Origin of the sequence: Kitasatospora sp. NPDC028055 (assembly GCF_040637885.1) — a bacterium.
GTDB lineage: Bacteria > Actinomycetota > Actinomycetes > Streptomycetales > Streptomycetaceae > Kitasatospora.
This window is the reverse complement of record NZ_JBEZXE010000001.1, coordinates 1-56031: the sequence shown is the minus strand read 5'-3', so window position 1 is coordinate 56031 and position 56031 is coordinate 1. Positions and strand designations below refer to the sequence as shown.

Here is a 56031-nt window from a genome sequence, read left to right as displayed (position 1 = left end):
GCGCCACCGTGTTCAGCGACGACGTGGAGAACGGCGACAACGGCTGGACCGCCGCCGGCTTCACCCGCTTCGGCGGCTCGTACACCAAGGACTACGCGCAGTACTACATCGCGGAGAACAAGCAGTACGTGTCGTTCGACCAGACCCTCAAGACCGGCCCGTACAACTTCGGTTCGGCCGCCAAGCCCAACTGGGTCGAGCACTACTCGTACCAGCCCGGCCTGCTGATCTGGTACTGGGACGAGTCGCAGACCGACAACAACGTCAGCGCCCACCCGGGCCACGGCCTGGTCCTGCCGGTCGACTCGCACCCGACCCCGATCAAGTGGTCCGACGGCACCCTGATGCGTCCGCGCATGCAGGGCTTCGACTCGACCTTCGGTTCGCGCCGCGTCCCGGCGCTGACCCTGCACAAGGCCGACGCCGAGACCGTCATCCCGAAGTCCAAGGGCGTCGACGAGTTCTCCGACCTGAAGTCCTGGTGGTCGAAGGACAACCCGTACGCCGGTGTGGACGTGCCGAAGACCGGCACCAGCATCGAGGTCGAGAACGAGTCCGCGAACTACCTGGAGACCTGGATCCGGGTCCGCCCGGTCGACAACTGATCGTCCCTGACGGTCAGGCCGTGATCGCGCGGCACTGAGTTCTCCACGTCCGGCCCGCCCCCGCCACCGCGCGGGGGCGGGCCGGACGCTTTTTCGGCGGCCGGCCCGGCCCGGGCCCAGGGCACCGGGCACCGGGTGGCGCTGGTCACAGCGGTTCGGCGCGGTACGACCGGGCCTAGTAGTCGGCGGGACGGGACCGCTGCGCGGACCCGGTCGGGCCTCGGCGATCCGATCTCATGATCATTACTCCGTCGGCTTGAATCCCCGGCGCCACGCCGACTACGCGGGGTAGTACATCGCCGGGTTTGGGGCTGCGCTCGGTGACGGTTAAAGCTGAGTGCTCCCCCGCGCAGCCGACCGCCCGACCGGGCGTTCCGTGCTGCCCCCGTACGACCGTGAGGTACGACCCGCGATGTCCAACGTCCCGCCCGTGGGGCCGGCCCTGCGCCGGCTCGCCGTCCGCGCGACGGCCCAGGCGGCCGTCTGGCAGCCGCGGATCACCCAGGCCCTGCGCAGCCGCGCCGTACCGCCGCTGCGCCTGCTCACCACCCCCCGGCACGCCACCCTGCCGGGCAGCCGGCAGCGGACCGAGCGCGACCACGCGGTGGCCTCGGCCGGGGCGGCCGCCGCGCTGCTGGCGGGCGTGCTGCTGGTCGCCACCCCCGGCAGCGCCTCGGCGCAGACCGTACGGCCGACCACGCCGGGCAGCTCGGCCTTCACCGCCCCGCGGGCGGAGGTGCCCGACCCGGGCCTGGTGCAGGTGGCCGGACCGAGCCCGTACAAGCTGCCGGAGGACGCCGCCTCGGCACAGGCCTTCGTGACGGTGGCGCCCAACCTGCTGCCGCTCGACCCGCCGGGCGCGGAGCCCGCGCACGCCGAGCAGCCCGCCGAGCAGCCCGGTTCGCAGCCGGAGGCCGCACCGGCCCCCGCGCCCGCGCCGGACTGGTCGGCTCCGGCGCCGGACGCGCCGACCAGCAATCCGTACGGGGTGGCCAACTCCGGGTACGCCGCCGGGTACCACACCGGGGTGGACTTCGCGGTCTCCCCCGGCACGCCGGTGCTGGCCGTCGGCGACGCGACCGTGGTCTCGGCCGGCTGGGACGGCGCCTACGGCAAGGAGGTCGTCCTGCGGCTGGCCGACGGGCACTTCGCGCAGTACGCGCACCTGTCCGCGGTCTCGGTGTCGGCCGGTGACCGGGTGTCGGCGGGCCGGCGGGTCGGGCTGTCCGGGAACACCGGCAACTCCACCGGGCCGCACCTGCACTTCGAGATCCGCACCAGCAACCGCTACGGCGCGGTGGTCGACCCGATCGCCTACCTCGCCGGACACGGCGTCACGGCGTTCTGAGGACCGCCGCTCAGCCCCGGGCGGGCTGCCCGATCCGGCTGCTGATCTCCAGCGAGACCTCGCGGGCCGCTTCGAGCGCCTCCTCCAGGTCCGCGGGCGACAGCTTCTCGCCCCACACGTTCTGGGTGTCGCCGCCGTCGGAGGAGTCCTGCTTGAGCAGGAAGAACGCCGAGTGGGCGGTGAACAGCGCCATCGTCGCCCGCAGGCGGTCCCGGAACCCGGCGTCGGGCCCGTGCACCAGCTGCATCATGGTGATCACGCGCTCCCGGAAGGCCAGCCCGGCCGGGGAGTCGCGCAGCGCGGGCTGGTTCTCGTGGAAGAAGCGAAGCAGCGGGGCCCGCTCGGTCATCCCGTCCGCGTAGCGCCGGATCATCTCGTCGCGCATCTCCGGGCTCCAGGACTGCTGCTCCCGGCCCCACGCGATGATCTCGTCGATCGGCGCGGCCATCCGCTCGACGATGCCCAGGACGATGTCGTCCTTGGTCTTGAAGTGGTAGTACAGCGCGGCCTTGGTGACGCCCAGTCGGTCGGCGATCTCACGCAGCGAGGTCTGCTCGTAGCCCTGCTCCGAGAAGAGCTCCAACGACACCTCGATGATGCGAGCCCGGGTGTCGCTGCGGGGGCTGTGCGGAGTGCCCATGGCCTGCCTCGTTGACTGCGTCGGTGACTACTGGGGTGACTGCTGGGGTGACTGCTGCGGACCCAGGGTGGCGTCCGCCCCGGGCCCATTGTCCCTGCCCAGGCGCCCGGTCTTAAAACTGGCTTGACGACCGGCTAGTAAAAAGCCTACCGTGCCGACGATCGATAAACTAGCCGGGCGTCAAGTAAGTGATCCGCACAGGCGGCGCGAGGCCCGTCCGAAACACCCTCGGGAGACCCCACCCCATGTCACAGTCCAAGACCGCCGGCCCGGTACCGGAGGACAAGGCGACCGAGGAGGAACAGCCGCGGTCGCCCCGCGAGATCCGCCTCGTGATGGTCGGCCTGGTCGTCACGATGCTGCTCGCCATGCTCGACAACCTGATCGTCGGCACCGCGATGCCGACCATCGTCGGTGACCTCGGCGGTGCCGAGCACCTCTCCTGGGTGGTCACCGCGTACACCCTGGCCACCGCCGCCTCCACCCCGATCTGGGGCAAGCTCGGCGACCTGTACGGTCGCAAGGGCGTCTTCCTGACCTCGATCGTGATCTTCCTGGTGGGTTCGGCGCTGTCCGGCCTGTCCCAGAACATGAACGAGCTGATCGGCTTCCGCGCCGTGCAGGGCCTCGGCGCCGGCGGTCTGATGGTCGGCGTCATGTCGATCATGGGTGCGCTCGTCCCGCCGCGTGACCGCGGCAAGTACCAGGGCATGTTCGCCGCCGTGATGGCCCTCGCCACCATCGGCGGCCCGCTGGTCGGCGGCTTCATCACCGACCACCTGAGCTGGCACTGGACCTTCTACATCAACCTGCCGCTCGGCCTGATAGCCCTCGCCGTCGTCATCGTCACCCTCAAGCTGCCGAAGGTCACCAACACCGCCCGGATCGACTACCCGGGCGCCGTGCTGCTCACCGCGGGCATCACCTCGCTGGTGCTGATCACCACCTGGGGCGGCCAGCAGTACGCCTGGGGCTCCAAGGAGATCCTCGGCCTGGCCGCGCTCGCCGTCGCCTCGCTGATCGCCTTCTGCTACGTCGAGCAGCGGGCCCAGGAGCCGATGCTGCCGCTGAGCCTGTTCAAGAACCTGAACTTCACCCTGGTCTCGATCATCGGCTTCGTGGTCGGCTTCGTGATGTTCGGCTCGACCGTCTTCCTGCCGCTCTACCAGCAGATCGTCCAGGGCGCCTCGGCGACCAACTCCGGCCTGCTGCTGATGCCGATGATGTTCGGCATGCTGGTCGTCTCGCTGGTGGTCGGCCAGGCCGTCACCAAGACCGGCAAGTACCGGGTCTTCCCGATCATCGGCACCGTCGTGATGACCGGCGGCATGCTCCTGCTCTCCACCATGGGCGTCGGGACCAGCAGCTTCACCTCGGCCTGCTGGATGGTCGTGCTCGGCGCCGGCATGGGCTTCCTGATGCAGATCACCATGCTGGTCGCGCAGAACAGCGTCGAGCTCAAGGACATGGGCGTGGCCAGCTCCACCGCCACCCTGTTCCGCACCATCGGCGGTTCCTTCGGTGTCGCGCTGTTCGGCGCCCTGTTCAACAACCGGGTGAAGGACACCATGACCTCGCGCCTGGGCGAGCAGGCCTCGGCCGGCGGCGGGGCGAAGGACCCGGGCCAGATGAGCCCGGCCGAGCTGCGCAAGCTGCCCGAGGTCGTCCAGGACGCCTACCACCACGCGGTGTCCAACGGCATGCACACCGTCTTCCTGTGGGGCGCCGGGGTGGCCGTGATCTCCATCGCCGCGGCGGTGTTCCTGCGCGAGGTGCCGCTGCGCGGCACCGGCAAGGGCGAGAAGCCGGCCGAGGCCTCGCTGGAGGCCGCGGCGGTCTGACCCGCTCCGCACGGACGACGGCGCCCCCGGGAGAGGACCTCCCGGGGGCGCCGTTCCGTTCCTACCGGGGCAGTCGGTAGACGCCCTGCTCGACCGGTTCGACCAGGCCGTCGGCGACCAGGCCGTCCAGGGCCCGGGCGCGCTGCACCGCGTCCGGCCAGACCGCGTCCAGCCGGGCCTGCGGGACGGAGCCGTGCGCCTCGCGCAGCACCGCGAGCAGCTTGCCGCGCACCTGGCGGTCGGTGCCCTCGTAGGTCTGGCCGCGCCGGGCCGGGCCCTCGTACGGCGGGCGGCCGGCCCGCTGCCAGGCGCAGACGGTGAACAGCGGGCACTGCCCGCACTCCGGGCCGCGGGCGGTGCAGACCAGGGCGCCCAGCTCCATCACGCCGACCGCCCAGGTGGCGGCCGTCGCGGCGTCGTCCGGCAGCAGCGCGGTCGCGGTGCGGCGCTCGGCGGCGGTGGTGGCGGTGGCCGGGTACTCGACGCCGGTCACCGCGCGGGCGAAGACCCGGCGGACGTTGGTGTCCAGCACCACGTGCCGCTGGCGGAAGGCGAAGGAGGCGACGGCGGCGGCGGTGTACTCCCCCACCCCGGGCAGCGAGAGCAGCGTGGCGTGGTCGTCCGGGACCTCGCCGCCGTGCTCCTCGGTGATCGCCACGGCGGCCCCGTGCAGGCGCAGTGCGCGGCGCGGGTAGCCCAGCCGGCCCCACATCCGGACCGCCTCGCCGGGCGCCTCGGCGGCGAGGTCCGCGGGGGTGGGCCAGCGGGTCATCCAGGCCTGCCAGGCGGGCAGCACCCGCTTCACCGGGGTCTGCTGGAGCATGAACTCGCTCACCATGACGGCCCAGGGCGTCGCGTCGGGGGTCCGCCAGGGCAGGTCGCGCTTGCTGGCCTCGTACCAGTCGATGACGGTCGAGTGCAGCAGCGGCAGCGGCAGGGGCGGCGCGGGGGCGGCTTCGGTGGCGGTGATGGCAGTCATGGCCCTTCGATCCTCCCACGGCCGTGGAGCCGGGCCGAAGCGGATGCGGGGGCTCCGGACGGGCCGTTCTCCGTCGCTCTCTCCTCGGTTCCCGCCCGGGCATCCGGGTGAAGGGTCTCCCTCGAACGGATCAAATGGCGGATCATGTGAAAGAAGGGGCTACTGTGCGGTGTTGGTGAGTCAATCGCCACACGCAGTCCCATAGAGTTTGATCGTGCCCTCTTTGCGTCAACCCGTGGGACCGCTGCCGGCCTCGATCTACTGGCGTCGGCGTGTCGTCGTGCTCGTCGCCGTCGCGGCGGTCGTCGCCCTGATCGCCTGGCTGATGACCGATCAGGGCGGGGGTGGTGACGGCGGCTCATCGAGCAAGGCCGCGCAGGCCGTGCCGTCCCAGAGCCAGACACCCGCTCAGGCGATCACGCCCGGCGCCTCGCCGAGCGGCCCTGCGGCGCACCCGGCCGGCGGCGGCTCCGGCGGCGGGCCGGTGGCCAGCGGCGGCGGCAGCGAGGTCGGCCTCAGCGGCGGTGCCACGGGTGGCGGCGCCGGCGGCTCGGGCGGCTCGGGCTCCGGTTCGGGCGGGGCCGGTGCGCCCGGCGGGGGTGGCGGTACGGGCGGCTCGGGCGGTACCGGCGGCGGCAGCCCGGCGCCCGGCGGGACCGGCGGCTCGGGCGGTGGCGCCCCGGCGGTGAACACCGCCGAGGTGATGGCGCTCCCGGTCTGCTCCTCCTCGCAGGTCGCCCTGGAGCTGGCCGGCACCCAGAACTCGTACCAGCCCAAGGACAAGCCCAAGCTGGCGCTCACGGTCAAGAACTCCTCCGGCGCCAACTGCCGGGTGGACCTGGGCCGCACCGCCTCCGTGATCACGGTCAGCAGCGGCAGCAACAACGACCGGGTCTGGTCCTCCGGCGACTGCCCGCCCGACAAGGGCAACATCTGGGTGCAGATCCCGGCGAACGGCAGCCAGACCGAGACCTTCACCTGGGACCGCAGCCGCAGCAAGCCGCAGTGCGCGACCGCCGACCAGACCGCCCCGGCGAACGGGACGTACGTGGTGCTGGCAGAGCTCACCGGGCTCTCCGGCGACAAGGTGTCGGCCCGGACCTCGATCCGACTGGACAACTGAGCGTCCGTCACGTCCCTACGGAGCCCCCGGCCGCCGAGCGGTCGGGGGCTCCGTGCGTCGGCCCGTCGACCCGTCGGCCCGTCCGGGCCCGCGTTCCGGGGCCCCGGAACGCGGAACGGCCCCCGGGGAAGCGTTTCTCCGGGGGCCGTTCGCGGTCCGCTGCGCGTCCGGTCAGACGTAGCGCTCCAGGATGGACGATTCGGCAAGGCGGGACAGGCCCTCGCGGACCGAGCGGGCCCGGGTCTCGCCGACGCCCTCGACCGTCTGCAGGTCGTCGATGCTGGCCGCGAGCAGCTTCTGCAGTCCGCCGAAGTGCTCGACCAGGCGCTCTATCACCGTGTTGGGCAGGCGCGGGATCTTCGCCAGCAGGCGGTAGCCGCGCGGGGAGACGGCGGAGTCCAGGGACTCCGGCGTGCCGGAGTAGCCGAGCGCCTTGGCGACCGTCTGCAGGTCCAGCAGCTCGGCGTGGGTGAGCGCCTCCAGGTCGGCCAGCACCTCGGTGACCGTGCGGCCCTTCTTGGCGGCGCGCTCCGGGAAGTAGTCCCGGGCGACCAGTTCGCGCTCCGGCTCCACACCGGCGATCAGCTCGTCCAGCTGGAGCGAGAGCAGGCGGCCGTCGATGCCGAGCTCCAGCACGTAACCGGCGATCTCGGTGGCGATCAGCCGGACCATCTCCAGGCGCTGGGCCACGGCGGTGACGTCCCGGACCGTCACCAGGTCCTCGATCTCCAGGGCGGAGAGCGTGCCGGCCACCTCGTCCAGGCGCAGCTTGTAGCGCTCCAGGGTGGCCAGCGCCTGGTTGGCGCGGGAGAGGACCGTGGTGGAGTCCTCCAGCACCCGGCGGGTGCCGTTGACGTACATGGCGATCAGCCGCATCGAGTGCGAGACCGCGACCACCGGGTAGCCGGTCTGCCGGTTGACCCGCTCGGCGGTGCGGTGGCGGGTGCCGGTCTCGTCGGTGGGGATGGTGGAGTCCGGCATCAGGTGGACGCCGGCCCGGACGATCTTGGTGATGTCCTTGTCCAGCACCACCGCGCCGTCGAGCTTGCACAGCTCGCGCAGGCGGGTCGCGCTGAACTCGACGTCCAGGACGAAGCCGCCGGTGCACAGGGACTCGACGGTGCGGTCGAAGCCCAGCACGATCAGGCCGCCGGTGTTGGCCCGCAGGACCCGTTCCAGTCCGTCACGAAGCGCGGTACCGGGCGCGATGGCGGTGAGGGAGGCCCGCAGCAGGGCCTCCTCACGGGAGGCCTTGTCCGCCCCCCGGTCGCTGGCTGCCACGTGACTCCTCCGGTCGACCCCGTGCCGCGCGCCTCGCGCCGTGCGCCGGTCCGCGGTCTGTTGCTCTGTCGCTCAGTACCGCTCCGGTACTGCCTACTGGCCAATGAGACTGGGGAAAGTCTAACTGCGTGCGGCTTCGGCAGGGCTTGGGTCAGCGCAGTTCGTCGGAGTCGAGCGGCTCCCAGCCGTCCATCAGCTCCTCCGGGTACGCCGGGACCCGGGGTGCGCGGGGCGCCGGCGGGGCCGACGGGGCCTCACCACGCGCCTCGGTACGGGCCTCCCCGCGGGCCTCGGAGCGCGGCTTGGCGGCGGCCCGGCGGCGGCCCGGGATGGCCCGCAGCGCCTCACCGATGTCGGCCACCTCGACCACCTTCATGCCCGGCGGCACCTTGCCCGGGTCCGGCGGGACCAGGGCGTGGGTGAAGCCCAGCCGGTGCGCCTCGGCCAGCCGGCGCTGCACACCCGTCACCCGCCGCACCTCGCCCGCCAGGCCGACCTCACCGATCGCCACCAGGTTGCTGGGCAGCGGGGTGTCGGTGGAGGAGCTGGCCACCGCGAGCGCGACCGCGAGGTCGGCGGAGGGCTCGGTCAGCTTCACCCCGCCGACCGTCGCGGTGTAGATGTCCTGCTTGCCGAGCTTCACCCCGCCGTGCCGCTCGACCACGGCCAGGATCATCGCGATCCGGGGCGACTCCAGGCCCGAGGTGGTGCGCCGCGGGGAGGGGATCTGCGAATCCACCATCAGCGCCTGCACCTCGGCGACCAGCGGGCGCTTCCCCTCCAGGGTGACGGTGAGGCAGGTGCCCGGGACGGGCTTGTCACGCCTGGTCAGGAAGAGGCCGGACGGGTCGGCCAGGCCGACGATGCCCTCGTCGTGCAGCTCGAAGCAGCCGACCTCGTCGGTGGCGCCGTAGCGGTTCTTGACCCCGCGGATGAGGCGCAGCCGGGCGTGCCGGTCGCCCTCGAAGCTCAGCACCACGTCCACCAGGTGCTCCAGCAGGCGGGGGCCGGCGATCTGGCCGTCCTTGGTGACGTGGCCGACCAGCAGGGTGGCCATGCCCCGGTCCTTGGAGGCCCGGATCAGCGCGCCCGCCACCTCGCGGACCTGGGCCGGGCCGCCGGGGGCGCCGTCCAGCTCGGCGGAGGCGATGGTCTGCACGGAGTCCAGGACCAGCAGGCCGGGGTTGACCGCCTCGATGTGCCCCAGCACCGCGCCGAGGTCCTGCTCGGCGGCGAGGTAGAGGTGCTCGGAGAGGGCGTTGATCCGGTCGGCGCGCAGCCGGACCTGCCCGGCCGACTCCTCGCCGGTGACGTAGAGGGTGCGGTGCCGGTCGGTGGCCGCCTTGGCGGCGACGTCCAGCAGCAGGGTGGACTTGCCGACGCCGGGCTCGCCGGCCAGCAGCACCACCGCGCCGGGCACCAGTCCGCCGCCGAGCACCCGGTCGAGCTCCGGCACGCCCGTGGAGCGGGCCGTCGCGACCTGGCCGTCCACCTGGGCGATCGGCCGGGCGGGCGCGCTGACCGGGCCCGCGGCGGTGGTGCGGATCGGCACCGCGCCGTACTCCTCGACCGTGCCCCAGGCGTTGCACTCCGGGCAGCGGCCGACCCACTTGGGCAGCTGGTTGCCGCACTCGGTGCAGCGGTAGGCCGGGCGCGGCTTGGCGGTGGTCTTGGAACGCGGAGGCATGCGGCCCACGGTAGCGGCTGGGTGTGACAGCGGCGGACCACCGCCGGACCGGGCGCGCACCCACACAGATGGGCGATGTTGTTACCCGAAAGAAGTACATACGCGGTGAACGGCGGGGGCGGGCCGCCCGCTGCTCCTACCGTCGGTCGGGTGACAACGCGAACTGTTGGGCCCGTCGGGGCTGCGGACGCCGTGCTCGCGGCGTACGACCGGCAGGTGGACGGCCTGTTCACCTACTGCCTCTCGGTGCTGTGCGAGCACGACGCGGCCGCCGGCGCCCTGCGCGAGGTCCGCGAACTGGCCCGACGGCACGGCAACCGGCTGGCCGAGCCCGGACTGGTCCGGGCCTGGCTCTTCTCGCTGGCCCGGTACTGCTGCCTGCGGCGGCTGGCGGACGGGGCCTGCCCGGAGGGCGGGCCCGGGCCGGTGGACGGTACCGGGCCGGTGGACGGGACCTGCCCGGGCCCGGGTGCTGAGCCCGGGGCGGAGCCGACCGGGGCCGAGGCGGTCCGGCGGCGGCGCGAGCTGGCCTCGCTCGCCTGGCCGGAGGCGGCCGGTACGGACCCGGAGCAGCGCGAGGCGCTGGAACTCTCCGTCCGGCACCGGCTGACCCCGCTGGAGGTGGCGGCCGTCCTGGGCCTGCCGTTCGAGCGGACCCGGGCCCTGCTCGCCGCCGCCGAGGCCGAGGTGGCCCGGACCAGGGCGGCGCTGCTGGTGCTCGGGGTGGGCAGCTGCCCCGAGCTGGACCGGCTGGGCGGGGCCGGGGCCGAGTCCTGGCGGGACTGGGTGCTCGGCCCGGCGCTGCGGCGGGAGCTGGTGCAGCACGTGGTGGACTGCCCGACCTGCCGGGGGACGGCGGAGCGGGTGGCCGCCGGCGGAGCGGCGGAGGGCGCGTCCGGACTGTCGGGGCTGCCGCTGCTGACGGCGCCGGCCCCGGTGGGCGGGGCGGGCCTGTCCCCGGCGGGCGGCGCGGCGCAGCCCGCGACGGCCGGGGCTGCCGGGCGGCGGGGTGCCGTGGCGGCCGAGCCGGGGCTGCGCTTCGACCACGGCGGCTTCCCCCGGCACCGGGCGCCGGACGCGGGCCGGAGCCTGGCGGTCCGTCGGCGGGTGGTGACCACCGGGGTGCTCGCGGCCGTCCTGGCGGCGCCGGTGGTGGCGCTCTGGGCCGGGCACCGGGGCGGCGCCGGGGCGGGGGCGGCGGCCTCGGTGTCGGCGGTGCGGGTGGACGGGGCCGGGTCGGACGCCGGGCAGCGGCCGCCGTGGTCGGCCGGGGTGGGCGCGGTCGCGGGGATGCCCGGGCTGGAGCTGGCGGGTGCGGGCGGCGGCGGGGCGGGTGACGCCGGTGGCGGAAGGGGCGCAGAAACGTTGCTGCCCGGCTTTCCGCGGCTCACCCTCCAGGGCCCGCTGGTCCCGGTGCCGGCCCACGGCGCGACCCCGCTCGGCAGCCCCACCCTGGTCGCCGCCCCGGCCCCCGCGGTCGAACGGGCCTCCGCGCCGGGCACGGTCGACCCGGCGCCCGCCGGGCTGCTCACCGTCGAGGCCGGGGAGTACGGCAGCCGGACGGTGCTCACCCTCACCAACTCCGGCACCACGGAGATCCGCTGGCACGCGGTGACGGACGCCGGCTGGCTCCGGCTCAGCCGCGACTCGGGGACGCTGGCGCCGGGGCAACGGATCACCGTGATCGTCACCGTGGACGAGGACCTCGCGCCCACCACCCACTGGACCGCCCGGATCGCGCTGCCGCCCTCCCAGGCGGTGGTCACCCTGGAGGGCGGACCGCAGAACCGGGGCGGCTCCGCGTCCTCCTCGGCGGAGCCCTCGTCGCAGCCCTCGTCGCAGCCCTCGTCGGGGAGCTCGTCGCAGCCCTCGTCCGGGCCTTCCTCCGGGCCTTCGCCCTCGGGGCCTTCGTCGGCCTCGGCCTCGCCCTCCTCGCCGGCGTCCCCTTCGACGACGGCCTCGGCCCAGCCCACCTCGACGCCGAGCCGGACGGTCCCGCCGTCCCCCTCCGGACCGCCGAGCAGCCCACCCGCGACCACGGCGTCCCCGACGGCCGGTGCCTCACCGCACCCGACGGGGGCTGCGGCGGGGCACTAGGGAGGCGGGCCGCCGGGCCGCGTGGAGCGGGCGCGCCGGGCGTCGGGGTGGGGTGGGTGTCAGCGGCGGTGGATCGGGGGGATCTGGTAGGTGCCGTCCAGGACCGACGGCTTCGGCCGGTAGAGCCGGATGATCGGGCGGAACTCGCCGAGCGGGGTGGGGAGCCAGTTGGCGGCGGCCGTCGGGTCCTCGGGCTGCTCGTGCTGGAGGGTCACGGTCAGCGAGCCGTCCGGGCCGTAGACCAGGCCGGGGGTGCGGTCGCCGATCGAGTAGCGGTCCACCGGGTTCTCCACCAGGTAGTAGTCCGGCACCGAGTACATCGTGACGGACCAGAAGGCCTCGGCCGGCGGGGGCTGCTCGAAGCGGAGGGTGTAGCTGTTGGCGCCGGTGAGCGGGCGGCCGTCGGAGTCGTCGTAGGTCATCGCGTACGAGGCCTCGTAGGCGTGGTTGCCCCACAGGCCGGCCCGGGCGGCGGCGGCCCGGCTGAGGTAGGCGGCGCGGCGGTCGGGGATGCGCCACTCGGGGTCGTCCAGGGTGCCGGGCCCCAGGTGGTCGAGGTTGTAGTCGAAGAGGTGGAGCGCCGAGCGCCACTCGCCGAGCGGGTGGTCCTCGGGCGGGCGGGTCGCGTCCTCGACCCGCTCCCGCCCGGCGGCCAGGCCCTTGGCGAGCGCCAGGGTCCACTCGGCGGCGGCGGCGCGGTACGGCGAGGCGCCGTCGTCCAGCAGGCCGAGCGGGGCGAAGCGGCGCTGGTACTCGATGTCGGGGGTGGCCGGCGGGAAGGCCTGCATCCACACCCGCAGGCGTTCGAAGAAGGCCAGCCGCTCGGGGACGTCCGGGTCGGGCTCGGGCACTCCGGCGGGCAGGCCGCCGGGCTCCAGCGGCTCCAGGGCGAGCGCGGCCTGGAGGGCCTTGACCCGGGGCAGGTCGTCCGGGCCGTCGCAGGCGAACCGGCCGACGATCGTGCCGACGGTGGTGGGCAGTTCGATCACCCGGTCCGGGTCCGGCGCGGTGCCGTGCCAGTCCGGCGGGACGACCAGCCAGGTCTGCGCCGCGGTGCCGGTGGCGCGGCTGCCGAGGTAGGCGACGTTGTCCGTCCAGGCCCCGATGAACTGCAGCACGTAGTAGGCGCCGGCGGTGTCCGGCACGTGCAGCACCTGCGGGCCCTCGGAGAGGTCCAGTTGGGCGATCGAGTAGATGGTGTCGTTGTTGACCGAGACGAAGTGGTCGCCCGGGCCGGCCAGCCGGGTGGCGTGGCTGAAGTGGTTGAACGGCGCCGCCGGGAGGGTGCCCAGGCCGCCCTTGGCGAAGCGCTCGACCATGGTGAGGCCGGCGACGAGCGGGTAGCCGTAGACGTAGGCGTCGGCGGCCAGGGCCTCCAGCTCGGGCAGGTTCATCGGGGGTCCTTCGTCGGGTCGGCGGCGGTGGGGCGGTGGGGCGGCGGTGGGGCTGGGGGCAGGGGGGCGGGGGTCAGCGCGGGGTGAGCGGCGGGGGCTGCCAGCGGCCGTCCAGTACGGCGGCCTCCGGGCCGTGGATCCGGAGCACCACGGCGAACGGGCCGTCCGGGGCGGGCAGCCAGTTGGCGGAGTGCTCGGCGTTAGCGGGGCGCTTGTGCTGGACGTAGAGGGTCAGGCCGCCGTCGGGGTCGCGGACCAGGCCGGGGGTGTCGCCGCCGACCGAGTAGCGGTCCAGGGTGTTGTCGACCAGCCGGTGCCCGGGGAGCGCGTACATGGTCGCGGACCAGAAGAAGCGGGCCGGCGGCAGGGCGTCCGGGGCGAAGCGGATCAGGTAGTCGCGGTCGGCGGCGTTCGGCGGACGGTGGCCCTCGCTGTCCGCCGCCCAACGGCCGTACCAGACCTCCTCGGCGGGCAGTCCGTAGGGGTCGAGCTCGGCGGCGACGGCCAGCCGGAGGAAGTCCCCGCCGACTTCCTCGCGGGTGCCGAAGAGGCCTGCGGAGTCACGGAGTTCGGCGACCGCCCGGGTCAGCCGGGCCCGGCCGTCGGCGATCCCGCGGCCGAGTTCGGCCCGCACCTCCAGCGGCAGGGCGGCGGGCTCGAACTCGCCGCGGCCGTCGACGCCGAGGTCGGTGAGGCGGCCGCGCAGCGCGGTCTCGGCGGGCGGGAGCGCGTCGGTCGGCGGGAAGAAGCCGAGCAGGAAGTCGAGGAAGGTGAGGAACTCGACACCCTCCGGGACCTCGTCGCGCCAGACCGGCCAGACCGGCTCGGGGGCCGGGGCGGGCGCCGGGGTGCCCGCGTACTCGTGCAGCGGGCGCAGCCGGTACTGCTCCTGGACGGCCCGCAGTGCGGCGAGGTCGGCGGGGGTGTTCCCGGGCAGGCGGGTGCGGCCGACGACGCCGACCAGCCGGGTGGCGGTGCGGATCACTCCGGTGATGCCCGGCGGGGGCTGGCCCCGCCAGTCGGGACCGGCCACCAGGAAGTCCCCGGCGCCCTGGCCGGTGGTCCGGGAGCCGATCAGACCGGCCGGCAGGGTGTCGAGTTCGTGCACCGCGAGGACGCGGTAGTCATCCGTGGCGGGGACGGAGAGCACCCAGGGTTCGGCGCGCAGGTCGAGCCAGGCGCGGGAGGGGAGGGTGTCGTTGTCGGGGGTGACGGCGTCGGTGTCGGCGGGCCCGGCCGGGCGGGCGGTGTGGCGGAAGACGCCGAAGCCGCCGAGGTAGCCCGGGTCGGCCTCGTCCAGGGCCTGGGCGTACAGGGCCCGGTAGTTCCGCAGGACGGGATGGGCGCGGATCCAGGCCTCGGCCGCGGTCGCGCGGATGGTGGCCGGATCGACGAGTGCCGGGTTGACCATGCTGTCGCTCTCCCAGGCCGGGTCAGGCAGATCAGGGCATATCGGGGTGAACAAGGGCGGATCGGTACACCTGGGATGCTAAGGCGGGCGGGTGGGGGTGGCATGTCGGACGGCGCCCGCGGCGGGCGGATCCGGTCCGGCGCTCTGCTCAGCGCTAATCCGGGCGTGGCGGCGGGCCGACGGGGACAGGCTGGGCGGTATGAAGATCCTCCTGCTCGGGGGCTCGTCCTTCCTGGGACGTGCCTACGCCGCCGAGGCGCTCGCCCGCGGCCACCAGGTCACCACCTTCAACCGCGGCCGCAGTGCCCCCGACCTGCCCGGGGTCGAGGCCGTCCGGGGCGACCGCGACAGTGCCGAGGACCTCGCCCGGCTGGTCGAGGACCGCCGCTGGGACGCCGTCGTCGACACCTCCGCCCGGCAGCCCGCCCAGGCCGCGCTCTCCGCCCGGCTGCTGCGCGGACGGGCCGACCACTACACCTTCGTCTCCTCGGTGCACGCCTATGCCGACTGGGCCACCCAGGTGATCACCGAGGACTCCCCGCTCCTCCCCTGTCCCGCCGACACCCCGCCCGACCAGCCCTTCGGGCGCGAGTTGAAGGCGGGCGGCGAGCGCGCGGTGCTGGCGGGCTTCGGCGCCGAACGCACCCTGGTGCTCAGCAGCGGACTGCTGGTCGGCCCGTACGAGCTGGGCGGCCGGCTGCCCTGGTGGCTGGAGCGGATGGCCCGCGGCGGGCGGGTGCTCGCGCCCGGCGATCCGGAGCGGACCATCCAGGTGATCGACGTCCGGGACTTCGCCGCCTTCGGGCTCGACCTGCTGACGGCCGGGACGGTCGGCCGCTTCCTCACCACGGCGCCGCCCGGGCGGCTCACCTTCGGGCAGTGGCTGGAGACCTGCCGGGAGGTCGCGGGCGCGGCCGGCACCGAGCTGGTCCCGGTCGGGGACGCCGCGCTGCTGGCCGAGGGGCCGGACCAGGTCGACCCCTGGCTCGAACTGCCCTTCTGGGCGCCGGACCTGCCGGAGTGGAAGTACATCTGGCAGGTCGACAGCAGCCGGGCCGAGGCGGCCGGGCTGCGCTGCCGCCCGTTCGCGGAGACCGCGCGGGACACCTGGGAGTGGCTGCGCAGCCGGGGGCCGGCCGAGGACACCGACGCCGAGGGGCGGAAGCTGGTGCCGGGGGCGCCGTTCACCCAGGGCATCGAACCGGCCAAGGAGCAGCGGCTGTTGGCCGCGCACGGGTGAGGCGCCGGGGCGGGACGCACGGGTGAGGCACTCGGGGCACAGCCGGGGCCGGGGCGGGGCCGGGAGGCCCGGGGGCGGGAGCGCGGCCCCCGCCCCGGCGGGGAGTGCTCAGTGGCTGCGGCGGGTCACCAGCTCGGCCAGCACCAGCAGTTCGTCCGCCGCGGACGGCTCCGGTACGGCCACGGCCAGCTGCGCCATCGCCGCGGCCATCCGCTCACAGGACTCGCCCTGCGCCCAGCCGCGCCCGCCGGCCTCGTCGACGGCGGCCGCGCACTGCGCCAACTCGTCCGCGCTGAGCGGACGTTCGAGCGCGTAGAGCTCGGCGAGCCGGGCCCCCTCGGGGGTGCCGGAGCGGAGCGCCTTGACCACCGGCAGCGACTTCTTCCGGGCGACCAGGTCCGCGCCGACCGGCTTGCCGGTGACCGTAGGGTCCCCCCAGATGCCGATCAGGTCGTCGATCAGCTGGAAGGCCAGGCCGATCTCGCGGCCGAAGCCGTCCATCGCCCGGGCCGCGTCCTCGGAGCCGCCACCGTACAGCGCGCCCATGGCGCAGGCGGCGCCGAGCAGGGCGCCGGTCTTGGCCTCGGCCATCGCCAGGCACTCGGTGAGCGAGACGTCGTTGCGCTGTTCGAAGGCGCAGTCGATCTGCTGGCCCTCGCAGAGCTCGACCACGCAGTCGGCGAGCCGGCGGATCGAGCCGCGGGCGGCCGGGTGGGCGTCCTCGGCGACCAGGCGCAGCGCCAGGGAGTGCATCGCGTCGCCGGCCAGGATGGCCTCGGTGGTGCCGAACACCCGCCAGGCGGTGGGCCGGTGGCGGCGGGTGTCGTCCCGGTCGATGACGTCGTCGTGGAGCAGGGTGAAGTTGTGGACCAGCTCCACGGCGGCGGCCGCGGCGACGGCCGTCCCGGGGGTGCCGCCGAGGGCCTGGGCGGCGGCGAGGACCAGGGCCGGGCGGATCGCCTTGCCGGAGGAGGACTCAGAGGGTGTGCCGTCCGCCTCCCACCAGCCGAAGTGGTACCCGGCGACCTTGCGCATCGTGCCGGGCAGCGAGTCGACGGCGGCCCGCAGCACCGGGTCGACCAGGCCGCGGGTGCGGGCGAGGATGTCCGCCGCCTCGTGACCCTCTTTGTGGTCCCGCTCCAGCGTGGAGCTCGTCATGGGTTCCTCCCCCTGTAGGGCGCCTGTCGTGGGACGGCCGGCCCGTCGGGCGGCCGGGTTGCGCCGGGGCGGCGGGCCGGTGGCCGTGCACACCGCGGCGCGCCGCCCGGCCGGGGAGTGGTGCCCCGGCCGGGCGGCGCGGATCGGGCTCGGATGCCGAGCCGGGAGACCGTCGTCAGCGCTGGGCGACGTCCACGTTCTCCAGTACGCCGACGGCGTCCGGGACCAGGATCGCGGCCGAATAGTAGGCGCTCACCAGGTAGGAGATGATGGCCTTCTCGTCGATTCCCATGAACCGCACCGAAAGGCCGGGCTGGTATTCGTCCGGAATTCCGGTCTGGTGCAGGCCGACGACGCCTTGGTTGTGCTCGCCGACGCGCATCGCGATGATCGAGCTGGTGTGCCCGCCGATGATCGGGATCTTGTTGCACGGGAAGATCGGCACCCCGCGCCAGGCGTTGACGTGCTTGCCCTCGACCTCGACGGTGCCCGGGTTGAGGCCGCGCTTGTTGCACTCCCGGCCGAAGGCGGCGATGGCCTTGGGGTGGGCCAGGAACATCTTGGTGCTGCGGCGGCGGCTGAGCAGTTCGTCCATGTCGTCCGGCGTGGGCGGGCCGGAGTGGGTCTGGATCCGCTGGTCGTACTCGGCGTTCTCCAGCAGCCCGAACTCCGGGTTGTTGATCATCTCGTGCTCCTGGCGCTCGCGCAGGGCCTCGATGGTCAGCCGGAGCTGGTGCTCGGTCTGGTTCATCGGCTGGTTGTACAGGTCCGCGACGCGGGTGTGGATCTTGAGGATGGTCTGGGCGACGCTCAGCTCGTACTCGCGCGGCTTGAGCTCGTAGTCCACGAAGGCGCCGGGCAGGTCGTACTCGCCCTGGTGGCCGGCGGAGAGGTCGATCGCCGCCTCGCCGTGCTTGTTCTGCGCCTGCTGGAAGCCGTTCAGGTACTCCATGATCTGCAGCTGCAGCGAATCGGAGCGGTCGTGCAGCTCCTGGAAGGAGGGCCAGGCGAGCGCCATCACCGTGCCGGAGGTGGCGGCGCGGACGGTGTACGGCCAGGCGCCGGCCTCCTCCTGGAGCGCCTCATCACCGAGGTGGTCGCCGTCGGCGAGGGTGCCGACCACCGTCTCCTCGCCGTACTTGCCGGTGCCGATGCGGTCCAGCTTGCCGTGCGCGATCAGGAAGACCTCGGTGATCGGCGTGCCGGCCGTGACCAGGACGTCGCCCGGGGCGAACTGCCGCTGCACGAAGCGGCCGGCCAACTCCTCCAGCACCGCGTCGTCCTGGTACCCGCGCAGCACCGGCACCTCGACCAGCGTCTGCGGGACGATCCGCACCTCGGAACCGGTCTTGACGAAACTCACCCGGCCGCGGCCGACCTTGTGGCGCAGACGGCGGTTGACCCGGTACGTACCGCCGGAGACCTCCACCCAGGGCAGCATCCTGAGCAGCCAGCGCGGGCTGATGCCCTGCATCTGGGGCGCGGACTTGGTCGTGGTGGCGAGGTTCCGCGCGCCCGCCGTGCTCAGGGACTGCTGCTGCCGGATCTCCGGCTGCGCACCCGGCGCAGGAATACCGGCATTGGTTTCGGTCGACATAAGGGAGGCCCTTCGCATGCCCGATGAAGTGTCGCCTTGCGCATTCATGTTGCAGCTTCATGGTGGGCCCGTTCAGGGGCGTCCCGCAATCACTCTTTCGAGTGGTTCCAAATAACCGAACAAATAGTACGACTAGATCACCTGATCGATATTTGTTCGACTATTTATTCGAAACCGCCGAAACCCCCGACCCGCCATCTTCCCCCATCGACCGCCCCGTCCGCGCCACCCCTTGACAGATCCGGTACGCGCCCACCCTGCTGTTCGAAGCCGTGCTCGGCGCGGCTAGAACGGGCCGTTCCAGTCCAGCGTCGGCTCCAGCACCCCCTCCAGGGTGAGCAGCCAGCGCTTCACGTCGATCCCGACCCGGCCGCCGCCGAAGCCGCCGATCCCGTCCGCAGCCACCACCCGGTGGCAGGGCACCAGCAGCGGGACCGGGTTGGCGGCCATCATCTGCCCGACCGTCCGGGCGGCCAGGCCGGGCTCGGTGACGTCCTCGAACACCCCGCTGCGGGCGGCCAGTTCGCCGTAGGTGATGGTCTGCCCGTACGGCACCTGCTCCCAGAGCGTCCGCAGCACGACGCGGTGCGGCCCGGAGCTGAGGCTCCAGTCGATCGGCAGGCCCAACTCGCGGGTGCGGCCCGCCAGGTAGGCGCCGATCCGCTCGGTCACGGCGGCGATCTTCGAGGGGTCGGTGCACGGCGGCACCTCGCCGTCCCGCCCGCCGTAACCGGCCGCCGCCACGCCCAGCGGCGTCACCGCGATGTGCATCGGGCCGCTGGGCAGCGGGGTGGGCACGGTCAGCCAGGACAACGACGACTGCGGCACGCTCGGGCCCCCGCCCTCCACCGGGTCGGACGGCGGGCGTACCGGCGTCCGAGGGGCTGGTCCGCCCTCTTCGCCATCGTACGGCGGGGCCGCGGGGCGGCCGGCGGGGTGCTGGAAGGCGGGGTACCGGAAGGGGGCGGCCCCGGTCAGTGCTGCCCCTTGGGTCATTGCTGCCCCTTCGGTCAGTGCTGCCCCTTGAGCTCCGCGGACAGCGCCCGCACCCAGTGCGACAGTTCGGCGCGGTCCGGCGCCCGGCCCTCGCACAGCACGGCGAGCTGCGCCTCGTTGATCCGGTTCGGCCCCGGGATCTCCAGCAGGTAGGCCAGTTCGGCCAGCACGGTGGCCAGCCGCTCGGCGTCCGTGTGGTCCAGGACGGCCGCGGCCTGGTGGTGGCCGATGGTGAGCGAACCGGGCATGGTCAACCTCCTCCGTGACCCCCGCCCCTCCACCGTACGACCGACCCGGCCACCCCGCCCGCCGCGGAGGCACGCACGCGTGGGCGGAGCGACCGGCGGCACTCCGGGGCCGGCCGGTCACGGTGCGCGGTGGGCCGCACCGGTGGTGGCCGAGGGTGCGCCCCGGAGCCGTCCGAGGGGTGGATCAGCTGCCCGGGCCCTCCTCCCAACGTCGATTCCGTACGGCCGGTACGGCCAACACTACGGCCCCGGCGGCCACTTGCCAGACCGCTCCGAGCAACAACACGTCACCGGTGCCGAACCGGGCCGCCAGCGGACCGGCCGCCGCCAGCCCCAGCGGGCCGAGGACGAAGGCGCCCAGCGCCCCGAAGGAGCTCAGCCGGCCCAGCAGTTCGACCGGCACCCAGCGCTGGGTGGTGGTGCTGAACAGCGTTCCGCAGACCGCCGAGCCGACCCCCGCCACCAGCGCCCCCGCGACCACCCAGGGCAGCGCCGCCCCCGCCGCCAGCGCCGCGGACGGCAGCGCCCAGGCCAGGCCGCCCACGGTCGCCACCGCGAGCGGACGCCCCGGGCGGCGGCCGAGCATCAGCAGCCCGCCCAGCACCGCACCGGCCCCGTACACGCCCATCACCAGCCCCCAGGCCCGGGCGCCGCCCAGCTCCCGCTGCGCGGTGAGCGGGCCGAGCACCAGGAACGGGGCCCAGACCAGCAGGTTGAACAGGCCCATCTGCGCGGTGGTGATCCACAGCCACGGGCGGGCGGTGAACTCCGACCAGCCGGAGCGCAGTTCCCGCAGCATCGACTCCCCGCCGTCCACCGGTGCCCGCCCGGGCAGCCGGAGGCCGGCCAGCGCCAGGGCCCCGACGCCGTACGTCAGCGCGTCGATCAGCAGCACCGCGGCCGGGCCCCAGGTCGCCGTGACCAGGCCGGCCAGGGCGGGCCCGGCCACCGTGGACACCGAACGCGACAGCCCCAGCAGGGTGTTGCCGTCCGCCAGCAGCTCCTCGCGGCGCACCAGGTCGGGCACGATCGCGCCGAACGCGGGCATGAACAGCCCCTCGCCGATCCCCCACACCGCCACCAGCACGACCATCGCCCAGACCGGCGCGTGTCCGGCCGCCAACAGCGCGGCGAACAGCGCCTGGACGAGGCCGCGCAGGACGTCCGTGCCCAGCATCAGCCGGCGGCTGCCCAGCCGGTCGGCGATCACCCCGCCGGCCAGCAGGACCAGCACCACCGGGAGGATCCGGGCGGCCATCACCCAGCCGAGGTCGGTGCCGCTGCCGCTGCCGCTGCCACCACTGGCGCTACCACCGGTGCCGTCGCCGTCGAGCACCGCGAAGGCGACCGCGACCGGTGCCATCGAGGAGCCGAGGAGGGAGGTCGTGTACCCGAGGAAGAAGCGGGTGAATTCGCGCTCGCGCAACACGGCGAGCCGGTCTCCCGGCCGCCGGGGGCGGGCCGGGATCCGTTCGGTTTCCACTGCCATGGGCAGTCAGTCTGCGTGCGCCGGGGAGCCGGGTACAAGGGTTTCCGGGGAAAAGTTGAGCCTTTCCGCATCAATCTTGGGAAGGGTCGGTATTGCCGCAGTAAATCGGCCTTCTCATGGGCATTGAACTGCGGTTTACTGCGGAGTGCCGATATCCTCGGAGGCGATGGAACCCGGCTGTTTACTGCGGAAGAAGGCGGATGTGACGGAGCTCCCCCCGGTCGAGTACGGCCTCGCCGTCGAGCGCTACCTGGCCGCCTCCGGGCTCGCCGAGGGCTCCCGGCGGATCTACCGGATCGCCCTGAACACCTGGGCCTGGGCGCTCGCCGACCGACCCGCCCCCACCGGCCCCGAACGGCGGCGCGCCCGCCCGCCCGTCCTGCCGCTCGCCCTGCTCGACCACCCGGACGCCCCCGCACGGCTGCACGTCGCCGTCGCCCACCGCGCCGACTCCACCGACCCGCGCACGCTCAACCGCGAACTCTCCACCCTGCGCGCGGCCGTGGCCTGGTGGCGCGCCCAGGGCTGGATCGACGGCGACCCGAGCACCGCCCTGCGCCCCAGCCCGCTGCCCGCCGAACCCGTGGAGGCCGGAGGTGGAGCCGGCGGAGCCCAGGCCGGGGGTGCCCCCTTGGGCGAGGACCAGCTACGCGCCCTGTTCGCCCGCCGGGCGCCGCTGCGCGAGCAGACGCTCTGGCAGCTGCTGCACGAGTCCGGCGCCGCCATCGACACCGTCCTGGCGCTGGACACCGACCAGTTGGACCTCCCCGGCCGCCGCACCCACCCCCGCTCCGACCGCCCGGGGCTCCGCTGGGGCACCGGCACCGCCCGACTGCTCCCGCTGCTGGTCGCCGGCCGCGCCGGCGGCCCGCTCTTCCTCACCGACCGCCGCGCCCCGGCCGGCACCCCCGCCGCCGACCGCTGCCCGCACACCGGCCGCGCCCGGCTCTCCTACCGTCGCGCGGCCGAGCTCTTCACCGCCCACACCCGGCCGCTGTCCGAACCACCCGGCGCCGGCTGGACGTTGCGGCAGCTGCGGCCCGGGGGCCGGTCCGGGGGCCGCTGACCGCGCTCCTGCGCCTTCGGCTACGTCTCCGGTGGCAGGACGGCGCGGCGGCCCTGCGGGAGCAAGTCGTCCAGCGCCGCCGACAGTTGGGCCGGGGATGGCCGGGCGGCCGGGTCGAGGCGCAGGCAGGCGTCGACCGCCCCGGCGAGCGGGCCGGGCAGCCGGCGGCGCCGGGAGACCGGCGGTGGCGGGTCCAACGGCTCGCCGTCGAAGGGGAGTTCGCCGGTGGCGGCCTCGTACAGGGTGATGCCGATGCCCCAGACGTCGGTGGCCGCCGTGAGGTCGCCGCCCAGGAGCTGTTCGGGGGCGAGGTAGCCGTTCGTACCGGCCCCCGGACGGCCCGGGCCGGGCGGGCGGGCGATGCTGAGGTCGAGCACCTTGGCGCGGCGGCAGTCGATCACCACGTTGGCGGGCTTGAGGTCGAGGTGCAGCAGGTTCCGGCCGTGCAGGTAGCGCACCGCCGAGCAGAGGTGCAGGCCGAGCAGCGTGAGGTCGGTGGCGGCCGGGCGGCGTGCGCCGCGCTCCAGCAGGTGGGCGAGGGTCTCGCCGCTGAGCGTCTCCAGCACCGCGTACGGCTGCGGGCGTTCGCCGGTGCCGTAGCCGCGCACCAGGTGCGGGTGGGTGAACTCGGTCAGCCAGCGGCCCTCCTGGAGCAGGCGCCCGCGCAGTTCGCGGTCGCGGCGGCGGTCGGGCCGGAGCACCTTGACGACGCAGCGGCAGTCGCGCTCCTCGCTCCAGGCGTCGTAGACGTCCAGCCAGCCGGTGCGGCAGAGGTGGGCGAGCACCCGGTAGCCGGGGGCGATCGGTGCCCCGGCGGGCAGCGGCTCCCGGGGGCTCACCGCGCGGCCTCCGTCGGGGTCGCGGCCCGGGCGAGCCGGGCGTAGTCGTCGTCGTGGGCGAGCAGCTGGGCGTGGCTGCCGGAGGCCACCACGCGGCCTTCGCGCAGCAGGACGATCCGGTCGGCGTTCCGTACGGTCAGCAGGTTGTGCGAGATGACGATCGTGGTCCGGCCGTTCATCAGCCGCCCCAGCGGTGCCAGGATCCGCCGCCCCGACTCGGGGTCGAGACCGGTGGTCGGTTCGTCGAGCAGCAGGACGGGCGCGTCCCGGACCATCGCCCGGGCGATCGCGATCCGCTGGCGCTGGCCGCCGGACAGCAGCCGCCCGTGCTGGCCCACCACCGTGTCGTAGCCGTCCGGCAGCCGGCTGACGAACTCGTGGGCGTCGGCGGCCCGGGCGGCGGCCGTGATCTGGGCGTCGGTGGCACCCGGCCGGCCGTAGGCGATGTTCTCCCGGACGGTGCCGTGGATGACCAGGGTCTCCTGCCACAGCACCGCGACCTGCTCGCGCAGGTCGCCCAGCGCCAGGTCGCGCAGGTCGATGCCGTCCAGCCGGACGGCGCCGCGCTCCGGGTCGTAGAAGCGCAGCAGCAGTTTGGCGACCGTCGACTTGCCCGCCCCGCTCGCCCCGACCAGGGCCACCGTCTCGCCCGGCTCGGCACGGAGCGAGAGGTCGCACAGCGCCGCGCGGGCCGTGCCCGGGTAGCGGAACCACACCCCGTCGAAGGCCACCGCCCCGCGCACCCGGGCGGCGCGCAGCGGGCGTGGCGGATCGGCCACCTGCGGTCGCTGGTCGAGGAGTTCGATGATCCGCTCGGCGGCGGCCGAGGCCGAGAAGAAGCCGTTGCTGAGCCGCCCGATGCCCTGGATCGGGCTGTAGAGCCGGCTCAACAGAGCGACGAAGACGAGGAGTTCGCCGAGGGTGAGCCGGCCGTGGACCAACTCCCAGGCGCCCAGGCCGAGCACGATCAGCGCGCCGACCAGCTCCAGCAGCTCCACGATCGGCGCGAACAGGGCGCGCAGCCGGGTCGCCGCCATGGTCGCCCGGAACCGCGCCAGGTTCTCCCGCAGGAAACGTTCCTGCTCCCAGTCCTGTCGGTTGTACGCCTGCACCAGCGCGATGTTGCCCAGCGTCTCCTCCGCGAGGGCGCTGACCGAACCGCTGCGGCGGCGGCGCTCCCGGGACGCGTCCTTCACCCTCGTCGAGAACCGCCGGGCGGTGAGCCAGAACAGCGGCGCGACCACCAGCGCGGTCAGCGCGAGCTCCCAGCGCAGGTAGAACAGCACCCCCAGGAAGACGGCCAGCTCGGCGACGTACGCGACCGCGTCCAGGACGCCCGAGAGCAGGAAGGTCTCGACCGCCTCGACGTCCGAGGTCAGCCGCGACAGCACGTCACCGAGCCGCCGCCGCTCGAAGAAGCCCAGCGAGAGGCCCTGCAAGTGCCGGAACACGTCCGCCCGCAGGGCCAGGAGAAAGCGCTCGCTGACCCAGGTGGAGAGCGTCTGGTCCGCGAAGCCCAGGGCCCCCGCCAGCACGGTCAGCCCGGCGTAACCGAGCGCGACCGGCAGGAACAGCCCGAACCTGCGTGGCACCAGCACGTCGTCGACCAGGATCTTGAACAACCAGACCATGGCCGCGTCGACCACCGGGCCGAGCAGGACGACCACCACCAGCAGGGTCAGCCAGCGCCGTCCCCCTCGGGTGTAGGGCCAGAACCGTCGGAAGGCCCGCCGCAGCGACACGGCCGGCGCCGGGGCGACGACCGGATCGGTCCGGCCGTCGCCGTCACCGGTGTCGACGGCCGTCAACCGCCGCAGTGACCACACTCGCTCGTCCTGACCAGGGGACCGTAAGCGGTCCGTCGGTCGTCAGTGGCCGTGCTTGTTCTTGCGGCCGTGACGACGACCGCGACTGGTCGTGTGGTTGGTGTTCCGGTCCTCCTTGTCGTGCTCGCGGTCCTTGCGGGACTCCCGCATCGCCGGCAGGAGGTTGGCGAGGATGCTCATCACTGCCACCTTTCTCTCGGTTGCGCCCCCACACCGGGAGGTACGGAGGCGCGGGCGGGGATGCTCAGCGGTGTTCGCGGCGGGCCCGGTTCGGCGTACGTCACGGGCCCCCGGTTCGGCGTACGTCACGGGGTCGTTCCGGCGTACGTCACGGGGCCGTTCCGACGTACGTCACGGCGCCGTTCCGACCGGCCCGGGGACCGTTACGCAGCCGATGGGCGACCGTGACGCGGCCGGGCGGGGACCGCGACACGGCCCTCCTACCGTCACTCACGACGCACCGGCCGTACGAGCCGTACGAGCACCACGGACCGCGCCGCCCGGTGCGCCGTCGGCGAGAACCGCGGTCTCGCCACTGACGCGTCCACCAGAGCCACGAAGGAGACCCCCGCCATGAGCAGGAGCCGTACCGACCGTTCGCCCGCCCGCCGTCTGCTGGCCGTCTGCGCACTGACCGGCGCCGCACTGATGACCGTCGTCACCGGCGGCCAGGCCTGGGCCGACGGCACCCCGCAGCCGGCCCCCGCCAAGCCGACCGCCAGCCCCTCCGACGCCGCGCCGGGCGGCGCGGTCGTCGGCGGCCCCCGCCCCAGCGCCGCCCCCGCCAAGCCCGGCCAGCCGGCGGCGCCCGCGGGCGTCGCCCCGTCGGTCGCCACCGCGACCCCGTCGCACGGCCCGGCCGGCTCCCAGCCGCAGGTCCGCGAGGTGCCGAAGGGCGCCGCCCAGGCCGGTGACGGCTCGGGCGCAACCGACGGCAACGGGCTGATGCTGGTCGGTGGCGGCGCCGTCGCCGCCGTCGGCGCCGGTGCGCTGGGCTTCGCCGTCCTGCGCCGCCGTTCCGGTGCGCGTGGCTGACACCCGTCCCGGGTCCGCCGGGCACCCCGGCGCCCTTCCCCCGCACCCGGCCGGGCGGGGAAGCGGCGCCGGGGTGCCCCCGGCGGCGGGGACCGACCGGCGGGGCGGCCGGCGGGGCGGCCGTGGTCGTGGGCGGCGGCGGGCCGCCCCGCCCGGCCCGAGCCTGCTGCGGCGGAGCGTCTTCGGTACGGCCGGCCTGCTCTGCATCGCCCTCGGCAGCACCCTCGCCCTGTCGTCCGGCCGCGACACCCCGGTGGTGCGGATCGAGACCTCCGGCCACACCCCGGCCGCCACCGCCCCCACCCCCGGCGGACCCGCCCCGGTGGGTGCGCCGACCACCGGTGGCCAGCCGCTCGCCCCCTCGCCACCGAACCGCCTGCTGATCCCCTCGATCGGCGTGGACGCCCCGGTGACCGACCTCGGCCTGAACCCCGACGGCACCGTCCAGGTGCCCTCGGCCGACCACGCCGACCAGGTCGGCTGGTACCGCAACGGCCCCACCCCGGGCGAGGCCGGCCCCGCCGTCCTGATCGGCCACCTGGACACCAGGAACGGCCCGGCGGTCTTCAAGCGCCTGCCGGAGCTCCACGTGGGCGACCGGATCGGGATCCGGCGGGCGGACGGCCGCACCGTGGACTTCACCGTCCGCAGCCTGCTCCAGGCCGCCAAGGACCGCTTCCCCACCGACACCGTCTACGGCGACACCCCCGGGCCCGCGCTCCGGCTGATCACCTGCGGCGGACGGATCGGCCCGGACGGGCACTGGACGGACAACATCATCGTGCTGGCCGACCCGGCCTGACCGGGCCGGAACCGGGGCCGGTAGAACTACCGGGACGACCACGGGGAGCGACGAACCGACCCCGCAGCCCACCGCGTCCCACTCCGGGGCCGCTCGGCGCCCTACGGCCGATGCCCGGCGCCCTCACGCCGGACACCCGACCGTGACCCCGACGCCCGACCGCGACCGAGGAGGACGAGCACCGACCGTGGCAGCACCGACCCCGCTCCGCCGCCGCCCCGGCGCCGTCCCCGCGGCCGCCCTCGCCGTCCTCGCCGCCCTGACCGCCCTCGGGGTCCTGGCCTTCGGCCGCGCCGCCCCCGGCGGCCTGCGGGACGACGGTCCGCGCCCGGCCGTCGCCCCGCCCACCCCGTCCGCGGTGGCCAAGCCGCTCTGGCCCGACCTGGCCACCGCGCCGCCGCCGCCCACGTCCCCGACCGACTCCACCCCCCAGGCCCCGCCGCAGCCCGTACCCGAGCTGACCGTGCCCGGGCACGACCTCACCGCCGTCGACGTCCGCGCCCTGCTCGCCAAGGACCCGGCGGTGAGCGCCGAGGAGCGCCGCGCGCTCGACTCCTGCGCCGGGTGCGAGGTGCGGGCCCCCGAGTTCCGCGACCTCACCGGGGACGGCCGACCCGAGCTGATCACCGCCGTCGCCACCCCCGGGGCCCTCGTGCTGCACGTCTACACGCTCGCCGAGGACCGGGTCGTACCGATCCTGCGGGCCCAGGTCCAGCAGATGTCCAGCGCGGCGACCGTCGACTCCGACCTCTGGCTGTACGAGCCGACCACCTACACCACCCGCACCAGCAGCCACTACCGCTGGGACGGGCACCGGCTCGCCCTGGTCGAGCGGCGGGTGGACGGCGTCGGCCTGCTCCCGCCCGCCGACCCGGGCGCCGAGCCGACCTCCACCCCCGGCCCGGACCGCGTGCCCGTGCCCGTCCCCGGCCCGGTGCGCCCGTCCTCGGCACCGAAGCAGCCCCCGGCCGCCGGGGTCGCGTCCCCGTACGCCCCCCGACCCTCCTCCCAGCCGTCCGACCCCGCCGTCGTCCCGGAAGCGAAGCGATGACCACCGCAGCCGCCCCCGTCCAGCCGCACATCCTGCTCGTCGAGGACGACGAGGTGATCCGGGAGGCCACCAGGATGGCCCTGGAGCGCTACGGCTTCCCGGTCACCACCGCCGCCGACGGGCTGGAGGGGCTGGAGGCCTTCCACGCCGTCCGCCCCGACCTGCTGCTGCTGGACGTCATGCTGCCGCTGCTCGACGGGGTCGGCCTCTGCCGGCGGATCCGGGAGGAGAGCCAGCTGCCGATCCTGATGATGTCGGCCCGCACCGACCCGGTCGACGTGGTGTCCGGCCTGGAGGCGGGCGCGGACGACTACGTGGTGAAACCGTTCGAGAGCGCCGTCCTGGTGGCCCGGATCCGTACGGTGCTGCGGCGCGTCCGGGTCGCCCCGGCCGTCGAACCCGGCCCGGCCGCCGCCGTCGCCCCTCCTGCCCCCGAGGTCCCCGACGACCCCGTCGCGCCCTCCGCCGCCTCCCTCCGCACCGTCGACGGACTGCAGGTGGACACCGACAGCATGGAGGTACGGGTCGACGGCCGCCTCGTCCCGCTCACCCCCACCGAGCTGCGGCTGCTGCTGGAGTTCACCGCGGCGCCCGGCATCGTGCTGGAACGCTCCGCGCTGCTGGAGCGCGTCTGGGACTACGAGTGGGGCGCCGACACCCGGGTGGTGGACGTCCACGTGCAGCGCCTGCGCGCCAAGATCGGCTCCGGCCGGATCGAGACCGTCCGCGGCTTCGGCTACAAGCTGCGGCGCCCGGCATGACCCTGCGCGACCTGGCCCTGCGCCGGATGGCCCTTCGCCGTCTGACACTTCGCCGGATGACCCTGCGCCGGCAGATCGCCACCGCCGTCGCCACCATCTCCGTCCTGGTCGCGGTCACCGTCGGCCTGCTGGTCCACCAGGCGATGATCCGTCAGCACGTGGACCAGGCCCGCACCGCGGCCGTCACCGCCCTCGGCTCCGCGCTGGCCGACTACGGCCGCGGCACCCCCGGCCCCGGCGCCGCCGTCGACGACCCGGCCCTCCCGGCCCGGCTGCGCGAGCTCGCCGCCGCCGGCCGACAGGGCTCGCTCCTGGCCGCCGACCGGCAGGGCGAGTCGATGTGGGCGGCGGGCCCGGTCCAGGGCGGGGTGCTCTCCGTCCGGGTGGACTTCACCCAGGACCGCCGGGCGATCGCCGACCTGGACCGGATCATCCTGATCACCGTGGTCGCCGCGGTGTTCACCACCGTGCTGGCCGGTGTGCTCGTCGCCGACCGGATCAGCCGCCGCCTGCGCACCGCCGCCACCGCCGCCCGCGGCATCGCGGCCGGCGGCACCGACACCCGGATCGGCGAACTCGTCGACGGCAAGGACGAGGTCGCCGACCTCGCCGCCGCCGTCGACCTGATGTCCCGCACCCTGCACCGCCGCCTCGCCGACGAGCAGCGCTTCACCGCCGACGTCGCCCACGAACTGCGCACCCCGCTCACCGGCCTGGTCACCGCCGCCGAACTGCTGCCGCCCGGCCGCCCCACCCAACTGGTGCAGAACCGGGTCCAGGCCCTGCGCGCCCTGGTCGAGGACCTCCTGGAGGTCTCCCGCCTGGACGCCGACGTCGAATCCCCCGACCTCTCCGCCGTCCCGCTGGAACGCGCCGTCCGCCGCACCGTCACCCTCACCGGCCTCGACGTCACCGTCGGGATCACCGCCGGCACCGCCGGCCAGCAGGTCCGCACCGACCTGCGCCGCCTCGACCGCATCCTCGGCAACCTGCTGCTCAACGCCCACCGCCACGGCGCCGGCCCGGTCGAACTCCACGTCGACGGCCGCCGCATCACCGTCCGCGACCACGGCCCCGGCTACCCCGACGACCTCCTCCACCACGGCCCCCAGCGCTTCCGCACCAACGCCCCGGAACGCGGCCGCGGCCACGGCCTCGGCCTCACCATCGCCACCGGCCACACCCGCGTCATCGGCGCGACCCTCACCTTCACCAACCACCCCACCGGCGGCGCCGTCGCCACCCTCACCCTCCCCACCGACTGACCCACCCCCACCAACGCCGAAGGGCCGGCCCACCCGGACCGGCCCTTCCCACGCTCCCGCTACTGAGCCCCCTGTCGGGTTCGAACCGACGACCCCCGCTTTACAAGAGCGGTGCTCTGGCCAGCTGAGCTAAGGAGGCACGGTGGCCGTCCGCGATGGATCACGGCGGCACCGGGGGCAGTCTACCGGGCCGGGGTGGTGGGGTGGGGGGATATCCCGGGGTTGGCGGGGTGGGTGGGCGTGATGGAACCGATGCGGAAAAGCGGGCTGCGGGGGCTGACAAGCGGTCGAAGCGCAGGTAGCGTCGCCGGGAGTCGGCGCGATGGTGGTTCAGACCACTGACGGGCCGACGGAGACGAACGAACCCCCCTTTACTCGGATCGTCCGGCACGTTCCTGCCGGTGAAGGAGAGAACGACCATGGCTTCTGTCACGTACGACCAGGCGACCCGCGTCTACCCCGGGGCGACCAAGCCGTCGGTGGACGCGCTGGACCTGGAGATCGCGGACGGCGAATTCCTCGTGCTGGTCGGCCCCTCGGGCTGCGGCAAGTCGACCAGCCTGCGCATGCTGGCCGGCCTGGAGGACGTCAACAGCGGCGCGATCCGGATCGGCGACCGGGACGTCACCCACCTGCCGCCGAAGGACCGGGACATCGCGATGGTGTTCCAGAACTACGCGCTCTACCCGCACATGACCGTCGCCGAGAACATGGGCTTCGCGCTCAAGATCGCCGGCGTGAACAAGGCGGACATCCGCACCAAGGTCGAGGAGGCGGCGAAGATCCTCGACCTGACCGACTACCTGGACCGCAAGCCGAAGGCGCTGTCCGGCGGTCAGCGCCAGCGCGTCGCGATGGGCCGGGCGATCGTCCGCCAGCCGCAGGTCTTCCTGATGGACGAGCCGCTGTCGAACCTGGACGCCAAGCTCCGCGTCTCGACCCGCACCCAGATCGCCGGCCTGCAGCGCCGCCTGGGCATCACCACGGTGTACGTCACCCACGACCAGACCGAGGCGCTCACCATGGGCGACCGGGTCGCGGTGCTCAAGGACGGTCTGCTCCAGCAGGTCGACACCCCGCGCAACATGTACGACAAGCCCGCGAACCTGTTCGTGGCCGGGTTCATCGGCTCGCCCGCCATGAACCTGGTCGAGGTGCCGCTGGTGGACGGCGGCGTGAAGTTCGGCGGCTCGGTGGTCAACATCTCCCGCGAGGACCTGGCCGGCGCCGCGACCGACAAGACGGTGACCGTCGGCATCCGCCCCGAGCACTTCCAGATCGTCCCGGCGGGCGGCATCGAGGGTGTCGCCGTGACCGTGAACGTGGTCGAGGAGCTCGGCTCGGACGGCTTCGTCTACGGCACCACCCAGATCGGCGGCGTGGACAAGGACCTGGTCGTCCGCGTGCCCGGCCGCCAGATCCCGGCCCGCGGCGAGACCGTCCACGTCGTGCCGACCGCCGAGGAGACCCACGTCTTCTCCACCAGCACCGGCGCCCGCCTGGGCCGCTGACGCCCTGAGCGCCGCCCCCGCACGGGGCAGCTGCGGAGCCCGTCGGACCGATCGCGGTCCGACGGGCTCCGTCCGTACACCCCCACGTCAACACGGTGCAGAGACGAACCCGGACACCCTGTCACTCGATGGCGTGACGGAGGGCGATCCGGGGCCTACCCACCGCTACTCTCCTGAGGGTGAAGCAGCTTGTGCGCCGTATCGGCCAGACCGTCGCCCTGACCCTGCCGGTCGTCCTGGTGACCACCGGCACCCTCGCCGTGACCCGCGTCCCGTGGGCACCGCCGACCGCGCTCGACCAGCAGGTCGTGGCGGCCTCCAGCGGCGACGGCGCAGGCATCGGGCGGTCGTCCACGGCCGCCACCAAGACCGACGGGCTCGCCCCGCAGGAGTCACTGCGGGTGGCGCTGCTGGACGAGCTGCGCGCCAAGAACCCGTCCGCCGCGCTGGACCTGCTGGAGCGCTCGATGCGCGAGCAGCCCTCGCTGACGCCGTACTGCACCTCGCTGGCCACCGAGTTGGGCAAGGCGGCGGTCCGCAAGTACCAGGGCGACGTGCAGCGGGCCCGGTCCTTCGCCCGCCCGGTCTGCGACGGCTCCTTCGCGGCTGGCGTCGTCGGCTGACGGTTCCCGGAGCGCTGACGGTTCCCGGAGCGCTGACGGTTTCCCGGACGGCTGACGGCTCCCAGGTCGGCCAACAGCGTCGTCGGCCGAGGGCGTCGTCGGGCGAGCGGTCCGCCCGAGGCGCCAACCCCCTTCGGGCGCCCTATTGTTCAGCCATGACCGCTGACTCCGGCACCACCGCCGACCTCACGTCCCCGCAAGCCCAGCAGCCCCAGCAGCCCAGGCCGACCACGACGCCCGTCACCCAGGCCGTGATCCTGGCCGGCGGCCAGGGTTCCCGGCTGCGCCCCTACACGGACGACCGCCCCAAGCCGCTGGTCGAGATCCCGGGGACGGGCACGCCGATCCTCGGCCACCAGCTGGCCTGGCTGGCCGCCGAGGGCGTCACCGACGTCGTGGTGTCCTGCGGGCACCTGGCCGACGTGCTGGAGGAGTGGCTCGACAAGGCCGACCTGCCGCTGCGGGTGCGCACGGTGGTCGAGGCCGAGCCGCTGGGGCGCGGCGGCGGGCTCAAGTACGCGGCGAAGGCGCTGCCGCGCCCGGACGAGCCCTGGTACGCCACCAACGGCGACATCTGGACCCGGTTCAGCCTGCGCGACATGGCCGCCTTCCACCACGAGCGGGACGCCGTCGCGACCCTCGCGCTGGCCCGGCCGCGGATCCCGTGGGGCGCCGTGGAGACCGACCAGTTCGGCAACGTGCTGGACTTCATCGAGGCCCCGCCCTCGCCCTTCCTGATCAACGCCGGCCTGTACGTGTTCAGCCCGGAGTTCGCCGAGCTGCTGCCGGACGTGGGCGACCACGAGCGCACCACCTTCCCCCAACTCGCCCGCAGCAAGCGGCTCGCCGGGTACCAGCTGCCGCAGGGCGTGTACTGGCGGGCGATCGACACCGCGAAGGACCTCACCGAGGCGGCCAAGGAGCTCGCCGCCTACCGCGACAGCTCCCGCTGACGACCGACCGGGCCGTCCCCCGTCCTGAGCCCCGAAGCCCGAAGCCCGAGCCCCGAAGCCCGAGCCCCGAAGCACGAGCCCCGAGGCCCGAGGAACCGCCGAGCAGCAGCACAACGGCCGGGTGCTCCCCCACGGAGCACCCGGCCGTAGCGCGTCCGGCGGCCTCAGGTGGCGGTCGGCGTCCCCGGACGGGAGGACTGCCCGCCGGACTGCCCACCGGCCTGTCCACCGCCCTCGCCGCCGGAGAGGCCGGCCAGCGGCCCGCTGCCCAGCACCGGACCGCTGCCCAGCACCCCGCCGAGCAGCCCGGAGCCGTTGCTCGGGCTGGGCTTGGGCGCGTTGCCCGAGCCGCCGGGGGCCGGGGTCCGCTGGGCGGGCGCGGAGCCGGACCCGGCGGACGGGGCGGCGGGCGCCGGGGAGGAGCCGCCGGTCTCGGGCTTGCCGGAGTGCTTGCCGCTGGGCGTCGCCCCGGCCGACTTGGCGGGGGTGGGGGTGGTGGACGGCGTGCCGGCGCTCGGCGTGGGGGTGGCCGGGCGAGGAGCGGCGGGCTGGGTGGACGTGCCCTGGCCGCCGGGCGCGCCGGACGGGCTGCCGGACGGCCAGACCGGGGTGCCGTACTCGCCGGACGGGCGGCCGGGCTCCTGGTGCGGGCGCCCGCCGGTGCGGACGGCCGCGCCGAGCATCGAGCCGAGCAGCAGGGTGAGGCCGACCACGACGGTGGTGACGACCGCGCCGCGGCGCAGCACCCGGCGGCGCAGCGCACCGGGGGCGCCGGTGCCGATCCGGCGCCAGGCCTCCAGGTTGAGCCGTCCGTCGAGCGAGGCGAACGGCGCCCCGGCGATCAGCAGCGGGCTCCAGGCCGCGAGGAAGATCAGGTCGGGGGTGTCGTAGACCGGGACGGCCCGCCAGCTGACGGTGAACAGCAGCGCGGCGGAGAGCAGCATGGCCGCCCCGGCGGCGAGCCGCTGCCACAGGCCGAGGACGGTCAGCACGCCGACCACGATCTCGGTGAACGACACCACCAGGCCGGCGCCGACGGGGTGCGCCATCGCGAAGGCGAGCAGCGGCTCGGCGACCTTCCACGGGTGCAGCGAGGAGAGCCAGCGCATCATGGAGCCGCGCTCGCCGCCGTCGAAGTACACCGGGTCGCAGAGCTTGCTGAACCCGGCGTAGACGGAGAGCGAGCCGAGCACCGCGCGCAGCGGCAGCAGCACCAGGCCGAGGTCGACCCGGCGGCCGGGGTACCAGGGCTGCTTGCCGTCGGCCGCCGCGGCGGCGGAGACCTCCGGCAGTTCGCCGCTGGGGGTCCAGCCGTGCGGCTCGCCGACCGGGCCGACGCCGGCGTCGGTGGCGGTGCCGCTGCCCTCGCGCGGCTGGCGGGGGACGGTCCGGGCGCCCGCGTAGGCGGGCAGCACCTGGGTGTCCGCGTCGTCGGGGCCGGCGCCGCCGGGCGTGCCGTTGGTCCGCACGGCTTCCAGGAGCCGGGTGGCCGCGAGGTCGCCGGGGGCCGCCTGGCCGGTCCAGGTGACGGCGGTGACCCGGCCCTTGCGGCGCTGCGCGCTGCCGGCGCCCCCGCCCCCGGCGCCGGCCAGCGCCGGGACGGCGGAGGCCGGTACCACGACCTGCGGGGTGACCAGCGGACGGCGGATCAGGCCCTGGTTGGCGTACGGGTCGCCGAACGCGGCGCCGGTGGACAGCAGTCCCGCCGGGGCGTCGATCAGCGGCGCCACCGGGGTGCCGAGCCGGAGTCGGAAGCTCGCCTGGGTGCTGCTGAGGCGCGCGGGGTCCGACGGCACCTTGACGGTGTCGATCCCGGGGCCCGCCTCTATCCCGGTGCTGCCCCCGCCGAACAGGGGGCGCCGCGGTGTTCTGGTGTCCACGTCCACGCCCGTCTAACCGGGTGACGGCCGCTTAGGACACTCTCCCGAGTGGATGTCCGGCGCATACTTGAAGTGATCATGAGAAAAGCGATCGGACCCGGTCGGGCCCGATCGCTTTTCACTCGGATCGCGGAGAATTCAGAAGATCTCCTGCGGACGGGGGTCCGTCCGTGCTTGCCGGAATCAGCGCTTGGCGCGCAGACGGGCGGCCTCGTACAGCACGATGCCCGCCGCGACACCGGCGTTCAGCGACTCGGTCAGGCCGCTCATCGGGATCCGGACCCGCATGTCGCAGGTCTCGGAGACCAGGCGGGACAGGCCCTTGCCCTCGCTGCCCGCGACGATCACCACGGGGCCGGTCAGCAGCTCCAGGTCGCCCAGCTCGGCCTCGCCGTCGGCGGCCAGGCCGACGACCATCAGGCCGGCCTTCTGGTAGGCCTCCAGGGTGCGGGTCATGTTGGTGGCGCGGGCGACGGGCAGCCGGGCGGCGGCACCGGAGGAGGTCTTCCAGGCACCGGCGGTCATCCCGGCCGCACGGCGCTCGGGGATGACCACGCCGTGCGCGCCGAAGGCGGCGGCGGAGCGGACCACGGCACCGAGGTTGCGCGAGTCGGTGACCCCGTCCAGCGCGATGATCAGCGCGTCCTGGCCGGCGTCGGCGGCCTCGCCGAGCAGGTCCTCGGGGTGGGCGTACTCGTACGGCGGGACCTGCAGCACCAGGCCCTGGTGGTTCATCCCGCCGGTCATCTGGTCCAGCTGGGCGCGCGGGGCCTCCATCAGCGGGATGCCGCGCTCGTTGGCGGCCTGGAAGGCGTCGCGCACCCGGTCGTCGGTGTCGATGAACTGCTGGACGTACAGCGCGTTGGCCGGCACGTCGCCCTGGAGCGCCTCGACCACCGAGTTGCGGCCGAAGACCAGCTCGGCGCTGCCCGCGCCGCCGCGGCCGCCCCGGCCGCCGGCACCGGCCCGGCGCATGCCGGCCCGGGCCTTGGCGTCCCGCTCGCGCTTGATCGCGGCGTTGGCGGCGCGCTGCTTGGGGTGGCCCTTGCGCGCCTCAGCGGGCGGGGTCGGGCCCTTGCCCTCCAGTGCCCTCCGGCTGTGCCCGCCGGTACCGACAGACGCACCCTTCTTCGATCCGGGGTTGCGGCGGTTCCTGCGCTGGCTGTTGCCGGCCATGGCTGTACTTCCTGTCTGTCCGGCATGCCCGGCCGCTCCGCTCGGTGCGGCGGCGGTCGACGGCATGCGCTACGTCATGCGGGAGGGCCGCACCGGTCCGGTACGGCCCACCCATCACCCCGATCGTCAGATGGGGTTACTGGTTGTTGATCGTCCAGCGCGGGCCGGACGGGGTGTCCTCGATCACCAGCCCGGCCAGGCCGAGCTGGTCGCGGATGGCGTCCGCAGTGGCGAAGTCCTTGCGCTGGCGCGCCGCCTGCCGCTGGTCCAGGACCAGACGGACCAGCGAGTCGACCACGCCGTGGAGGTCCTCGCCGCGCTCCGCCCCGGCCCACTGCGGGTCGAGCGGATCGAGACCCAGTACACCGAGCATCGCACGGACCTCGGCCAGTCGCGCCACCACGCTCTCCTTGTCGTCCGCGTTCAGGGCGCTGTTGCCCTGGCGGACGGCGGTGTGCACGACGGCCAGCGCCTGCGGGACGCCGAAGTCGTCGTCCATCGCCTCGGCGAAGGCCGAGGGCACCTCGGGCGCCGCGTCGACCTTGCCGCAGCGCTCGACGGCCCGCTGGATGAAGCCCTCGATCCGGCCGAAGCCGGCCTCGGCCTCGCGCAGCGCGTCCTCGCTGTACTCGATCATCGAGCGGTAGTGCGCGGCGCCCAGGTAGTAGCGGAGCACGATCGGCCGCCACGCCCGGACCATCTCGGAGACCAGCACCGAGTTGCCGAGCGACTTGCTCATCTTCTCGCCAGCCATGGTGACCCAGGCGTTGTGCACCCAGAAGGCCGCGAAGTCGTCGCCGTAGGCCTTGGACTGGGCGATCTCGTTCTCGTGGTGCGGGAAGATCAGGTCCAGCCCGCCGCCGTGGATGTCGAAGGCCGGGCCCAGGTACTTGTGCGCCATCGCCGAGCACTCCAGGTGCCAGCCGGGACGGCCGCGGCCCCACGGGGTCTCCCAGCTCGGCTCGCCCGGCTTGGCGGCCTTCCACATCGCGAAGTCGCGCTGGTCGCGCTTGCCGGTCTCGCCCTCGCCCTCGGGCTGGCGCAGGTCGGCGAGCTTCTGGTTGGAGAGCGCGAGGTAGTCGGGGTACGACTTCACGTCGAAGTAGACGTTGCCGTCGACCGCGTAGGCGTGGCCCTTCTCGATGAGCCCCTGCATCATCTCGATCATCTCGGGCACGTGCCCGGTGGCCCGCGGCTCGACGGTCGGCGGCAGGCAGCCGAGCGCGCTGTAACCGTCGTTGAAGGCGCGCTCGTTCTCGTAGCCGATCTGCCACCACGGCGTGCCGAGCTCGCGCTCCTTGGCGATGATCTTGTCGTCGATGTCGGTGACGTTGCGGACGAAGGTCACCTGGTAGCCGCGGTAGGCGAACCACCGCTGCATGATGTCGAAGTTGAGGCCGGACCGGATGTGCCCGATGTGTGGCGCCGACTGGACGGTAGCGCCGCACAGGTAGATCGAGACACAACCCGGTACAAGCGGGACGAAGTCGCGTACCTGGCGGGTGCTGGTGTCGTACAGACGAATGCTCACAGCGTCAAGCGTAGTGGGCGGCGGGGGGTGCCCCGCGACATTAACCGGGAACGGACCGGGCATTCCCCGGGGAACGGCGGGGCCGCCCCGGGGAATCGCGGCCCGTCCGGCCGGTCAGATGTTGCCGACCACCTTGCGCGGGGTGAGCCGGACGACCACCCGGACGTCGTCCGGACCGTCGAACCCGTACTCCTGCTCACCGCGGTACTTGAAGCCCAGCTCGTTGATCAGCTCCCGGCCGCCCTCGGTGGTCAGCGTCACCGAACCGCGGGCCTCCAGGTACTCGTACGGGCTCTCCGGCGGGTTGATCAGGATCGAGGCCCGCGGGTCCTTCACCAGGTTGAGGTGCTTGCGGCGGCCCTCCACCGTGGAGAACAGGATGTCGTCGCCGTCCCGCTTGACCCAGACCACCGAGGACTGGGGGCTGCCGTCCGGCTGGATCGTGGAGACCACGGCGAAGCTCTTGCCGTCGATCAACGCCTTGGCGCGGTCGGAGAGTTGGGAAGTCATCGGGAACCTCTTCTCGTCGGCGACGGTACGACCCGAGGGGAGCTCCGCGCGGGCCCGGACCGAACCCTACCGATCCGGGCCCCTGCGACATTGGGTGAACACCCGTCAACAGCCGGCTATTTCCGACCGGGCGACCGGCCGGCAACCGGTGAACGGCTCAACGCCGTTCGTACACCAGGGCGGTGGCGATCGCGGCCAGCCCCTCGGCCCGGCCGGTCAGGCCCAGGCCGTCGGTGGTCGTGCCGGAGACCGAGACCGGCGCACCGGCCGCCTCGGACAGCGCGGCCTGCGCCTCGGCCCGCCGCTTGCCGATCTTCGGCCGGACCCCGATCACCTGGACCGCGATGTTGCCGATCTCGAAGCCGGCCTCGCGCACCAGCCGGGCCGCCTCGCCGAGCAGCTTCACCCCGGAGGCACCGGACCACTCCGGGCGGTCGGTGCCGAAGTGGGCGCCCAGGTCGCCGATCCCGGCGGCCGAGAACAGCGCGTCGCAGGAGGCGTGCGCGGCCACGTCGGCGTCCGAGTGCCCGGCCAGCCCGTCCCCGGCGTCCGGCCACTCCAGTCCGGCGACCCACAGCGGGCGGCCGGCCTCGAAGGCGTGCACGTCGGTGCCGATCCCCACCCGGGGGATCAGGGGCTCAGTAGTCATCGGCGGCCCTCCGGCGGGCGAGTACGGCCTCGGCGAGCACGAGGTCCAACGGACGGGTGACCTTGAACGCCTCTTCGTGGCCGGGCACCACGACGACCGTGCCGCCGTAGCGCTCCACCAGTCCGGCGTCGTCGGTGACGGGCACCGCGTCGGCGCCGCCGGCGGCCTCCTCGGCCAGTGCCTTGGCGTGCACCTCGACCAGAGTGGCCCGGTCGAAGCCCTGCGGGGTCTGCACCGCGCGCAGGGTGGCCCGCTCGGGCGTGTCGAGCACCGGCTCGGGGCGGCCCGGGTTCGGCTCCACCCGCTTCACGGTGTCGGCCAGCGGCACCGCGGGCACCACCGCCGGAGCCCCGGCCCGGACGGCGGCCGCGACGGCGTCCACCACCTCGACCGGGACGAGCGGACGGGCCGCGTCGTGCACCAGCACGATCTCGACATCCTCGGGGATCGCCGCCAGGCCGAGCCGGACCGACTCCTGGCGGGTCGCGCCGCCGGCCACCACCCGGAAGTCCTTGCCGTCCAGCCCGTGGCCGTCCAGCAGGGCGACCACCTCGGCCACCCCGTCGGCGGGCGCGGCGACCACGACCAGGCCGACCGCCCGGCTGCGGGCGAGTGCCCGTACGGCGTGCACCAGGAGCGGCACTCCGCCCAGCTCCCGCAGGGCCTTCGGGGCCCCTGGCCCCAGCCGTTCACCGCGTCCGGCGGCGGGCACCACTGCTGCTGCGACTGCTGCTGACGCGTTCAGGTTTCACTCCTTCGGCGAAGTGGGTATGGCCTTGGCGTGCCCGGCGGGCGCGGGGGCCCCTTCCGAAGAACGACTGGTCCACTGCCCGCCGCACAACTGCGCAGAAACGGTCTTGCAGGCCTGGACCGGCTCGGGTGGGGGGCGTCGTCCGGACACGCCTCAGCGCCCGGAGTGCCACTGCACCACCCCCGGACGGTTCGTCCTGGGAGCGGCACGCCGGCACCGGGCGCTGTGGGCGATGGGCGGAAGCCCGACCGCACTACGAGGCGAGGACCTCGTCGAGCAGCGTCTCCGCCTTGTCCTCGTTGGTGTTCTCCGCCAGCGCGAGCTCGCTGACGAGGATCTGGCGCGCCTTCGCGAGCATCCGCTTCTCGCCGGCCGAGAGGCCGCGCTCGCGCTCGCGACGCCAGAGGTCGCGCACGACCTCGGCGACCTTGATAACGTCGCCCGAGGCGAGCTTCTCCAGGTTCGCCTTGTAGCGACGGGACCAGTTGGTCGGCTCTTCGGTGTACGGTGCGCGGAGCACCTCGAAGACCCGGTCCAGACCCTCCTGGCCGACCACATCGCGCACGCCGACGAACTCCGCGTTCTCGGCGGGCACGCGGAGCGTCAGGTCTCCCTGCTGCACCTTGAGCACCAGGTAGGTCTTGTCCACACCTTTGATCTGGCGAATTTCGATGGCCTCGATCAGCGCGGCCCCGTGATGGGGGTAGACCACCGTGTCGCCAACCTTGAACGTCATGTGACAGGACCCCTTCCGTGGCTTTCCAGAATAACACGCCTTGCGACCCACCCGAAGGGCGTTTTCGCAGGTCAGGGCCGGTACCGGGGCTTGACAAGGACCCCCGTGACGTGCTGCGACCGATGTTCGAGAGGGGCTTCCCGCAGGTCGGAGGCGGTTCCGAGGTCCGACGAAACCCTTGCGCAACACCCCCGCAAGCATGATTGGATCTTGAGCTTTCGCCCCGTTGCGGACCGTAACCCGATCGTTATTCGATCTTGGTCGAAGCTTGTCCTGCTGGTGACCGGTCCATGCCACGAGTACGGCCGGACGGCCCCCGTGGGGCCCCGGGAGTGCGACACGGGGACCACCCCGTGAGGAGCGCATAAGTGAGGTCGATAATCTGAGACCTGACCTGTCGACACGTGACCTAGGAGTAGCCGCCGCATGAGCCGCAGCCTTCGACGCGGCAGCATCGCCGCCATCGCCGCCCTCGCCATCGCCTCGCTGTCCTCCTGCGCAGCCAGCAACACGCCGGACACCCTGCAGATCAAGCCGGACAACGCGGCGGCGACCCTTGGGACGAACCTTCGACTGAACAACATCGTGATCGTCACCGGGGTCGGCACCTCGGGTGACTACACCGGCCCCGCCAACGTGGTCGTGAACATCTCCAACACGGCGACCACCCCGGCCGAGCTGCAGTCGATCACCGTCGGCAACGCTTCCGCCACCTTCGCGGACGCCGCGGGTGCCCCGCAGTCCAGCATCGTCATCCCGGCCGGCAGCTCGGTGGCGATCGGCGGCCAGGGCAACCCGTCCGCCTCGCTGAGCGCGGCGGCCGTCCACATCGGCGGCTTCGCCAACACCACCTTCGCCTTCAAGGACGGCCAGAAGGTCGACGCCCAGGCCGGCGTCAGCCCGGACTCGGACAAGGGCCTCTACAAGGGCTTCGGTCCGACCCCGGCGGCCGTGCCCGCCAAGACCGGCTCCCCCGCCGCGACCGCCCCGGCCGCAACCGCCCCGGCCACCCCCGCCGCGGGTGCCACCACGCCGGCCACCGGCGCCACCGCCCCGGCTACCCCGGCCACCGGCGCCACCACGCCGGCCACCCCGGGTGCCCCGGTCGCCGGCAGCACCGCGCCGGCCGCCCACTGACGCGGCGCGCTCCTGACCGGGCGCACCCCTGACGCAGTGCGCGAGAGCCTCCCGTCGGCCCTACCGGGGCCCGCGGGAGGCTCTCGTACGTCTCGATGGCAGCGCGGGAACGCGGAAGGCCCCCGCCGGCGACCGCCGGTGAGGGCCTTCCACGTCAGCGTCCTCGCGGGCCCGCGGTTTACGGCTCGAACTTGTAGCCCAGGCCGCGGACCGTGACCAGGTAGCGCGGCGCGCCCGGGTCGGGCTCGATCTTCGCCCGCAGGCGCTTCACGTGGACGTCCAGGGTCTTGGTGTCGCCGACGTAGTCCGCGCCCCACACCCGGTCGATCAGCTGCATGCGGGTGAGCACCCGGCCCGCGTTGCGCAGCAGCATCTCCAGCAGGTCGAACTCCTTGAGCGGCAGGTCGACCTTGGCGCCGTCCACCGTCACCACGTGCCGGTCGACGTCCATCCGGACCGGGCCCGCCTCCAGGGCGCCCGGGCCGCCGCCGTTGTCGCCCGCGCCGCCGTCCTCGCCGCGGCGGCGCAGCACCGCGCGGATCCGGGCGACCAGCTCCCGGGTGGAGTACGGCTTGGTCACGTAGTCGTCAGCGCCTATCTCCAGCCCGACGACCTTGTCGATCTCGCTGTCCTTGGCGGTCACCATGATCACCGGCACGTTGGAGCGCACCCGGAGCTGGCGGCAGACCTCGGTGCCCGGCAGGCCCGGGAGCATCAGGTCGAGCAGGACGAGGTCGGCACCGTTGCGTTCGAACTGCTCCAGGGCGTCGGGGCCGGTCGCGGCGACGGCCACCTCGAAGCCCTCCTTGCGGAGCATGTACGAGAGGGCGTCGCTGAACGACTCCTCGTCCTCGACCACCAGTACTCGGGTCACGATCAGGCCTCCGGGGCAAGCTGGGTTGTCTTTGACAGGGGTTGTTCCCGCTCCCCGGCGGGGAGCGAACGGGCCGCACGGTGGGTGCGGTCCGCGGTGCGGGTCCGGGGTGCCGTGGCGGGCCCGGCGGTGTCGGCACCGGGCTCGTCGCGGCGGGCGCTGCGGGGTTCGTCGTGGTCCGGCCGGGCGTCGGCGGCGTCGAGGTCGTCGCCGAGGTCGTCGCCGAAGTCCTCGTCCAGGTCGTCGTCGAAGTCCTCGTCGGAGGCGTCCTCGGGGGCCTGGCCGGCGGGCAGGCGGATGGTGAAGGTCGAACCCTGGCCCTCGACGCTCCACACCGAGACGGTGCCGCCGTGCGAGGCGGCGACGTGCTTGACGATGGACAGGCCGAGGCCGGTGCCGCCGGTCTGCCGGGAGCGGGCCGGGTCGACCCGGTAGAAGCGTTCGAAGACCCGCTCGCGGTCCTTCTCGGAGATGCCGATGCCCTGGTCGGTGACCGAGATCTCGATCAGCTCGCCGTCCGCCTCGCCGAGCGCGGCGGCGCTGGAGATCCGGCGGGTGGCGATGGCCACCCGGGTGCGGGGCGGGCTGTAGTTGACGGCGTTCTCCACCAGGTTGCCGAGCGCCGCGGCGAGCTGGCCGCGGTTGCCGTGCAGGTAGAGCCCGGCGATCCCGCCGGCCGCGATCAGGATCTGCTTGGCGGCGGCCTGCTGGCGGCAGCGGTCGATCGCCTCGGCGATCAGCTCGTCCACCGCGACCGGCTCCGGATCGACCATCAGCCGGTCGTCCTGGACCCGGGAGAGGTCGATGATCTCCTGCACCAGGCTGGCCAGGCGGGTCGCCTCGACCTGCATCCGGCCGGCGAAGCGCTGCACCGCCTCCGGGTCGTCGGAGGCGTCGGCGACCGCCTCGGAGAGCAGCGACAGCGCACCGACCGGGGTCTTGAGCTCATGGCTGACGTTGGCCACGAAGTCCCGGCGGACGGCCTCCACCCGGCGGCGCTCGGTCTGGTCCTCGACCAGCACCAGCACCAGCCGGGAGCCCAGCGGGGCGACCCGGACGGAGACCGCGAGCGGCTCGGCCGCGCGGGCCGCGCCGGGGCGGGGCACCTCCAGCTCCACCTGCCGGATCTCGCCGTCCCGGCGGGTGGCGCGGGCCAGCGCGAGCATCTGGTCCACGGCGACCGCGCCGCCGCGCACCAGACCCATCGCGTACGCGGCCGAGCTGGCCTTGACCACCTCGTCGCCCTCGCCCAGCACGATCGCGCAGGAGCGGAGCACCGAGAGCACGGTGTCGACCCCCGGCGGCAGCGGGGGTTCCGGGGTGCCGGTGCCCAGCGTCTGGTACCGGCCGTACTGCTTGCCGCTGGTGTATTTACCCTTGGCCTGCTCGCGCTCGCTCCAGCGGAAGGCGATGGAGGCGGTGAGGCCGACACCGAGCCCGGCTATGGCGCAGGCAGCGGCAGCGGCCACGTTCACGTCCATGTGGCCAGCGTAAGCGCACGACCTGGCCACTCCCCAAGGGCTGGATCAAGGCATCGACCATGCGTTGCCGAGAATTCACCTCCACGTAGCTGCCGATTCACCGCACCGGCCGTGCGCCGTCGCCCGAACGGCACAGAGTTGGCCACGCAGCCCGTGTGGGAGAGATCGGTGTGCCGAACATCGGCCACGGTCTCGGGTGTGCGCGTACCATTCGCGCCACCAGCAGCGGTCACCCGGACACCGGAACGACGGTCGGACGGGCTGACCGGTCGGCACCGCCACCGACACAGCTACTGAGGAGAGAACATGCGCGACGCGTACCACGAGGAACTCGATGCGATCGGCGACAGCCTGGTCGAGATGGCCCGGCTGGTCGGGTCGGCCCTGGGCCGGGCCACCACCGCTCTCCTGGACGCGGACCTGGCGCTGGCGGAGAACGTGATCGCCGCCGACGAGAAGATCAACGAGCTCCACCACGAGCTCGAGAACCGCGCCATCGACCTGCTCGCCCGGCAGCAGCCGGTCGCCACCGACCTGCGGATCGTGGTCACCTCGCTGCGGATGAGCGCCGACCTGGAGCGCTGCGGGGACCTCGCCCGGCACGTCGCCAAGGTCGCGCGGATGCGCTACCCGGACTCGGCGGTGCCCGCCGACCTGCACTCCACCGTCCTGGAGATGGGCCAGCTCGCCCAGCGCCTGGTCGCCAAGGCGGGCCTGGTGATCGCCACCAAGGACGTCGACAAGGCGCTGGAGATGGAGCAGGACGACGACCGGATCGACGCCCTGCACCGCGAGCTGCTGTCGCACCTGATCGACGAGCGCTGGCACCACGGCATCGAGACCGCCGTCGACATCACCCTGGTCGGCCGCTACTACGAGCGCTTCGCGGACCACGCGGTGTCCGTCGCCAAGCGCGTCGTGTACCTGGTGACCGGCGAGCACGTGGCCGAGTTCGTGGCCGCCACCGAGGCGGCCGGGGCAGCCGGGGCGGAGTGACAGCCGCTCAGCTCCAGGGGTGAGTAAACCTGCCGCGAGGGTGGTGCGGGCGCACGGATTTCCGGACGCCCCACCACTGCGCGCCTGTTGACGCTCCCTCCGAACGGCCGCTTCACTCGACGGTGGGGGCACCGGAGTGTTCCCGTCACTAGGAGGGACGAGCTCGATGAAGGCCAACCCGACCCGACCGGCACCCGCCCACCACACCGTCGAGCCGCCCGCCCCGAAGCTGCTGCCCGTCCTCGCGGCCGGTTGCGGCTGCGGCCCCGGCTGCGGCTGCGGCTGCCAGTCCGGCGCGCCCTGCCAGTGCGGCGGCGCCGACGGCGGCTGCTGCGGCGGCCACTGAGGCACGACTGACGAGGCGTCCCGGGGTGCGCGGTCGTGCACCCCGGGACGCCTGCTCGGCCGGGCCGGAACCCGTCGGAGCCGGACGTCAGAACTGGACGTCGGTGCAGGAGTAGAAGGCGTTCCCGGTGTCCGCGATCGTCCAGACCGCGACGACCACCTGGTGCCCGGTGCGCCCGCTCGGAACGGTCGCGGTGTGGCTGAGCGTGCCCGGCACCTGCCGCCCGCCGTAGGGGACGGTCAGGAAGGGCGTCAGCTCGAGGTCGGCCCGGGTGACCGGCCGGCTCGCGTCGTAGCCCGGCTTGGTCAGGTAGTACCGGAAGTCGGTGGTGGCGTGCCGGGCGGTGAACTTCCAGGTGAAGGTGAGCTGCTGGCCCGCGGACACCGGCGTGGTCGGCCAGGCGCCGCCGTGCGGGTCGTCCAGTTCGGCGAAGCGGGAGTTGCCGCCGGCGCAGATGGTGCCGTCGGAGGGTCCGCCGGCCGGGAAGCCCTTCGGCCCCTCGACGCTCTGCGGCTCCCACTGGATGTCGCCGCAGTCCCACGGGACGGCGTTCGCGCTCTCGTCGCAGAGCGCGGCGCGGCTGGGCGGCGTGGTGATGAAGCCGTGCGACTGGGCCGGGAGGGCCAGGGTGAGCGGGATCGCGAGCGCGGCGACGGCCGCCCCGACCAGATGACGTGTGCGCATGGTGCTCCTCCGTGGGGGTGGATGGAGAGTGCGCCGGGGCGCAGACGCGCGCGTTGGGAGTGCGGCGGCCGGGACCTGGGGGAATCCCTGGCATGCCTGCGCCAGCCCGGTGCCCTCACGGTAGGAGTCGGCGCCACCGCCCGTCAATGGTCTGAACCATTTCCAACCTGTCCCAACTCCCGCCCCACACCGGCCGGTTGAACGAAACGGGCCCCGCTCCCGGCGAACCGGGAGCGGGGCCTCGTCGGCAGGCGGGTTACTTCTTGCCCTGGTTCTTGACCGCCTCGATGGCGGCCGCGGCGGCGTCGGCGTCGAGGTAGCGGCCGCCCTTGGCGACCGGCTTGAAGTCGGCGTCCAGCTCGTAGACCAGCGGGATGCCGGTCGGGATGTTGAGGCCGGCGATGTCGGCGTCGGAGATGCCGTCGAGGTGCTTGACCAGCGCGCGCAGGCTGTTGCCGTGGGCGGTGACCAGGACGGTCTTGCCGGCGGCCAGGTCCGGGACGATGGCGTCGTACCAGTACGGGAGCATCCGCTCGACGACGTCCTTGAGGCACTCGGTGCGCGGGCGCAGCTCGCTCGGGATGTCGGCGTAACGGGCGTCGCCGGCCTGCGAGTACTCGGCGTCGTCGGCGAGCACCGGCGGCGGGGTGTCGTAGGAGCGGCGCCACAGCTGGAACTGCTCCTCGCCGAACTCGGCCAGGGTCTGGGCCTTGTCCTTGCCCTGGAGCGCACCGTAGTGGCGCTCGTTCAGGCGCCAGCTGCGGTTGACCGGGATCCAGTGGCGGTCGGCCTTGTCCAGGGCGATCTGCGAGGTGCGGATGGCGCGGCGCAGCAGCGAGGTGTGCACCACGTCGGGGAACAGGCCCTCGGCGGCCAGGAGCTCGCCACCGCGAGCGGCCTCCTTCTCGCCCTTCTCGTTGAGGTCGACGTCGACCCAACCGGTGAAGAGGTTCTTCTGGTTCCACTGGCTCTCGCCGTGACGGAGCAGGATGAGTCGGTACGTCGTGTCAGCCATGGCCCCCAGCTTAGTGGAGCCCGAAAAACCCCTGGTGGGGACCTTGGGCGCGTGGGTAATGTGTGCCGCTGCTATCTGCCGCTTACCTGCGTCGGCCGGCCGGGCCTGCCCGCGCCGCTCAGCGGACGCCCGCCCTCGGGAGCCCCCACATGCTCGTCGCCCTGGCCGCCAATCCCCGGATCCGAAGACTGGTTCGCGAGACGGTGGGCGGGTTGCCGCGGCAGTTCTGGTGGCTCTGGGTGAGCACGCTGGTGAACCGGCTCGGTGCGTTCGTGGTGACGTTCCTGGCCCTCTACCTGACCGCCGAACGGGGGTACTCGGCCTCCTACGCGGGCCTGGTGGCCTCCTTGTTCGGCGCCGGTTCGGCGATCTCGGCGATCGGCGCGGGTGTGCTCACCGACCGGATCGGGCGCCGCCCCACCCTGGTCGCCGCCCAGCTCGGCACCGCGGCCTCCACCGCCGTGCTCGGCTTCATGGACGGCCAGGTGGCGATCGCCGTGGTGGCCTTCGTGGTCGGCCTGTGCAACAACGCCACCCGGCCGCCCACCTCGGCGATCATCGCCGACCTCGTCCCGGCCGAGGACCGGGTCCGGGCGTACTCGCTGAACTACTGGGCGATCAACATCGGCTTCGGCCTGTCCTCCGCCGCGGCCGGCCTGATCGCCACCCACGGCTACCTCACGCTCTTCCTGCTGGACGCCCTGACCACGCTGGTCTGCGCCGTGGTGATCTTCATACGGATCCCGGAGACCAGGCCGCAGGCCGTACCCGGCAAGGCCGGGGACCCCGCCGAGCCGGGGGTCAGCCTGCTCACCGTGCTCCGGGACGCCCCCTTCATGGCGCTGGTCGGGCTGACCCTGCTGGTCGCCCTGGTCTTCCAGCAGGGCAGCACCACGCTGGCCGTGGACATGGGCGCCTCCGGCATCTCGTCCACCCAGTACGGGCTGGTCGTCGGCCTGAACGGGCTGCTGATCGTGGTCCTGCAGATCCCGCTGACCCGGTGGATGGAGGGCCGCTCACGGACCGGGATGCTGATCGCCAGCTGCCTGCTCACCGGCTGGGGCTTCGGGGTGGCCGCGCTGGCCGGCTCCTCGGCCTGGCTGTTCGCGCTCTCGGTGGTGGTCTGGACGGTCGGCGAGATCCTGCACACCCCGGTGATGATGGGCCTGGTCGCCGAGCTGGCGCCGACCCACGGACGCGGCCGCTACCAGGGCGTCTACGGGCTGTCCTGGTCGCTCGCCTCGCTCCTCGGCCCGGCGGGCGGCGGGCTGCTGCTGCAGTACGCCGGGCCGGCGGTGCTGTGGACGGTCTGCGGGGCGATCGGGACGGTCGCCGCGCTCGGGTACGTGGCGCTGGCCCGCCGGACCGGTGCGGCGGGGCGCCGACGCACCGAGGCCGCGATCGAGGTGGCGGCGCCCGCCGCGGAGCCGGCGAAGGCCCCGGCCGGCGCCTGAGCGCCCGCCGGGCCGGTCGGGTGAATCGGTTCAGTCGGCGGCCGGCGCGGCCAGGTGGGCGAAGGCGGCCAGGTTGCGGGTGGACTCCCCGCGCTTGGTGCGCCACTCCCACTCGCGCCGGATCGCCGAGGCGAAGCCCAGCTCCAGCAGGGTGTTGAAGGGCTCGTCCGCGTTCTCCAGCACCGTCCCGAGCAGCCGGTCGACGGTGTCCGGGGTGAGCGCCTCCAGCGGCAGCCGGCCGGCCAGGTAGACGTCGCCGAGCGCGTCCACCGCGTACGCGACGCCGTAGAGCCGGGTGTTGCGCTCCAGCAGCCAGCGGTAGACGGCCTCGTGGTTCTCGTCCGGGCGGCGGATCACGAAGGCGTTCACCGACAGGGTGTGGTCGCCGACCCGCAGCGCGCAGGCGGTGTTCAGCTTGCGGGTGCCCGGGAGGGTCGCCACCAGGGTGTACGGGTCGGCGGCGGCCGGCTCCCAGGCCACCCCGGCGTCGTCCAGGGCGGTGCGCAGGAGGGTGAGGGCCTCGTCCTTGGTGCGGATTGCCATGGGGGTGACGTTACTCGGCGGTACCGGTGGGGCGCAGCCCTACCCGAGCCGGCGCCGGGCCACCGCCAGCCGGCCGGCCGGGCGGGCCAGACTGCCGGCGTAGACCTCGGCGGTGGTGGCCGCGGCGGTGTCCCAGCCGAAGGCGGCCGCGTGCCGGGCGGCCGCCGCCCCGCGCCGGGCGACCAGCGCCGGGTCGGTGACGTACGGCTCCAGCGCGTGTGCCCAGGCCAGCGGGTCGTGGCCCTGCACCAGGCTGCCGGACTCACCGTCCCGCACCGCGACCGGCAGGCCGCCGACCGCGGCCGCCACCACGGGGGTGCCGCAGGCCTGGGCCTCCAGCGCGACCAGGCCGAAGGACTCGCTGTACGAGGGCATCACCAGGGCCGTCGCCGCGCGGTACCAGTCCGCCAGCCGGTCCTGGCCGACCGGCGGGTGGAACCGCACCACGTCGCCGATGCCGAGCTGGGCGGCGAGCTTGTGCAGGCTCTCCGGCCGGGCCAGCCCGGTGCCGGACGGCCCGCCGACCACCGGCACCACCAGGCGCTCGCGCAGCCCCGGACGGGCCTCCAGCAGCGCGGCGACCGCCCGCAGCAGCACGTCCGGCGCCTTCAACGGCTGGATCCGCCCGGCGAACAGCAGCACCGCCGCGTCCTGCGGCAGGCCCAGCCTCGCCCGGGCCTCGGCCCCGGCGCGCGGGCCGCCGGGGCGGAAGACGTCCAGGTTGACCCCGGGGTGGACGACGGCCAGCTGGTCCGGCCGGGCGGCGTAGTGCAGCGCCAGCTCGGCGGCCTCCTCGGTGGTGTTGGCGATCAGCCGGTCGGCCGCCTCGACCACCTGGGTCTCGCCGATCACCCGGGCCGGGGGCTCGGGCGTGTCGCCCTCGGCCAGGGCGGCGTTCTTGACCTTCGCCATGGTGTGCATGGTGTGCACCAGCGGCACCCCCCAGCGCTGGGCGGCCAGCCAGCCGACCTGGCCGGAGAGCCAGTAGTGCGAGTGCACCAGGTCGTAGTGGCCTGGGCGGTGGCCCGCCTCGGTGCGCAGCACACCGTGGGTGAAGGCGCACAGCTGGGCCGGCAGGTCCTCCTTGATCAGGCCCTCGTACGGACCGGCGGTGACGTGCCGGACCAGCACTCCGGGGGCCAGCTCGACCGTCGGCGCGTCGTCCGAGCAGATCGCCCGGGTGAACACCTCGACCTCGATGTTCAGCTCGGCCAGGCGTTTGGCCAGCTCGACGATGTAGACGTTCATCCCGCCGGCGTCGCCGGTGCCGGGCTGGTGCAGCGGCGAGGTGTGCACGCTGAGCATGGCTATCCGGCGCGGGCGGCGACGGCCCGGGACGAGCGACTGGAGCCGGCCGCGCGCGGGCGTCGCGGACTGGGCACGGCGTACCGAACGGACGGGGTGCTGGATCACCTGGCTACTGCCTCCTCGTGTGCGGCCCGTCTCGGCGGTCCGCGTGAACGGGCCCGCCGCATGTCCGGTGTGCGCTGCCCCGTCCGGGCACACATCACCACCAGTGTGCCAACCACTCGGCGGCCGCCCGGCATTCCCGGTCCCGGCGACCGGTCCGCCGGAGCGGCATCCGCGCAGCTCAGGCCGGGGACGCCCGGCCCCGCGACCGCCGACTACCCTTCTGGGCATGGCTGCCTCCTTCGATCCCGCGACCGCCGCGCCCGCCCGCGGCCGGACCGGACGGCCGGTCGGGACGGTCACCCGGGGCACCACCAACACCAACCGGCTGCGCCGGATGGACCGCTGGATCGCCCACACCCTGGGCCGGGCACTGCGCGCCGCCGAGCGGCCCCCGGTGGCGGTGGACCTCGGCTACGGCGCGGCGCCGTGGACGGCCGTGGAGCTGGCCGGACGGCTGCGCACGGTGCGGGCCGACGTCCGGGTGGTCGGGATCGAGATCGAGCCGGAACGGGTCGCGGCCGCGCTGCCGTACGCCGAGCCGCCGCTGCTCACCTTCCGGCGCGGCGGCTTCGAGGTGCCGCTGGACGGCGGCCGGCCGGCCCAGCTGATCCGGGCGGCCAACGTGCTGCGGCAGTACGACGAGTCGGCGGTGGCCGGGGTGTGGGAGCGGCTGTGCGCCCGGCTGGCCCCGGACGGGCTGCTGGTCGAGGGCACCTGCGACGAGATCGGGCGGCGGCACGTCTGGGTCGCGCTGGGGCCGGAGGGGCCCCGGACGGTGACCTTCGCGGCCCGGCTGGGCGGCCTGGGCCGGCCCTCCGACCTGGCCGAGCGGCTGCCGAAGGCGCTGATCCACCACAACGTGCCGGGGCGGCCGGTGCACGCCTTCCTGACCGACTTCGACCGGGCCTGGTCGGCGGCCGCGCCGTACGGGGCGTTCGGGGCGCGGCAGCGCTGGGTGGCGGCCTGCACGGCGCTCGCGGGCAGCTGGCCGCTGGTGGACGCGCGCGGGCGGTGGCGGCAGGGCGAGGTCACGCTGCCCTGGACGGCGCTCGCCCCGTAGCGGGCGACCGGGCCCGGGCCGGAGCGACCGGGCGCCGTAAGATCATCTCCGCTTGGGGGTGCTCGAACGGTCGAGGACCGGCGGTACGGGGGGACGGTCCACGGTGGAGACGGACGGGCGGAACAACAAGGCGGTCATCGCCGCGGCGGCCATGACGGCCCTGGCCATCGGCCTGGTGGTGGCCCTGACCCAGGTGGACGCGCTCAAGCCCCACCCGGCGCCGGCGAGGTGCCCGCAGACGGCAGCAGGCGATCCGGCGGGCGACGCGGCGTTCTGCGCCGCGCTCAACCGCCGCGACCTGCCGGAGCTGCTCGGCACGCCCGGCGACCAGGCGGCCGAGGCCGGTCGGGGAGTCGTCCTGGACGACGACCGGAAGGACGCGAGGGCGGAGGTGCGCCTCCGGGACACCGTCGTCAGCCTCTCGGAGACCTCCCGATCGGCCTGGTCGGTGGGCTCCTCGGAGCACCCCGGCAACACCCGGGTCACCGTCCTCGGCCACCCCGCGGCGACCACCGAGGGCATGACGGTGACGTTCTTCGGCCCGAAGAACGGCACGAGCCCCAGGTCGCGGAACCTCGTCATCGCGAAGGACCCCAAGGACGGCGCCGGCCGGGCCTTCGAGATCGCCGTCTTCCGCCCGGACGGCGGGGCGGTCGAGGACGCGGTCGTGCAGCGGGTCGCCGAGGCCGTGCTCCCGAACCTCCCGGGCTGGGTCGCGGCCCCGTAGGACCGCGCACCGTCCGGTCGGACGGGCGGCGCGCGCCTCCGCTGCGGCTTTCACTCGAACGAGTTATCGAATATCTCTGGCGTGTTGACGCCTCGTCACGCCACGATGGAGACCGTCGGGCGGCGACACCACACGCCGCCCGGCGCGCACCGGCGCGCACCGCGCCCGTCAGCCACCCGGCCCGAGCAGCTCCTCCCGGGCCCGCTCGAACACCTCGTACATCTCCGCCCCGAACAGCACGAACCGCACCTCCGCCAGCTCCGCGCCCGCGAGCGCGTCACCGCCGCCCAGCACCTCGGCGACGGTGCCGAGCGCGATCCGGGCCGCGTCCGCCGGCGGCCAGCCGAAGATCCCCGCCGACACGGCCGGGAAGGCCACCGTGCGCGCGCCCAACCCGGCCGCCGTGCGCAGCGACTCGCGATAGCAGGAGGCCAGCAGCCCAGCCCGCTCCTCGTACTCCTCCGCCAGGTACACCGGCCCGACGGTGTGCACCACCCAGCGGGCCGGCAGCCGCCCGGCCGTGGTCGCCACCGCCTGCCCGGTGGGCAGCCCCTTGCCCCAGTGCGAGGCCCGCAGCCGGCGGCACTCCTCCAGGATCTGCGGCCCGCCCCTGCGGTGGATCGCGCCGTCCACCCCGCCGCCGCCCAGCAGCGAGGAGTTGGCGGCGTTCACCACCGCGTCCACCTCCTGTGCCGTGATGTCACCCTCGACCAGGGTGATCCGCGTCACCACCACCTACCCCCTTCCCCGGACCGGTCCGGCAGCCGTCGGGCCGGGATCCGAGCCGTCGTCCGAATCCGATCACCACACCGCCACCGGCGTGGCAATAACCACAACGGCGCCGGTCGGCCAGAGAAATCCCCGGAGATCACGTTATGGTCGCGAGAAGTTCCCCGACGCACGGTGCCAGGCGGGCACTGCGGACGGACGCCGGCCGTTACGCAGTCGGGGAAAGGGAGGAACCACCGATGCCCGCAACGGGAGACGGGCGGGCACCTGGTGCCGCGGACCTGCCGGGCGCCCACGACGGCGCCCCCGTCGGCCATGCCCGTACCCGCCCGGCCACCACCGGTCCGACCACGGCCGCTCCCCCGATACCCCACCCCCGCTCGCAGCCGGCCCGGACCGCGCACGGCACCCGCCGCCCCGCCCACCCCGCCGGGGCCGGCCACGCCCCCGCGCCCGGGGACGGACCCGCCGACGGCGCCGCCGCGCCCCTGCGGCTCCTGGTCATCGAGGACGACGCCTCGGACGCCCAGTTGATCAAGGCGGCGGTCGCCGACAGCGGCACCTCCATCGAGATCCACTGGGCCCGCGGCCTCGAACAGGCCACCCAGCTGCTCGCCCAGTCCTCCCCCGCGAGCCGGCGCGGACGCTCCCGCGGCGGCGGCTTCGGCTGCGTCCTGCTCGACCTGGCCTCCCCCGCCGACCTGTCGCACCCGTCCGACCCCTCGGACGGCCTGGAAGGCCTGCACGAACTGCTGCGCCGCGCCCCGCACATCCCCGTCGTGGTGCTCACCGACGCCGCCGGGGCCGAACTCGGCGCCGCCGCCGTCGCCGCGGGCGCCCAGGACTTCCTGATCAAGCACGAGACCGACGGTCCGCTGCTGGCCCGCGCACTGCGCTACGCGGTCGAACGCAAGCGCGCCGACGAGTCCCAGCGCCGCCTGGTCGAGGCCGAGTTGCGCGGCCAGGAGAACGCCCGGCTGCAGCGCCACCTGCTGCCCACCCCGCTGCTCGACGGCGCCGGGCTCTCCTTCACCCGGCGCTACCGCCCCGGCCGCCGCCGCGCCCTGCTCGGCGGCGACTTCTACGACGCCGTGCGCACCGACGACGGCACCGTCCACGTCGTGATCGGCGACGTCTGCGGCCACGGCCCCGACGAGGCCGCGCTCGGCGTCGCCCTCCGGATAGCGTGGCGCACCCTGGTCTTCGCCGGCCTCACCGGCGAGACCCTGCTCACCACCCTCCAGCACGTGCTGGAGCACGAACGGCGCAGCGACGAGATCTTCGCGACGCTCTGCATGCTCGTGATCGAGCCCGGCGGCACCACCGACCTCGACTCGCTCGGCACCGGCGAACGCGCCCGGCTCTACCTCGCCGGGCACCCGGCGCCGCTGCTGCTCGGCCGCGACCACGCCCCGATCACCCTGCCATCCGACCACGCCGGGCCCGCCCTCGGCCTGCTGCCGTGCCACGACGGCGGGGCCGCCTGGCCCGCCCACGAGGTCGAACTCCAGCCCGGCTGGCGGCTGTTGCTCTACACCGACGGGCTGATCGAGGGCCGGGTCGGGGCCGGGTCGCGGCGCCTCGGCCAGGACGGACTGGCCGACCTGATCGCCGACCACCAGTCCGCCGGGCTCACCCGGGGGCGGCTCGTCGACAGCGCGATCGCCGAGGTCGAGGAGCTGAACGGCGGGGCGCTGACGGATGACGTCGCGGTGCTGCTGCTGGAGCGGAATCCGGTGCAGCTGATCCTCGGCTGAGGTTGCTGAGGTTGCTGAGGTTGATGGATGGTTGCGGACGCGCTGCGGCCCGGGAAGGTGAACTGCCTTCCCGGGCCGTGGCGTTGTGCGTGGGGTCGGCCTACCAGGGGCCGTACGGGCCGGTGTTGCTCCGGCCGGTGCCGCCGGTCAGCGCCCGGATCGCGGGGCGGACGTCCACCACGTAGACGATCGAGGCGACCAGGCCGGCCAGGGTGCCGATGCTGCCGAGGAAGTTCGCCCCGAACAGCAGGTCCCACCCGAAGCTGATCCCGAGGACCGCCAGCCAGAAGCCCTTGGTCTTCTTGTCGGCCGCCCGGTAGGCGTCCTCGCGGCGGGTGGCCGCGTCGATCAGCGCGAAGAACTTGTAGCCCAGGATCGCGACGGCCATCCACCAGAACGGGTTCAGGTAGGAAAAGGCCAGGATCTGGAACACTCCGGTCATCGCGGTCTCCTACGTCTCTCGGCTTGCTGCGCCCCGGCCGCCGCCCATCCTGGCACGGCGGCTGCCCGCAGGGTGTGAACGTCCCGCCGTCCGCGGAGGTGCCCCGGGCGGCGGGCGGCGGTCACTCCGTGGCGGTGGGGGTGTTCTTCCGGGGCTTGGCGGGCTTCTTGGGGGCGGGGGCGGCGGGGTCGGTCTCGGCGGTGGGGGCGTCCAGCAGCTCCGCTTCGACGGGGTCGGGGTCGGTCTCGGCGGTGGGGGCGAGGACGGGGTCGGTGTCGGGGTGGGGGCGGGCCTTGTCCACGACGACCTTTCCGCGCTCGGCCAGCTCGTCGTAGGTCTCCTTGGCCCGGACCGCCAGTTCGAGCGCGCGGGCCACTTGCTGCAGGGCGAAGCCCTGGGCCCGCTCCTGGAGGACCTTGAGGTCGGCGGGGAAGGCCGTGACGGCCGTGACGGCCGTGACGGCCTCGGTGACCTTGGCCGGGGCGGCGGCCAGCAGCTCCTGCGCCTCGTGGAGCCTGGCGGTCGCCTTCTCCTGGGCACCCTGACGGTCCGCCGCCAGGGCCTCGACCCGGCCCGGCACCTCGCGCAGCTTCTCGTACGCGAGGTCCCCGGCGCCGGCGAGGGCGTACAGCGGGGTCGGGTCTGTGAGGGTCTTCTTGATCTCGTCGGTGATCGGCATGCTTACCGGTCCTCCCGGGGGGTGTGCTGGGTGGCCGCGCCGTCGGTCGCCGGGACGGAGGCCGAGGCGGCGTTCTCCTTGAGGAAGGCGTCGTAGACCGCGAGCAGCGCCTGCTTCTGCTGCTCGTTGATCAGCGGATCGGCCAGGATCGAGGCCCGCAGTTCCAGGCCCTCGCCCCGCCGCTCCTCCAGGATCCCGGCCTGGACGTACAGCGTCTCCGCCGAGATCCGCAGCGCCTTCGCGATCTGCTGCAGGATCTCCGCGCTCGGCTTGCGCAACCCTCGCTCGATCTGGCTGAGGTACGGGTTGGACACGCCGGCGGCCTCCGCCAGCTGGCGCAGCGAGAACTGCGCGTTGCGGCGCTGCTCGCGGATGTACTCGCCGAGGGAGGCGACGTTGAGTGAGGCCATGGGGACAGGGTGCGGGATTGTGCTTGCAATTGCAAGCAGGGTGCTAACTGAGTGCTAACGCGGTGAGGCCGCTGCGCGGGGCTGGGGTGTGGGGGTGGGCTCTCGGGAGGGTGGGTTGGTCCGGGGGCGGTTCCGGGGGTGGGCGCTCCGGGGGCTGGATGATTTTCAGACCGCCGACCCTCATG

Annotated in this window: 53 protein-coding genes and 1 tRNA gene (1 of these 54 only partly in view); 22 read left to right on the top strand and 32 right to left on the bottom strand. The window is 74.1% G+C overall.

Annotated elements, in window-relative coordinates:
- Positions 1-605, top strand: partial view of an immune inhibitor A domain-containing protein gene (locus AB0F71_RS00270; RefSeq protein ID WP_360225782.1) — the 3' end only. The gene continues 1741 nt to the left of window position 1, outside the view; the window shows 605 of its 2346 coding nt (coding positions 1742-2346); its start codon lies off the left edge, out of view; it ends in the stop codon at positions 603-605.
- A 412-nt stretch (positions 606-1017) separates the two neighbouring features.
- Positions 1018-1953, top strand: coding sequence for a M23 family metallopeptidase (locus tag AB0F71_RS00265; RefSeq protein ID WP_360225779.1), 936 nt, complete (start codon positions 1018-1020; stop codon positions 1951-1953).
- A 10-nt stretch (positions 1954-1963) separates the two neighbouring features.
- Here the strand turns inward: AB0F71_RS00265 and AB0F71_RS00260 are convergent, their stop codons facing one another.
- A complete protein-coding gene (locus tag AB0F71_RS00260; RefSeq protein ID WP_360225776.1) occupies positions 1964-2593 on the bottom strand; it encodes a helix-turn-helix domain-containing protein in 630 nt (209 codons plus the stop codon).
- Between the two features lie 245 nt (positions 2594-2838).
- Between AB0F71_RS00260 and AB0F71_RS00255 the strand changes: the two genes are divergently transcribed.
- Positions 2839-4434 carry an MDR family MFS transporter gene (locus AB0F71_RS00255; RefSeq protein WP_360225773.1) on the top strand — a complete coding sequence of 532 codons (1596 nt, stop codon included), beginning with the start codon at positions 2839-2841 and terminating at the stop codon, positions 4432-4434.
- A gap of 61 nt (positions 4435-4495) precedes the next feature.
- Here the strand turns inward: AB0F71_RS00255 and AB0F71_RS00250 are convergent, their stop codons facing one another.
- Positions 4496-5413 carry an A/G-specific adenine glycosylase gene (locus tag AB0F71_RS00250; protein ID WP_360225770.1) on the bottom strand — a complete coding sequence of 306 codons (918 nt, stop codon included), beginning with the start codon at positions 5411-5413 and terminating at the stop codon, positions 4496-4498.
- A gap of 235 nt (positions 5414-5648) precedes the next feature.
- Here AB0F71_RS00250 and AB0F71_RS00245 point away from each other — a divergent pair, with 235 nt between their 5' ends.
- Entirely contained in the window at positions 5649-6536 is an 888-nt protein-coding gene (locus AB0F71_RS00245) for a hypothetical protein (protein ID WP_360225767.1), read from the top strand.
- Positions 6537-6707: 171 nt separating this feature from the next.
- Here the strand turns inward: AB0F71_RS00245 and disA are convergent, their stop codons facing one another.
- Positions 6708-7766 carry a DNA integrity scanning diadenylate cyclase DisA gene (gene disA, locus AB0F71_RS00240; RefSeq protein WP_350745866.1) on the bottom strand — a complete coding sequence of 353 codons (1059 nt, stop codon included), beginning with the start codon at positions 7764-7766 and terminating at the stop codon, positions 6708-6710.
- A gap of 202 nt (positions 7767-7968) precedes the next feature.
- Positions 7969-9504 carry a DNA repair protein RadA gene (gene radA, locus AB0F71_RS00235; protein WP_360225764.1) on the bottom strand — a complete coding sequence of 512 codons (1536 nt, stop codon included), beginning with the start codon at positions 9502-9504 and terminating at the stop codon, positions 7969-7971.
- Between the two features lie 150 nt (positions 9505-9654).
- On the opposite strand from radA, the gene AB0F71_RS00230 reads away from it, so the two are divergent.
- Positions 9655-11601 (top strand): sigma-70 family RNA polymerase sigma factor, encoded by a 1947-nt coding sequence (locus AB0F71_RS00230; protein WP_360225761.1) that lies wholly within the window; start codon positions 9655-9657, stop codon positions 11599-11601.
- 59 nt (positions 11602-11660) lie between these two features.
- Here AB0F71_RS00230 and AB0F71_RS00225 read toward each other — a convergent pair whose 3' ends face one another.
- Both AB0F71_RS00225 and AB0F71_RS00220 read right to left on the bottom strand, forming a co-directional pair.
- A complete protein-coding gene (locus AB0F71_RS00225; protein ID WP_360225758.1) occupies positions 11661-12995 on the bottom strand; it encodes a DUF1254 domain-containing protein in 1335 nt (444 codons plus the stop codon).
- A 73-nt stretch (positions 12996-13068) separates the two neighbouring features.
- Positions 13069-14460, bottom strand: a complete 1392-nt coding sequence (locus AB0F71_RS00220; protein ID WP_360225755.1) for a DUF1254 domain-containing protein — start codon at positions 14458-14460, stop codon at positions 13069-13071.
- A 145-nt stretch (positions 14461-14605) separates the two neighbouring features.
- Between AB0F71_RS00220 and AB0F71_RS00215 the strand changes: the two genes are divergently transcribed.
- Positions 14606-15646 carry an NAD-dependent epimerase/dehydratase family protein gene (locus tag AB0F71_RS00215; RefSeq protein WP_360225752.1) on the top strand — a complete coding sequence of 347 codons (1041 nt, stop codon included), beginning with the start codon at positions 14606-14608 and terminating at the stop codon, positions 15644-15646.
- A gap of 108 nt (positions 15647-15754) precedes the next feature.
- Here AB0F71_RS00215 and AB0F71_RS00210 read toward each other — a convergent pair whose 3' ends face one another.
- The 5 genes from AB0F71_RS00210 to AB0F71_RS00190 all read right to left on the bottom strand — a co-directional run bounded on the left by AB0F71_RS00210 (position 15755) and on the right by AB0F71_RS00190 (position 21134).
- Positions 15755-16804 (bottom strand): family 2 encapsulin nanocompartment cargo protein polyprenyl transferase, encoded by a 1050-nt coding sequence (locus AB0F71_RS00210; protein ID WP_360225749.1) that lies wholly within the window; start codon positions 16802-16804, stop codon positions 15755-15757.
- 175 nt (positions 16805-16979) lie between these two features.
- On the bottom strand, positions 16980-18401 hold the full coding sequence (locus AB0F71_RS00205; protein ID WP_360225746.1) for a family 2B encapsulin nanocompartment shell protein: 1422 nt from the start codon (positions 18399-18401) through the stop codon (positions 16980-16982).
- 285 nt (positions 18402-18686) lie between these two features.
- Positions 18687-19229, bottom strand: a complete 543-nt coding sequence (locus AB0F71_RS00200; RefSeq protein WP_360225743.1) for a methylated-DNA--[protein]-cysteine S-methyltransferase — start codon at positions 19227-19229, stop codon at positions 18687-18689.
- A gap of 182 nt (positions 19230-19411) precedes the next feature.
- Positions 19412-19645 carry a hypothetical protein gene (locus AB0F71_RS00195; RefSeq protein ID WP_360225740.1) on the bottom strand — a complete coding sequence of 78 codons (234 nt, stop codon included), beginning with the start codon at positions 19643-19645 and terminating at the stop codon, positions 19412-19414.
- 184 nt (positions 19646-19829) lie between these two features.
- Positions 19830-21134: an MFS transporter gene (locus AB0F71_RS00190; RefSeq protein WP_360225737.1), complete on the bottom strand. Its 1305-nt coding sequence runs from the start codon at positions 21132-21134 to the stop codon at positions 19830-19832.
- Positions 21135-21336: 202 nt separating this feature from the next.
- On the opposite strand from AB0F71_RS00190, the gene AB0F71_RS00185 reads away from it, so the two are divergent.
- Positions 21337-22200 (top strand): hypothetical protein, encoded by an 864-nt coding sequence (locus AB0F71_RS00185; protein ID WP_360225734.1) that lies wholly within the window; start codon positions 21337-21339, stop codon positions 22198-22200.
- A gap of 20 nt (positions 22201-22220) precedes the next feature.
- Here AB0F71_RS00185 and AB0F71_RS00180 read toward each other — a convergent pair whose 3' ends face one another.
- Genes AB0F71_RS00180 through AB0F71_RS00170 form a run of 3 tightly spaced genes read right to left on the bottom strand, consistent with a single transcriptional unit; the run spans position 22221 to position 25045 of the window.
- Complete coding sequence (locus tag AB0F71_RS00180) at positions 22221-23039, bottom strand: serine/threonine-protein kinase (protein WP_360225731.1); 819 nt, start codon at positions 23037-23039, stop codon at positions 22221-22223.
- Positions 23036-24847: an ABC transporter ATP-binding protein gene (locus tag AB0F71_RS00175; protein WP_360225728.1), complete on the bottom strand. Its 1812-nt coding sequence runs from the start codon at positions 24845-24847 to the stop codon at positions 23036-23038. The genes AB0F71_RS00180 and AB0F71_RS00175 overlap by 4 nt, the downstream gene beginning before the upstream one ends.
- Before the next feature lie 60 nt (positions 24848-24907).
- A complete protein-coding gene (locus AB0F71_RS00170; RefSeq protein WP_360225725.1) occupies positions 24908-25045 on the bottom strand; it encodes a hypothetical protein in 138 nt (45 codons plus the stop codon).
- Positions 25046-25438: 393 nt separating this feature from the next.
- On the opposite strand from AB0F71_RS00170, the gene AB0F71_RS00165 reads away from it, so the two are divergent.
- From AB0F71_RS00165 to AB0F71_RS00145, 5 genes are all read left to right on the top strand, one after another.
- A complete protein-coding gene (locus AB0F71_RS00165; protein WP_360225722.1) occupies positions 25439-25900 on the top strand; it encodes a hypothetical protein in 462 nt (153 codons plus the stop codon).
- Complete coding sequence (locus AB0F71_RS00160; RefSeq protein ID WP_360225719.1) at positions 25893-26702, top strand: class F sortase; 810 nt, start codon at positions 25893-25895, stop codon at positions 26700-26702. Before AB0F71_RS00165 ends, AB0F71_RS00160 begins: the two co-directional genes overlap by 8 nt.
- Positions 26703-26889: 187 nt before the next feature.
- Positions 26890-27753, top strand: coding sequence for a hypothetical protein (locus tag AB0F71_RS00155; protein WP_360225716.1), 864 nt, complete (start codon positions 26890-26892; stop codon positions 27751-27753).
- Positions 27750-28514, top strand: a complete 765-nt coding sequence (gene cseB, locus AB0F71_RS00150) for a two-component system response regulator CseB (RefSeq protein ID WP_360225713.1) — start codon at positions 27750-27752, stop codon at positions 28512-28514. Before AB0F71_RS00155 ends, cseB begins: the two co-directional genes overlap by 4 nt.
- Positions 28511-29779: a HAMP domain-containing sensor histidine kinase gene (locus tag AB0F71_RS00145; RefSeq protein WP_360225710.1), complete on the top strand. Its 1269-nt coding sequence runs from the start codon at positions 28511-28513 to the stop codon at positions 29777-29779. The genes cseB and AB0F71_RS00145 overlap by 4 nt, the downstream gene beginning before the upstream one ends.
- A gap of 65 nt (positions 29780-29844) precedes the next feature.
- On the opposite strand, the gene AB0F71_RS00140 is transcribed toward AB0F71_RS00145, so the two are convergent.
- Positions 29845-29918: transfer RNA gene (locus AB0F71_RS00140), tRNA-Thr, on the bottom strand.
- Between the two features lie 280 nt (positions 29919-30198).
- Between AB0F71_RS00140 and ugpC the strand changes: the two genes are divergently transcribed.
- From ugpC to AB0F71_RS00125, 3 genes are all read left to right on the top strand, one after another.
- Positions 30199-31290: a sn-glycerol-3-phosphate ABC transporter ATP-binding protein UgpC gene (gene ugpC, locus AB0F71_RS00135; protein WP_360225707.1), complete on the top strand. Its 1092-nt coding sequence runs from the start codon at positions 30199-30201 to the stop codon at positions 31288-31290.
- Positions 31291-31469: 179 nt separating this feature from the next.
- A complete protein-coding gene (locus AB0F71_RS00130) occupies positions 31470-31913 on the top strand; it encodes a hypothetical protein (protein WP_360225704.1) in 444 nt (147 codons plus the stop codon).
- 155 nt (positions 31914-32068) lie between these two features.
- Positions 32069-32866: a nucleotidyltransferase family protein gene (locus AB0F71_RS00125; RefSeq protein ID WP_360225701.1), complete on the top strand. Its 798-nt coding sequence runs from the start codon at positions 32069-32071 to the stop codon at positions 32864-32866.
- Positions 32867-33030: 164 nt separating this feature from the next.
- Here AB0F71_RS00125 and AB0F71_RS00120 read toward each other — a convergent pair whose 3' ends face one another.
- The 7 genes from AB0F71_RS00120 to AB0F71_RS00090 all read right to left on the bottom strand — a co-directional run bounded on the left by AB0F71_RS00120 (position 33031) and on the right by AB0F71_RS00090 (position 40099).
- On the bottom strand, positions 33031-34746 hold the full coding sequence (locus tag AB0F71_RS00120) for a DoxX family membrane protein (RefSeq protein WP_360225698.1): 1716 nt from the start codon (positions 34744-34746) through the stop codon (positions 33031-33033).
- Between the two features lie 183 nt (positions 34747-34929).
- Positions 34930-35922, bottom strand: a complete 993-nt coding sequence (rlmB, locus tag AB0F71_RS00115; RefSeq protein ID WP_360225695.1) for a 23S rRNA (guanosine(2251)-2'-O)-methyltransferase RlmB — start codon at positions 35920-35922, stop codon at positions 34930-34932.
- 136 nt (positions 35923-36058) lie between these two features.
- On the bottom strand, positions 36059-37453 hold the full coding sequence (gene cysS, locus AB0F71_RS00110; RefSeq protein ID WP_360225692.1) for a cysteine--tRNA ligase: 1395 nt from the start codon (positions 37451-37453) through the stop codon (positions 36059-36061).
- A gap of 114 nt (positions 37454-37567) precedes the next feature.
- Entirely contained in the window at positions 37568-37963 is a 396-nt protein-coding gene (locus AB0F71_RS00105; RefSeq protein ID WP_360225689.1) for a PPOX class F420-dependent oxidoreductase, read from the bottom strand.
- A 157-nt stretch (positions 37964-38120) separates the two neighbouring features.
- On the bottom strand, positions 38121-38612 hold the full coding sequence (gene ispF / locus AB0F71_RS00100; protein ID WP_360225686.1) for a 2-C-methyl-D-erythritol 2,4-cyclodiphosphate synthase: 492 nt from the start codon (positions 38610-38612) through the stop codon (positions 38121-38123).
- Entirely contained in the window at positions 38602-39357 is a 756-nt protein-coding gene (ispD, locus tag AB0F71_RS00095) for a 2-C-methyl-D-erythritol 4-phosphate cytidylyltransferase (RefSeq protein WP_360227619.1), read from the bottom strand. Before ispD ends, ispF begins: the two co-directional genes overlap by 11 nt.
- Before the next feature lie 259 nt (positions 39358-39616).
- Entirely contained in the window at positions 39617-40099 is a 483-nt protein-coding gene (locus AB0F71_RS00090; protein ID WP_030244332.1) for a CarD family transcriptional regulator, read from the bottom strand.
- Between the two features lie 426 nt (positions 40100-40525).
- Here AB0F71_RS00090 and AB0F71_RS00085 point away from each other — a divergent pair, with 426 nt between their 5' ends.
- Positions 40526-41236 carry a DUF461 domain-containing protein gene (locus AB0F71_RS00085; RefSeq protein ID WP_360225683.1) on the top strand — a complete coding sequence of 237 codons (711 nt, stop codon included), beginning with the start codon at positions 40526-40528 and terminating at the stop codon, positions 41234-41236.
- Between the two features lie 178 nt (positions 41237-41414).
- On the opposite strand, the gene AB0F71_RS00080 is transcribed toward AB0F71_RS00085, so the two are convergent.
- A complete protein-coding gene (locus AB0F71_RS00080) occupies positions 41415-42110 on the bottom strand; it encodes a response regulator transcription factor (RefSeq protein WP_031069385.1) in 696 nt (231 codons plus the stop codon).
- 2 nt (positions 42111-42112) lie between these two features.
- Positions 42113-43591, bottom strand: a complete 1479-nt coding sequence (locus tag AB0F71_RS00075; protein ID WP_360225680.1) for an ATP-binding protein — start codon at positions 43589-43591, stop codon at positions 42113-42115.
- Positions 43592-43897: 306 nt separating this feature from the next.
- On the opposite strand from AB0F71_RS00075, the gene phoU reads away from it, so the two are divergent.
- Together phoU and AB0F71_RS00065 are read left to right on the top strand one after the other, a co-directional pair.
- Positions 43898-44587 carry a phosphate signaling complex protein PhoU gene (phoU, locus tag AB0F71_RS00070; RefSeq protein WP_360225677.1) on the top strand — a complete coding sequence of 230 codons (690 nt, stop codon included), beginning with the start codon at positions 43898-43900 and terminating at the stop codon, positions 44585-44587.
- Between the two features lie 166 nt (positions 44588-44753).
- Positions 44754-44933 carry a hypothetical protein gene (locus tag AB0F71_RS00065; protein ID WP_360225674.1) on the top strand — a complete coding sequence of 60 codons (180 nt, stop codon included), beginning with the start codon at positions 44754-44756 and terminating at the stop codon, positions 44931-44933.
- 87 nt (positions 44934-45020) lie between these two features.
- Here AB0F71_RS00065 and AB0F71_RS00060 read toward each other — a convergent pair whose 3' ends face one another.
- Both AB0F71_RS00060 and AB0F71_RS00055 read right to left on the bottom strand, forming a co-directional pair.
- On the bottom strand, positions 45021-45617 hold the full coding sequence (locus AB0F71_RS00060; protein WP_360225671.1) for a lytic polysaccharide monooxygenase: 597 nt from the start codon (positions 45615-45617) through the stop codon (positions 45021-45023).
- A gap of 256 nt (positions 45618-45873) precedes the next feature.
- On the bottom strand, positions 45874-46632 hold the full coding sequence (locus tag AB0F71_RS00055) for a phosphoglyceromutase (protein ID WP_360225668.1): 759 nt from the start codon (positions 46630-46632) through the stop codon (positions 45874-45876).
- 149 nt (positions 46633-46781) lie between these two features.
- Here AB0F71_RS00055 and AB0F71_RS00050 point away from each other — a divergent pair, with 149 nt between their 5' ends.
- Positions 46782-48086, top strand: a complete 1305-nt coding sequence (locus AB0F71_RS00050) for an MFS transporter (protein WP_360225665.1) — start codon at positions 46782-46784, stop codon at positions 48084-48086.
- A 30-nt stretch (positions 48087-48116) separates the two neighbouring features.
- On the opposite strand, the gene AB0F71_RS00045 is transcribed toward AB0F71_RS00050, so the two are convergent.
- Together AB0F71_RS00045 and mshA are read right to left on the bottom strand one after the other, a co-directional pair.
- Positions 48117-48629, bottom strand: coding sequence for a YbjN domain-containing protein (locus AB0F71_RS00045; RefSeq protein WP_360225662.1), 513 nt, complete (start codon positions 48627-48629; stop codon positions 48117-48119).
- A gap of 39 nt (positions 48630-48668) precedes the next feature.
- Positions 48669-50042, bottom strand: a complete 1374-nt coding sequence (gene mshA, locus AB0F71_RS00040) for a D-inositol-3-phosphate glycosyltransferase (protein WP_360225659.1) — start codon at positions 50040-50042, stop codon at positions 48669-48671.
- Between the two features lie 226 nt (positions 50043-50268).
- Here mshA and AB0F71_RS00035 point away from each other — a divergent pair, with 226 nt between their 5' ends.
- Complete coding sequence (locus AB0F71_RS00035; protein WP_360225656.1) at positions 50269-51102, top strand: class I SAM-dependent methyltransferase; 834 nt, start codon at positions 50269-50271, stop codon at positions 51100-51102.
- 103 nt (positions 51103-51205) lie between these two features.
- Complete coding sequence (locus AB0F71_RS00030) at positions 51206-51829, top strand: DUF6215 domain-containing protein (protein WP_360225653.1); 624 nt, start codon at positions 51206-51208, stop codon at positions 51827-51829.
- A gap of 168 nt (positions 51830-51997) precedes the next feature.
- On the opposite strand, the gene AB0F71_RS00025 is transcribed toward AB0F71_RS00030, so the two are convergent.
- Entirely contained in the window at positions 51998-52558 is a 561-nt protein-coding gene (locus AB0F71_RS00025) for an O-acetyl-ADP-ribose deacetylase (RefSeq protein WP_360225650.1), read from the bottom strand.
- 239 nt (positions 52559-52797) lie between these two features.
- Here AB0F71_RS00025 and AB0F71_RS00020 point away from each other — a divergent pair, with 239 nt between their 5' ends.
- Positions 52798-54315 carry a SpoIIE family protein phosphatase gene (locus AB0F71_RS00020; protein WP_360225647.1) on the top strand — a complete coding sequence of 506 codons (1518 nt, stop codon included), beginning with the start codon at positions 52798-52800 and terminating at the stop codon, positions 54313-54315.
- A 100-nt stretch (positions 54316-54415) separates the two neighbouring features.
- Here the strand turns inward: AB0F71_RS00020 and AB0F71_RS00015 are convergent, their stop codons facing one another.
- The 3 genes from AB0F71_RS00015 to AB0F71_RS00005 all read right to left on the bottom strand — a co-directional run bounded on the left by AB0F71_RS00015 (position 54416) and on the right by AB0F71_RS00005 (position 55846).
- Positions 54416-54757: a DUF2516 family protein gene (locus AB0F71_RS00015; protein WP_360225644.1), complete on the bottom strand. Its 342-nt coding sequence runs from the start codon at positions 54755-54757 to the stop codon at positions 54416-54418.
- A gap of 121 nt (positions 54758-54878) precedes the next feature.
- The gene (locus tag AB0F71_RS00010) at positions 54879-55436 is read right to left on the bottom strand and encodes a hypothetical protein (protein ID WP_360225641.1); all 558 of its coding nucleotides are present in this window, start codon (positions 55434-55436) and stop codon (positions 54879-54881) included.
- Between the two features lie 2 nt (positions 55437-55438).
- Entirely contained in the window at positions 55439-55846 is a 408-nt protein-coding gene (locus tag AB0F71_RS00005) for a helix-turn-helix transcriptional regulator (protein WP_360225638.1), read from the bottom strand.
- Positions 55847-56031 lie beyond the last annotated feature (185 nt).

Bases quoted from the DNA above. Each gene is read 5' to 3' on its own strand.
- AB0F71_RS00015 (WP_360225644.1), bottom strand. From the start codon at position 54,757: ATGACCGGAGTGTTCCAGATCCTGGCCTTTTCCTACCTGAACCCGTTC.
- AB0F71_RS00125 (WP_360225701.1), top strand. From the start codon at position 32,069: ATGACCGCTGACTCCGGCACCACCGCCGACCTCACGTCCCCGCAAGCC.
- AB0F71_RS00005 (WP_360225638.1), bottom strand. From the start codon at position 55,846: ATGGCCTCACTCAACGTCGCCTCCCTCGGCGAGTACATCCGCGAGCAG.
- AB0F71_RS00210 (WP_360225749.1), bottom strand. From the start codon at position 16,804: ATGACGAGCTCCACGCTGGAGCGGGACCACAAAGAGGGTCACGAGGCG.
- AB0F71_RS00010 (WP_360225641.1), bottom strand. From the start codon at position 55,436: ATGCCGATCACCGACGAGATCAAGAAGACCCTCACAGACCCGACCCCG.
- AB0F71_RS00075 (WP_360225680.1), bottom strand. From the start codon at position 43,591: ATGGACGTGAACGTGGCCGCTGCCGCTGCCTGCGCCATAGCCGGGCTC.
- AB0F71_RS00050 (WP_360225665.1), top strand. From the start codon at position 46,782: ATGCTCGTCGCCCTGGCCGCCAATCCCCGGATCCGAAGACTGGTTCGC.
- AB0F71_RS00085 (WP_360225683.1), top strand. From the start codon at position 40,526: ATGAGCCGCAGCCTTCGACGCGGCAGCATCGCCGCCATCGCCGCCCTC.
- cseB (WP_360225713.1), top strand. From the start codon at position 27,750: ATGACCACCGCAGCCGCCCCCGTCCAGCCGCACATCCTGCTCGTCGAG.
- AB0F71_RS00145 (WP_360225710.1), top strand. From the start codon at position 28,511: ATGACCCTGCGCGACCTGGCCCTGCGCCGGATGGCCCTTCGCCGTCTG.
- rlmB (WP_360225695.1), bottom strand. From the start codon at position 35,922: ATGGCCGGCAACAGCCAGCGCAGGAACCGCCGCAACCCCGGATCGAAG.
- AB0F71_RS00190 (WP_360225737.1), bottom strand. From the start codon at position 21,134: ATGGCAGTGGAAACCGAACGGATCCCGGCCCGCCCCCGGCGGCCGGGA.
- AB0F71_RS00205 (WP_360225746.1), bottom strand. From the start codon at position 18,401: ATGTCGACCGAAACCAATGCCGGTATTCCTGCGCCGGGTGCGCAGCCG.
- AB0F71_RS00165 (WP_360225722.1), top strand. From the start codon at position 25,439: ATGAGCAGGAGCCGTACCGACCGTTCGCCCGCCCGCCGTCTGCTGGCC.
- AB0F71_RS00215 (WP_360225752.1), top strand. From the start codon at position 14,606: ATGAAGATCCTCCTGCTCGGGGGCTCGTCCTTCCTGGGACGTGCCTAC.
- phoU (WP_360225677.1), top strand. From the start codon at position 43,898: ATGCGCGACGCGTACCACGAGGAACTCGATGCGATCGGCGACAGCCTG.
- AB0F71_RS00170 (WP_360225725.1), bottom strand. From the start codon at position 25,045: ATGAGCATCCTCGCCAACCTCCTGCCGGCGATGCGGGAGTCCCGCAAG.
- AB0F71_RS00065 (WP_360225674.1), top strand. From the start codon at position 44,754: ATGAAGGCCAACCCGACCCGACCGGCACCCGCCCACCACACCGTCGAG.
- ugpC (WP_360225707.1), top strand. From the start codon at position 30,199: ATGGCTTCTGTCACGTACGACCAGGCGACCCGCGTCTACCCCGGGGCG.
- AB0F71_RS00225 (WP_360225758.1), bottom strand. From the start codon at position 12,995: ATGAACCTGCCCGAGCTGGAGGCCCTGGCCGCCGACGCCTACGTCTAC.
- AB0F71_RS00260 (WP_360225776.1), bottom strand. From the start codon at position 2,593: ATGGGCACTCCGCACAGCCCCCGCAGCGACACCCGGGCTCGCATCATC.
- radA (WP_360225764.1), bottom strand. From the start codon at position 9,504: ATGCCTCCGCGTTCCAAGACCACCGCCAAGCCGCGCCCGGCCTACCGC.
- AB0F71_RS00255 (WP_360225773.1), top strand. From the start codon at position 2,839: ATGTCACAGTCCAAGACCGCCGGCCCGGTACCGGAGGACAAGGCGACC.
- AB0F71_RS00250 (WP_360225770.1), bottom strand. From the start codon at position 5,413: ATGACTGCCATCACCGCCACCGAAGCCGCCCCCGCGCCGCCCCTGCCG.
- AB0F71_RS00055 (WP_360225668.1), bottom strand. From the start codon at position 46,632: ATGGCTGACACGACGTACCGACTCATCCTGCTCCGTCACGGCGAGAGC.
- AB0F71_RS00195 (WP_360225740.1), bottom strand. From the start codon at position 19,645: ATGCCCGGTTCGCTCACCATCGGCCACCACCAGGCCGCGGCCGTCCTG.
- AB0F71_RS00045 (WP_360225662.1), bottom strand. From the start codon at position 48,629: ATGGCAATCCGCACCAAGGACGAGGCCCTCACCCTCCTGCGCACCGCC.
- AB0F71_RS00020 (WP_360225647.1), top strand. From the start codon at position 52,798: ATGCCCGCAACGGGAGACGGGCGGGCACCTGGTGCCGCGGACCTGCCG.
- AB0F71_RS00105 (WP_360225689.1), bottom strand. From the start codon at position 37,963: ATGACTTCCCAACTCTCCGACCGCGCCAAGGCGTTGATCGACGGCAAG.
- AB0F71_RS00265 (WP_360225779.1), top strand. From the start codon at position 1,018: ATGTCCAACGTCCCGCCCGTGGGGCCGGCCCTGCGCCGGCTCGCCGTC.
- ispF (WP_360225686.1), bottom strand. From the start codon at position 38,612: ATGACTACTGAGCCCCTGATCCCCCGGGTGGGGATCGGCACCGACGTG.
- AB0F71_RS00035 (WP_360225656.1), top strand. From the start codon at position 50,269: ATGGCTGCCTCCTTCGATCCCGCGACCGCCGCGCCCGCCCGCGGCCGG.
- AB0F71_RS00090 (WP_030244332.1), bottom strand. From the start codon at position 40,099: ATGACGTTCAAGGTTGGCGACACGGTGGTCTACCCCCATCACGGGGCC.
- AB0F71_RS00060 (WP_360225671.1), bottom strand. From the start codon at position 45,617: ATGCGCACACGTCATCTGGTCGGGGCGGCCGTCGCCGCGCTCGCGATC.